General features: G+C 67.9%; 46 protein-coding genes and 1 pseudogene (2 of these 47 only partly in view). 22 read left to right on the top strand and 25 right to left on the bottom strand.

Translation table 11 applies throughout. The annotated features are described in order from the left end of the window. From prmC to ACYQML_RS00245, 4 genes are all read right to left on the bottom strand, one after another. Positions 1 to 301: the beginning of a peptide chain release factor N(5)-glutamine methyltransferase gene (prmC, locus tag ACYQML_RS00260; protein ID WP_461235632.1), read on the bottom strand. The gene continues 605 nt to the left of window position 1, outside the view; the window shows 301 of its 906 coding nt (coding positions 1–301); its start codon is at positions 299 to 301; its stop codon lies off the left edge, out of view. Between the two features lie 26 nt (positions 302 to 327). Further along, a complete protein-coding gene (prfA, locus tag ACYQML_RS00255) occupies positions 328 to 1,413 on the bottom strand; it encodes a peptide chain release factor 1 (protein ID WP_018042072.1) in 1,086 nt (361 codons plus the stop codon). 88 nt (positions 1,414 to 1,501) lie between these two features. After that, the gene (gene ptsP, locus ACYQML_RS00250; RefSeq protein ID WP_461234362.1) at positions 1,502 to 3,766 is read right to left on the bottom strand and encodes a phosphoenolpyruvate--protein phosphotransferase; all 2,265 of its coding nucleotides are present in this window, start codon (positions 3,764 to 3,766) and stop codon (positions 1,502 to 1,504) included. 72 nt (positions 3,767 to 3,838) lie between these two features. Beyond that, positions 3,839 to 5,074: an aspartate kinase gene (locus ACYQML_RS00245; protein ID WP_207413138.1), complete on the bottom strand. Its 1,236-nt coding sequence runs from the start codon at positions 5,072 to 5,074 to the stop codon at positions 3,839 to 3,841. A gap of 186 nt (positions 5,075 to 5,260) precedes the next feature. On the opposite strand from ACYQML_RS00245, the gene ubiG reads away from it, so the two are divergent. After that, entirely contained in the window at positions 5,261 to 6,007 is a 747-nt protein-coding gene (ubiG, locus tag ACYQML_RS00240) for a bifunctional 2-polyprenyl-6-hydroxyphenol methylase/3-demethylubiquinol 3-O-methyltransferase UbiG (protein ID WP_056429009.1), read from the top strand. 104 nt (positions 6,008 to 6,111) lie between these two features. Beyond that, the gene (locus ACYQML_RS00235) at positions 6,112 to 7,086 is read left to right on the top strand and encodes an NADPH:quinone oxidoreductase family protein (protein WP_461234361.1); all 975 of its coding nucleotides are present in this window, start codon (positions 6,112 to 6,114) and stop codon (positions 7,084 to 7,086) included. Positions 7,087 to 7,318: 232 nt separating this feature from the next. Here ACYQML_RS00235 and ACYQML_RS00230 read toward each other — a convergent pair whose 3' ends face one another. From ACYQML_RS00230 to ACYQML_RS00220, 3 genes are all read right to left on the bottom strand, one after another. After that, complete coding sequence (locus ACYQML_RS00230) at positions 7,319 to 10,669, bottom strand: error-prone DNA polymerase (RefSeq protein WP_461235631.1); 3,351 nt, start codon at positions 10,667 to 10,669, stop codon at positions 7,319 to 7,321. Between the two features lie 244 nt (positions 10,670 to 10,913). Further along, the gene (locus tag ACYQML_RS00225) at positions 10,914 to 12,497 is read right to left on the bottom strand and encodes a Y-family DNA polymerase (protein ID WP_461234360.1); all 1,584 of its coding nucleotides are present in this window, start codon (positions 12,495 to 12,497) and stop codon (positions 10,914 to 10,916) included. Then, on the bottom strand, positions 12,424 to 13,134 hold the full coding sequence (locus ACYQML_RS00220; protein WP_461234359.1) for an ImuA family protein: 711 nt from the start codon (positions 13,132 to 13,134) through the stop codon (positions 12,424 to 12,426). The genes ACYQML_RS00225 and ACYQML_RS00220 overlap by 74 nt, the downstream gene beginning before the upstream one ends. 321 nt (positions 13,135 to 13,455) lie before the next feature. Here ACYQML_RS00220 and ACYQML_RS00215 point away from each other — a divergent pair, with 321 nt between their 5' ends. Further along, the gene (locus ACYQML_RS00215; protein ID WP_461234358.1) at positions 13,456 to 14,469 is read left to right on the top strand and encodes a collagen-like protein; all 1,014 of its coding nucleotides are present in this window, start codon (positions 13,456 to 13,458) and stop codon (positions 14,467 to 14,469) included. Here ACYQML_RS00215 and ACYQML_RS00210 read toward each other — a convergent pair. The 3 genes and pseudogenes from ACYQML_RS00210 to ACYQML_RS00200 form a co-directional block, all read right to left on the bottom strand. Then, a complete protein-coding gene (locus ACYQML_RS00210) occupies positions 14,464 to 15,699 on the bottom strand; it encodes a TIGR03862 family flavoprotein (protein WP_461234357.1) in 1,236 nt (411 codons plus the stop codon). The genes ACYQML_RS00215 and ACYQML_RS00210 overlap by 6 nt on opposite strands. 58 nt (positions 15,700 to 15,757) lie before the next feature. Then, positions 15,758 to 16,522 (bottom strand): annotated as a pseudogene (locus ACYQML_RS00205) (ComF family protein). A gap of 116 nt (positions 16,523 to 16,638) precedes the next feature. After that, positions 16,639 to 16,866: a hypothetical protein gene (locus ACYQML_RS00200; RefSeq protein ID WP_461234356.1), complete on the bottom strand. Its 228-nt coding sequence runs from the start codon at positions 16,864 to 16,866 to the stop codon at positions 16,639 to 16,641. Positions 16,867 to 16,966: 100 nt separating this feature from the next. On the opposite strand from ACYQML_RS00200, the gene ACYQML_RS00195 reads away from it, so the two are divergent. Beyond that, positions 16,967 to 17,863: a methyltransferase domain-containing protein gene (locus tag ACYQML_RS00195; protein WP_461234355.1), complete on the top strand. Its 897-nt coding sequence runs from the start codon at positions 16,967 to 16,969 to the stop codon at positions 17,861 to 17,863. 10 nt (positions 17,864 to 17,873) lie between these two features. Then, positions 17,874 to 18,233: a DUF427 domain-containing protein gene (locus tag ACYQML_RS00190; RefSeq protein WP_461229694.1), complete on the top strand. Its 360-nt coding sequence runs from the start codon at positions 17,874 to 17,876 to the stop codon at positions 18,231 to 18,233. A gap of 6 nt (positions 18,234 to 18,239) precedes the next feature. Here the strand turns inward: ACYQML_RS00190 and ACYQML_RS00185 are convergent, their stop codons facing one another. From ACYQML_RS00185 to argJ, 4 genes are read right to left on the bottom strand one after another with little or no spacing between them, the layout of a single operon-like run. Beyond that, complete coding sequence (locus tag ACYQML_RS00185; protein WP_461234354.1) at positions 18,240 to 19,784, bottom strand: DUF6880 family protein; 1,545 nt, start codon at positions 19,782 to 19,784, stop codon at positions 18,240 to 18,242. A gap of 52 nt (positions 19,785 to 19,836) precedes the next feature. Next, positions 19,837 to 20,274 (bottom strand): 8-oxo-dGTP diphosphatase MutT, encoded by a 438-nt coding sequence (gene mutT / locus ACYQML_RS00180; RefSeq protein ID WP_461234353.1) that lies wholly within the window; start codon positions 20,272 to 20,274, stop codon positions 19,837 to 19,839. Then, positions 20,271 to 21,020 carry an SIMPL domain-containing protein gene (locus tag ACYQML_RS00175; RefSeq protein WP_461234352.1) on the bottom strand — a complete coding sequence of 250 codons (750 nt, stop codon included), beginning with the start codon at positions 21,018 to 21,020 and terminating at the stop codon, positions 20,271 to 20,273. Before ACYQML_RS00175 ends, mutT begins: the two co-directional genes overlap by 4 nt. Continuing rightward, positions 21,017 to 22,267, bottom strand: coding sequence for a bifunctional glutamate N-acetyltransferase/amino-acid acetyltransferase ArgJ (gene argJ, locus ACYQML_RS00170; RefSeq protein WP_461234351.1), 1,251 nt, complete (start codon positions 22,265 to 22,267; stop codon positions 21,017 to 21,019). The genes ACYQML_RS00175 and argJ overlap by 4 nt, the downstream gene beginning before the upstream one ends. A gap of 274 nt (positions 22,268 to 22,541) precedes the next feature. Here argJ and ACYQML_RS00165 point away from each other — a divergent pair, with 274 nt between their 5' ends. Beyond that, complete coding sequence (locus ACYQML_RS00165; protein WP_056429052.1) at positions 22,542 to 22,946, top strand: response regulator; 405 nt, start codon at positions 22,542 to 22,544, stop codon at positions 22,944 to 22,946. 118 nt (positions 22,947 to 23,064) lie between these two features. Here the strand turns inward: ACYQML_RS00165 and ACYQML_RS00160 are convergent, their stop codons facing one another. Further along, a complete protein-coding gene (locus ACYQML_RS00160) occupies positions 23,065 to 23,595 on the bottom strand; it encodes a PRC-barrel domain-containing protein (protein WP_056429055.1) in 531 nt (176 codons plus the stop codon). Positions 23,596 to 23,776: 181 nt separating this feature from the next. Here ACYQML_RS00160 and ACYQML_RS00155 point away from each other — a divergent pair, with 181 nt between their 5' ends. The 3 genes from ACYQML_RS00155 to ACYQML_RS00145 all read left to right on the top strand — a co-directional run bounded on the left by ACYQML_RS00155 (position 23,777) and on the right by ACYQML_RS00145 (position 25,279). Then, complete coding sequence (locus ACYQML_RS00155) at positions 23,777 to 24,334, top strand: glutathione peroxidase (RefSeq protein ID WP_461234350.1); 558 nt, start codon at positions 23,777 to 23,779, stop codon at positions 24,332 to 24,334. 377 nt (positions 24,335 to 24,711) lie between these two features. Then, positions 24,712 to 24,939 (top strand): hypothetical protein, encoded by a 228-nt coding sequence (locus tag ACYQML_RS00150; protein WP_056429065.1) that lies wholly within the window; start codon positions 24,712 to 24,714, stop codon positions 24,937 to 24,939. Positions 24,940 to 25,039: 100 nt separating this feature from the next. After that, positions 25,040 to 25,279, top strand: a complete 240-nt coding sequence (locus tag ACYQML_RS00145; protein ID WP_018042095.1) for a hypothetical protein — start codon at positions 25,040 to 25,042, stop codon at positions 25,277 to 25,279. A gap of 111 nt (positions 25,280 to 25,390) precedes the next feature. Here ACYQML_RS00145 and ACYQML_RS00140 read toward each other — a convergent pair whose 3' ends face one another. Further along, positions 25,391 to 26,659: a GGDEF domain-containing protein gene (locus ACYQML_RS00140; RefSeq protein ID WP_461234349.1), complete on the bottom strand. Its 1,269-nt coding sequence runs from the start codon at positions 26,657 to 26,659 to the stop codon at positions 25,391 to 25,393. 408 nt (positions 26,660 to 27,067) lie between these two features. Here ACYQML_RS00140 and ACYQML_RS00135 point away from each other — a divergent pair, with 408 nt between their 5' ends. Both ACYQML_RS00135 and ACYQML_RS00130 read left to right on the top strand, forming a co-directional pair. Further along, positions 27,068 to 27,658: a nitroreductase family protein gene (locus ACYQML_RS00135; protein WP_461234348.1), complete on the top strand. Its 591-nt coding sequence runs from the start codon at positions 27,068 to 27,070 to the stop codon at positions 27,656 to 27,658. Positions 27,659 to 27,668: 10 nt separating this feature from the next. Beyond that, positions 27,669 to 29,288: an AMP-binding protein gene (locus ACYQML_RS00130; protein ID WP_461234347.1), complete on the top strand. Its 1,620-nt coding sequence runs from the start codon at positions 27,669 to 27,671 to the stop codon at positions 29,286 to 29,288. A gap of 3 nt (positions 29,289 to 29,291) precedes the next feature. On the opposite strand, the gene ACYQML_RS00125 is transcribed toward ACYQML_RS00130, so the two are convergent. Continuing rightward, positions 29,292 to 29,792, bottom strand: coding sequence for an Rrf2 family transcriptional regulator (locus tag ACYQML_RS00125; RefSeq protein WP_461234346.1), 501 nt, complete (start codon positions 29,790 to 29,792; stop codon positions 29,292 to 29,294). A 98-nt stretch (positions 29,793 to 29,890) separates the two neighbouring features. Here ACYQML_RS00125 and hmpA point away from each other — a divergent pair, with 98 nt between their 5' ends. Continuing rightward, positions 29,891 to 31,132: an NO-inducible flavohemoprotein gene (gene hmpA, locus ACYQML_RS00120; RefSeq protein ID WP_461234345.1), complete on the top strand. Its 1,242-nt coding sequence runs from the start codon at positions 29,891 to 29,893 to the stop codon at positions 31,130 to 31,132. A 23-nt stretch (positions 31,133 to 31,155) separates the two neighbouring features. On the opposite strand, the gene ACYQML_RS00115 is transcribed toward hmpA, so the two are convergent. Then, positions 31,156 to 31,830, bottom strand: coding sequence for a hypothetical protein (locus ACYQML_RS00115; protein WP_461234344.1), 675 nt, complete (start codon positions 31,828 to 31,830; stop codon positions 31,156 to 31,158). A gap of 149 nt (positions 31,831 to 31,979) precedes the next feature. On the opposite strand from ACYQML_RS00115, the gene ahcY reads away from it, so the two are divergent. From ahcY to addB, 5 genes are all read left to right on the top strand, one after another. Continuing rightward, the gene (gene ahcY / locus ACYQML_RS00110; RefSeq protein ID WP_207413157.1) at positions 31,980 to 33,380 is read left to right on the top strand and encodes an adenosylhomocysteinase; all 1,401 of its coding nucleotides are present in this window, start codon (positions 31,980 to 31,982) and stop codon (positions 33,378 to 33,380) included. Positions 33,381 to 33,694: 314 nt separating this feature from the next. Continuing rightward, entirely contained in the window at positions 33,695 to 36,274 is a 2,580-nt protein-coding gene (locus tag ACYQML_RS00105) for an ATP-binding protein (protein WP_461234343.1), read from the top strand. 173 nt (positions 36,275 to 36,447) lie between these two features. Beyond that, positions 36,448 to 38,052, top strand: coding sequence for a tRNA (adenosine(37)-N6)-threonylcarbamoyltransferase complex ATPase subunit type 1 TsaE (tsaE, locus tag ACYQML_RS00100; RefSeq protein ID WP_461234342.1), 1,605 nt, complete (start codon positions 36,448 to 36,450; stop codon positions 38,050 to 38,052). A 165-nt stretch (positions 38,053 to 38,217) separates the two neighbouring features. Then, complete coding sequence (locus ACYQML_RS00095) at positions 38,218 to 38,961, top strand: nucleotidyltransferase family protein (protein ID WP_461234341.1); 744 nt, start codon at positions 38,218 to 38,220, stop codon at positions 38,959 to 38,961. A 23-nt stretch (positions 38,962 to 38,984) separates the two neighbouring features. Further along, entirely contained in the window at positions 38,985 to 42,104 is a 3,120-nt protein-coding gene (addB, locus tag ACYQML_RS00090; protein ID WP_461234340.1) for a double-strand break repair protein AddB, read from the top strand. Between the two features lie 93 nt (positions 42,105 to 42,197). Here addB and dmeF read toward each other — a convergent pair whose 3' ends face one another. Further along, positions 42,198 to 43,175, bottom strand: coding sequence for a CDF family Co(II)/Ni(II) efflux transporter DmeF (gene dmeF, locus ACYQML_RS00085; RefSeq protein ID WP_461234339.1), 978 nt, complete (start codon positions 43,173 to 43,175; stop codon positions 42,198 to 42,200). A gap of 103 nt (positions 43,176 to 43,278) precedes the next feature. Here dmeF and addA point away from each other — a divergent pair, with 103 nt between their 5' ends. Further along, entirely contained in the window at positions 43,279 to 46,749 is a 3,471-nt protein-coding gene (gene addA, locus ACYQML_RS00080; RefSeq protein WP_461234338.1) for a double-strand break repair helicase AddA, read from the top strand. Here addA and ACYQML_RS00075 read toward each other — a convergent pair. Beyond that, positions 46,739 to 48,013 carry a PQQ-dependent sugar dehydrogenase gene (locus ACYQML_RS00075; protein ID WP_056429141.1) on the bottom strand — a complete coding sequence of 425 codons (1,275 nt, stop codon included), beginning with the start codon at positions 48,011 to 48,013 and terminating at the stop codon, positions 46,739 to 46,741. The genes addA and ACYQML_RS00075 overlap by 11 nt on opposite strands. Positions 48,014 to 48,383: 370 nt before the next feature. On the opposite strand from ACYQML_RS00075, the gene trxA reads away from it, so the two are divergent. Further along, positions 48,384 to 48,704 (top strand): thioredoxin, encoded by a 321-nt coding sequence (gene trxA / locus ACYQML_RS00070; protein ID WP_056429100.1) that lies wholly within the window; start codon positions 48,384 to 48,386, stop codon positions 48,702 to 48,704. Positions 48,705 to 48,876: 172 nt separating this feature from the next. On the opposite strand, the gene ACYQML_RS00065 is transcribed toward trxA, so the two are convergent. The 4 genes from ACYQML_RS00065 to trpA form a co-directional block, all read right to left on the bottom strand. Beyond that, the gene (locus ACYQML_RS00065) at positions 48,877 to 49,698 is read right to left on the bottom strand and encodes an outer membrane protein (RefSeq protein WP_056429104.1); all 822 of its coding nucleotides are present in this window, start codon (positions 49,696 to 49,698) and stop codon (positions 48,877 to 48,879) included. A 333-nt stretch (positions 49,699 to 50,031) separates the two neighbouring features. Next, entirely contained in the window at positions 50,032 to 51,357 is a 1,326-nt protein-coding gene (locus ACYQML_RS00060; RefSeq protein WP_056429106.1) for a bifunctional folylpolyglutamate synthase/dihydrofolate synthase, read from the bottom strand. A 28-nt stretch (positions 51,358 to 51,385) separates the two neighbouring features. After that, positions 51,386 to 52,288 carry an acetyl-CoA carboxylase, carboxyltransferase subunit beta gene (accD, locus tag ACYQML_RS00055; RefSeq protein ID WP_056429110.1) on the bottom strand — a complete coding sequence of 301 codons (903 nt, stop codon included), beginning with the start codon at positions 52,286 to 52,288 and terminating at the stop codon, positions 51,386 to 51,388. Between the two features lie 80 nt (positions 52,289 to 52,368). Continuing rightward, a complete protein-coding gene (gene trpA / locus ACYQML_RS00050; RefSeq protein WP_056429145.1) occupies positions 52,369 to 53,184 on the bottom strand; it encodes a tryptophan synthase subunit alpha in 816 nt (271 codons plus the stop codon). Between the two features lie 385 nt (positions 53,185 to 53,569). On the opposite strand from trpA, the gene ACYQML_RS00045 reads away from it, so the two are divergent. Genes ACYQML_RS00045 through gluQRS form a run of 3 tightly spaced genes read left to right on the top strand, consistent with a single transcriptional unit; the run spans position 53,570 to position 56,826 of the window. Further along, a complete protein-coding gene (locus tag ACYQML_RS00045; protein WP_461234337.1) occupies positions 53,570 to 55,624 on the top strand; it encodes an ATP-binding protein in 2,055 nt (684 codons plus the stop codon). Positions 55,625 to 55,672: 48 nt separating this feature from the next. Further along, positions 55,673 to 55,963, top strand: coding sequence for a hypothetical protein (locus ACYQML_RS00040; RefSeq protein ID WP_461234336.1), 291 nt, complete (start codon positions 55,673 to 55,675; stop codon positions 55,961 to 55,963). After that, positions 55,960 to 56,826, top strand: a complete 867-nt coding sequence (gene gluQRS / locus ACYQML_RS00035; protein ID WP_461234335.1) for a tRNA glutamyl-Q(34) synthetase GluQRS — start codon at positions 55,960 to 55,962, stop codon at positions 56,824 to 56,826. The genes ACYQML_RS00040 and gluQRS overlap by 4 nt, the downstream gene beginning before the upstream one ends. Positions 56,827 to 56,957: 131 nt before the next feature. Here the strand turns inward: gluQRS and ACYQML_RS00030 are convergent, their stop codons facing one another. Then, positions 56,958 to 57,671, bottom strand: partial view of a M23 family metallopeptidase gene (locus ACYQML_RS00030; RefSeq protein ID WP_207413168.1) — the 3' end only. The gene runs 1,365 nt beyond the window's last position; the window shows 714 of its 2,079 coding nt (coding positions 1,366–2,079); its start codon lies beyond the right edge, outside the window; it ends in the stop codon at positions 56,958 to 56,960.

Genomic DNA, 57,671 nt, shown 5'->3' with positions numbered 1-57,671 from the left:
TCAGGATGAAGGGAAGACCCCAGAACTCCCACTCGCCGAGGATGCGGGCGACGGGCTCACCCGCGAGGCGCCGTTGCATCGCCTCGCCGAGCCGCTTGGCGCCCTGCTCGCCCAGAGTCTCCGCGCCGGAAAGGACGAGCTCGGTCTGAGTGATGCCAAGGACATGGAGGAGAAGGAATCGGGCATCGCTGGCCCCGCCATCGATCCCGGCCTCGCGGAAAGCCGCCGTGATCCGGCTAAGCGCCTGCGAGCGAGACAGCCATGGGTCGATGCCTGTTCTATCCGCCCCGCCCCCGGTCACGCGAGAGTCACTCAGACCATCTTCCGTCACGCCATGCCTTCGGCGGCCATGAGTTCGGCCTGGTGCTCGGTGATGAGGGCATCCACGAGTTCGTCCAGCGCTTCACCCGCGAGAACCTCTTCCAGTTTGTAGAGGGTGAGGTTGATGCGGTGGTCGGTGACCCGCGCCTGTGGGAAATTGTAGGTGCGGATACGCTCCGAGCGATCTCCCGAACCGACCTGCGACTTGCGGTCTGCTGCGCGAACGGCGTCTTTTGCCGTCCGTTCGGCATCGTAGAGCTTGGCCCGCAGGAGCGACATGGCGCGCGCGCGGTTCTTGTGCTGCGAGCGCTCTTCCTGGACGAAGATGACGATGCCGCTCGGCATATGGGTGATTCGGATCGCCGATTCCGTCTTGTTGACGTGCTGGCCGCCGGCACCCTGGGAGCGCATCGTGTCGATCTTCAGATCGGCATCGTTGACGACGATATCGACCTCCTCGGCCTCGGGCAGGACCGCTACGGTGGCGGCGGAGGTGTGAATGCGTCCCTGGGCCTCGGTATCGGGCACACGCTGGACCCGGTGGGCTCCGCTCTCGAATTTCAGCTTGGCGAAGACGCCCTTGCCCTTCACCTCGGCGATGACTTCGCGATAGCCGCCGACCGTGCCTTCGCTCTCGGAGATGACATCGACCTTCCAGCCCTTCAGATCCGCGTATTTCGCGTACATCCGGAACAGATCGCCGGCGAAGAGCGCGGCTTCGTCGCCACCGGTCCCGGCACGGATTTCGAGAATGGCGCTCTTCTCGTCGGCGGCGTCCTTGGGCAGCAGGATGACCTGGAGCGCCTTGTGTGCCGCCTCGAGCCCGGCTTCCGCATCGGGCTTTTCGGCGGCGGCGAGCGCACGCATCTCGGCATCGCCCCCCGGCTCGTCGATGAGGGCCTCGATTTCGGCGAGGTTCGTCGCGGCTGCGCGGTAAGCATGGATGGCCGCCACCACGCCGTCGAGTTCGGCGAGTTCCCGGGACAGCTGGACGAAGCTGTCGGAATCGGCCGAACCTGCGCTGAGCGTGGCGGTGACGATGTCATGCCGCGTCAGAATGGCGTCGAGACGGTCTGAAGGAATTGGGGTCATCGCCCGGAGGATACTCTCAACTGTGGAAAGGGAATGTCGAACGGACGTGCGAGAAGCTCAGCTGCCGGCGTAAGCGCCGTCACGCTCGCTAGATAGGCACGCCGTGGGCCTTGGCGAAGGCCGTTAGGACCGGCCGCAGGGAAGCGCTGTCGCTGGAACGCTCCATCTCGGCATCGATCACCGCCGCCACGGCCGACGCGTCGATTCCAAGAACCATGGCCTTCACCGGGCCGATGGCGGCGGGCGACATCGACAGGTTGCGGAAGCCGAGGCCGATCAGGGCCATCGCCTCCAAGGGCTTGCCGCCGATCTCGCCGCAGATGGTGACGGGGCAGCCGGCGGCAGCCGCCCGCTCGGCGATGAGGCGGAACGCACGCAGGGCCGGCACGCTGAGCGTGTCGAACCGGTCGGCGACGCGGCGGTTTTCGCGGTCCACCGCGAAGAGGAACTGCATCAGGTCGTTCGAGCCCACCGACAGGAAGTCGGCGACTTTGGCGATCTCGTCGATCTGGAAGAGGAGTGAGGGCACCTCGACCATCACGCCGAGGCGGCAATCGCTCGGAAGGATATGGCCGTGGCGGCGCAGATGCGCCTTCTCCCGGTCGACGATGGCCTTGGCGCGGACGAACTCGTCCACCGTCGCCACCATCGGAAACATGATCTTGAGAGGCCGGCCGGACGCCGCCCGCAGCAGCGCGCGCAACTGCACCCGCAACAGGGCGGGGCGGTCGAGGCCGATGCGGATGGCGCGCCAGCCGAGAGCCGGGTTTTCCTCCTCGAGGGCCGGCATGTAGGGCAGGATCTTGTCGCCGCCGATATCCAGGGTACGGATCGTCACGGGCAGGTCGCCGGTGGCGGCGAACACCGCCTCGTAGAGCGATTGCTGCTCGGCGGCCGAGGGCATCCGCTGCGCCACCATGAACTGCAATTCCGTGCGGAACAGGCCGATGCCCTCCGCGCCGGTCTCATGGAGATGGGTGAGGTCGACCAGCAGTCCGGCATTCAGCTGCAGGCCGATGGCGACCCCGTCCCTGGTGACGGCGGGGAGGTCGCGGAGCGCCCGGTACTGTTCCTGACGGCGCGCGCGCAGGCGGACCTGCTCGGCATAAGCCGCCTCGATCTCCGGGCCGGGGCGGACCTGGATCTCGCCGGTGACACCATCGACGATGATGGCGTCGCCCGCATCGCAGAGGGCCGTGGCATTGGCGATCTCGCCCACCGCCGGGATGCCGAGCGCCCGTGCGACGATGGCGATATGGCTCGTCGGGCCACCTTCCTCCAGCACCACGCCGCGCAGGGAGGCGCGATCGTAGTCGAGGAGGGCGGCCGGCCCCATGGAGCGGGCGACGAGAATCGCGTTTTCGGGAAGCTCGCGATGCGTGCCGTTGCTCTCCGTTCCGATCAACGTGCGCAGAAGACGGTTGGCGAGATCGTCGAGGTCGTGCAGGCGGTCGCGCAGATACGGATCGCTCTGACGCATCATCCGGGCGCGGTTGTCCGACTGCACGCGCTCCACGGCGGCTTCCGCGGTGAGGCCGGAATGGACCGCCTCGCGCATCCGGCGCAGCCAGCCCTTGTCGTGCGCGAACATGCGCACCGTCTCCAGCACCTCACGCGATTCGCCGGTGCCGATGCTGTCGCCGCGCTCCACGAGATCGTCGATGGCCGAGCGGACTTCTCCGATGGCCTCCTCCAGGCGCTCGACCTCGCGCTCCAGGTTTTCGGCGATGAGCTGCTTCACGATGATGCGCGGCTCATGCAGCACCACGTGGCCGAGGCCGATGCCATCGGCGAGCGCGACACCGCGCTGGCTCACGGCGCGGCGCGCGGCCGAGCCCGCACCTGGGGCCAGGGATTGCAATTCACCCGAAGCGATCATCTCGGACAGCACCATCGCCGTCGTCTGGAGCGCCTCGATCTCCTCCTCCGAATAGACCCGGTAAGTGAGGTTCTGCACCACGAGGACGCCGAGCGTGTTCCCGGCCCGCAGCAGCGGCACGCCGAGGAAGGCGTGATAGGCCTCTTCCCCGGTCTCTGGGCGATACGAGAAGGACGGATGCGACTGCGCGTCCGAGAGCGAGAGCGGCTCGGCGGTCTTGGCGATAAGGCCGACGAGGCCTTCATCGGCCCGCATCCGGGTCAGGTGGACGGCCGAACGGTTCAGTCCCTCGGTGGCAAACAGTTCGAGGGTGTTGTCATCGCTCAGGACATAGACCGAGCAGACCTCGGCGATGACGTTCGCCGCGATGAGGGTGACGATGCGGTCGAGGCGAGCTTGTGGACTGACCGGCTCCGCCATCGCTTCGCGGAGGCGGCGCAGCAGCAGGCGCGGTCCTCCGGGCGCAGCAGGCATGGTCTCCTCGATCCGAATTCAGTCCCCGGTTCCGCACGCGCAAGTTTCATGCGCGGCGGAGAGGGCAGGCGCTCAAGCCTGATCGAGGCCGTATAGCGAGTGGAGCGTACGCACGGCAAGCTCCGTATAGGCCGCGTCGATCAGGACCGAGAACTTGATCTCCGATGTGGTGATCGCGCGGATGTTGATTCCCTTCTGCGCCAGGGCCCTGAATGCCTTGGCGGCGACACCCGCATGGCTGCGCATGCCAACGCCGATGGCCGAAACCTTGACGACATCGGTGGCGCCCTCGATCTGGGCGAACTCGATGATACCGCTCTGGGCATCGAGAATCGTGCGGGCGCGATCGTAATCGGCCGAGGGCACCGTGAAGGTCATGTCGGTGGTCGACTGGTCGCCGGACACGGTCTGGATGATCATGTCGACGTTGATGTTGGCATCCGCCAGCGGTCCGAAGATCGCGGCCGCGATCCCGGGGCTGTCCTTGACGCGGCGAAGGGTGATCTGCGCCTCGTCCTTCGAGAAGGCGATCCCGGTGATGATCTGCTGTTCCACGATGTCGTCCTCGTCGCAGATGAGGGTGCCTGTGCGGGCGTTGTCGGGTGGGTCGAAGCTGGAGCGCACCGTGGTCGGCACGCGATGGACCATGGCGAGCTCGACGGAGCGGACCTGAAGCACCTTGGCCCCGAGAGAGGCCATCTCCAGCATCTCTTCGAAGGTCACGCGCTCCATGCGCTTGGCCTTCTGCACCACGCGCGGGTCGGTGGTGTAGACGCCGTCGACGTCGGTATAGATGTCGCAGCGCTCCGCGCCGATGGCGGCGGCGATGGCGACCGCGCTGGTATCCGAGCCGCCCCGGCCGAGCGTCGTCACGCGGCCGGTCTCGGTATGGATGCCCTGGAAGCCGGCGATCACGGCGACTTCGCCGCGTTGGAAGCCGGCCTCGAGATTCTTGGGGTCGATGGCGGTGATACGGGCCGAGCCGTGGGCGTCCGAGGTCTCGATCGGGATCTGCCAGCCCTGCCAGGACCGGGCCTTGATCCCGTTCTTCTGAAGCGCCGCGGCGAGGAGACCAGCGGTGACGAGCTCGCCCGATGCGACGATGGCGTCGTATTCCGCCTCGTCGTAGAGCGGGTTGGCGTCCTTGACCCAGGCCACGAGTTCGTTGGTCTTGCCGGACATGGCCGAGACCACGACGGCGACGTCGTAGCCGGCCTCGATCTCGCGCGCCACGTGGAGCGCCACGTTGCGGATACGGTCCACGGTCGCCACCGATGTGCCGCCGAACTTCATCACCAAACGGGGCATGTCGGGTCCGCGTCGATCCATTCCAGGCTGGCCGCCCGCTGCGGGCACGACGCCGGCGGCAATCGCCGCAGTCGTGTCCCGCCGCTATACCGGCCGGTGCCTGGGCGGGTACAAGGGCCCTTCGGACGTGTCAACAATCGGGCATGCGGGCGGGATGGCCCGCATCCGAGTCGGAAGGTCAGGCGAATGAATCCAGCGGCACCCTCTTCCATCGACGCCGAGGAAGTCGCGCGCTTCGAAGGGATCGCCGCGACCTGGTGGGCCGAGGACGGGCCGATGAAGGTGCTTCACCGCTTCAACCCCGTGCGCCTCGCCTATATCCGCGACGCGATCTGCAGAACCTTCGGCCGAGACCCGCGCGCGCCCTATCCGCTGAAGGGGCTGACCATCGTCGATGTCGGCTGCGGCGGCGGCGTCCTGTCCGAGCCCCTGGCGCGGCTCGGCGCCAGCGTCACCGGGCTCGATCCGGCCCCCACCAACATCGCCGTGGCGCGATCCCATGCGGAGGCCGAGGGCGTGGCGGTGGATTACCGCTCGCAGACCATCGAAGAAGTGGTGGCGGCGGGCGAGCTTTTCGACGTCGTCCTGATCATGGAGGTGGTGGAGCACGTGGTCGACATGCCGGCCTTCGTCGCGAGTGCCTGCCAGGCGGTGAAACCGGGCGGTCTCCTGTTCGCCGCCACCCTCAACCGCACGATGCGCTCCTTCGCGCTGGCCATCGTCGGAGCGGAATACGTTCTCGGCTGGCTGCCGCGCGGAACCCATGACTGGAACAAGTTCGTGAAGCCGGAGGAATTGTCCCGCGCCATCGCGCGCGGCGGCCTCGCCGTCACCGATACGACCGGCGTCGTGTTCAATCCCCTCGACGGGAGTTGGCGACCGGCCCGCGACACGGCAGTGAACTACATGGTCGCGGCAGCGCGTCCGGCCTGAACCGGGCTCTACGAGCGCCGCTGACGACGAACGCTTGCGCTGCTGCCGCCAATCGGTGCAAGCGCGCTCAAGCAAAAGGCGCTGCGGCTCAAGGGAGGATCGGCATGAAGGCTTTGCTCTGCACCAGGCTCGGCGGCCCCGAGGATCTCGCGATCGCCGACTTGCCGGATCCAATGCCCGGACCCGGCGAGGCCGTGGTGCGGGTGACGCTGGCGGCGCTCAACTTCTTCGATACGCTCATTATCGCAGGGCGCTACCAAGTGAAGCCCGATCTGCCGTTCTCGCCCGGCGGCGAAGCGGTCGGTATCATCGAGGCCCTGGGGCAGGGCGTCGAGGGGTTCGGGGTCGGGGATCGGGTCATCGTCCACCGTACCTGCGGCACCTGCGCCGAGCGCATCGCGGTGGGCACCCGGCATCTCACTGCCGTCCCCGATGCGGTGAGCGACGAGCAGGCCGCCGGCCTCACCATCACCTACGGCACCTCGCTCCACGCCCTGCGGGATCGCGCGCGGCTCCAGCCCGGCGAGACCTTGGCGGTCCTCGGTGCCTCGGGCGGCGTCGGTCTCGCTGCGGTGGAGCTCGGCGTGATCATGGGGGCCAAGGTAATCGCCTGCGCCTCCTCGCCTGAGAAACTCGCGGTGGCGCAGGCGCACGGCGCCGAGATGAGCCTCGATTACAGCGCGGACAATCTGCGCGAGGGGTTGAAGAAGCTCACCGAGGGACGGGGCGTCGACGTGATCTACGATCCGATCGGCGGCGAATACGCCGAGCCTGCGCTACGCTCGCTCGGCTGGAAGGGACGCTACCTCGTCGTCGGATTCGCGGCCGGCGATATCCCACGCATCCCCCTGAACCTCGCCCTCCTGAAGGGCATCGATATCCAGGGCGTGCATTGGGGCGTGTTCGTGGAGCGCGAGCCCGAGGCTCACCGGGCGAACCAGGAGCAATTGTTGGCCTGGGTGGCGGAAGGACGGCTTAAGGCCAAGATCCACGGCACCTATCCGATGAGCGAGTACGAGAACGCGCTCGGCATCCTCAAGCGCCGCGAGGCCGTGGGCAAGGTCCTGCTGCGGCCCTGAGGGGGCAAGCCCTCCTCCCCAGCGGATCTCGTGCCTGCTCAAGATCCGTCGAGCTTGTGGGGAGGAGTTGGAGGTGGGGGTGGTGGGGTGACCCTCAGCTTACGGAGGCTGGCGGAGCCACCCCCACTCCTGACCTCTTCCCACAGGGGGGAGAGGGACGCGCTCTGCCTGCAAAAGCAGATGGGTGAATCCGGTAGCCTCGTGGGCGGGGAGAGGGGATGCGCACCGCCCCTCAATGGAAATCCCGGCTGCGGTAGACGCGCCGGTCGGGCGGCGCCCCGAAATCCGTGGTTTCCGGTGGGAGGGGGAGGCCGCCCTCCCGCAGGGTCCGCAATTCCTCTGTCAGGTCGCGAAACTGCTCGGCCAGGAGATGAACCACCAGCCCTGAGCGCTGGATGCGGCCGCGCACGGCAAGGAAGCGCGCGCTCATGGCGATGCGCCGGTTGGCGTCGAACACCTTCTTCCAGACGATGACGTTGCAGATGCCGGTCTCGTCCTCCAGCGTCAGGAACACCACGCCCTTGGCGGTGCCGGGGCGCTGCCGGGTGAGGACGAGGCCCGCCACCGTGACGCGGGCATTCTGCGCCCATGAAGGGTCGTGGTGGGCCGCCGCAGGGATCGCGCCGATGCGGGCGAGGCGCGCCCGGAAAAACGCTACCGGATGGCCTTTGAGCGAGAGGCCGGTGGAGACGTAATCCTCCGCCACATGCTCGGAGAGCGCCATGGCGGGCAGCTCCACCGCGGGCTCGGCCCGGAACAGGCCATCATCGGCATGGAAGGCGAAAAGCGGCATCGGCGCATCGAGGAGATGGGTGCGCCGGTCGGTGGGGACGCCCCGCCCGGCGCTGGCCCGCATCGACGTTCCTTCCAGCGCCCGCACCGCCCAGAGCGCGGCGCGGCGGTCGAGGTCGAGGGAGCGGAAGGCATCCGCTTCCGCCAGGCGCTCGAGGGCGTTGCGGGGCAGCGTCAGGGCGGCCTGGAGGCCCTCGACGCTGGCATAGCCGTTGCCGCGCAGGGCCACGAGCCGGGCCATGGCGGCTTTCGGCAGGCCGCTCACCTGCCGCAGGCCGATGCGGACGGCGAAGCGGCGCTCCGGCCCACGCTGCTCCGAGGCCGGTTCCAGGGTGCAGTCCCATTCGCTGGCATTGACGTCGGGCCCGCGCACCTCGACCCCATGGGCGCGGGCATCCCGCACCAGCTGGGCCGGCTGGTAGAATCCCATGGGCTGCGAATTCAGGATCGCGGCGAGGAAAACGTCCGGGTGCCGGCATTTCATCCAGGCCGAGGCGTAGACCAGCAGGGCGAAGCTCGCCGCGTGGCTCTCGGGAAAGCCATAAGTTGAGAATCCCTCGATCTGCTTGAAGCAGCGCTCGGCGAAATCGCGCGGATAGCCGCGCCCGACCATGCCCTCGATGAACTTGGTCCTGAAATTCACGATCAGCCCGTTGTGCCGGAAGGTCGCCATGGCCCGGCGCAAGCCGTCGGCTTCAGACGGCGTGAATCCGGCCGCCGTGATCGCGATCTGCATGGCGTGTTCCTGGAACAGCGGCACGCCGAAGGTCCGCTTCAACACCTGCTCGAGTTCGTCCTTCCGTCCATGCTCGGGAGAGGGGGATGGGAAGACCACTTCCTCCTCCCCAGAGCGCCGGCGCAGGTAGGGATGGACCATGTCGCCCTGGATCGGGCCGGGGCGCACGATGGCGACCTGCACCACCAGATCGTAGAATTCCTTCGGCTTCAGGCGCGGCAGCATCGACATCTGCGCCCGGCTCTCAACCTGGAACACGCCGACGGAATCGGCCTTCGAGAGCATCGCGTAGACGTCCGGCTGCTCCGGCGGGATGTCGGCCAGAGTCTCGTAGGCGACGCCGAAATCCTCGCGCAGGAAGTCGAGGCCGCGTTTGAGACAGGTCAGCATGCCGAGCGCCAGCACGTCGACCTTGAGAAGGCCGATCGTGTCGATGTCGTCCTTGTCCCATTCGATGAAGGTGCGGTCCGGCATCGCCGCATTGCCGATCGGCACGGTCTCGTCGAGACGCCCCCGCGTCAGCACGAAGCCGCCCACATGCTGGGACAGGTGGCGCGGGAAGCCGATGAGCTGGATCGCGAGGTCCACCGCCTGCCGGATCGCCGGGTTGGCGGGGTCGAGCCCGGCTTGCGCGATATGCTGGTCGGGCAGACCGTCGCCCCATGAGCCCCATACCGTGTCGGCCATCATGCCGGTGATGTCGGGGGTGAGGCCCAGCACCTTGCCGACCTCGCGGATCGCGCTGCGGGGCCGGTAATGGATCACCGTCGCGCAGATGGCCGCGCGCTCCCGCCCGTAGCGATCGTAGAGGTGCTGGATCACCTCCTCACGGCGCTCATGCTCGAAATCGACGTCGATATCGGGCGGTTCGTCGCGGCTTTCGGAAATGAAGCGGGCGAAGAGCAGCCGGATCTTGGTCGGGTCCACCGAGGTGATGCCGAGGCAGTAGCAGACCACGGAATTGGCCGCCGAGCCGCGGCCCTGGCACAGGATTCCCCGGTTCCGGGCGAATGCGACGATGTCGTGGATGGTGAGGAAGTAGCGGGCGTAATCGAGCTGGCGGATCAGGTCGAATTCGTGGGCGAGGGCCGTCTCCACCATCTCGGGAATGCCATCCGGATAGCGCAGCCGGGCCCGTTGCCGGGTCATGTATTCGAGATGCCCCTGGGCCGTCCTGCCGGGGGGGACGGTCTCGTCGGGATACTCGTATTTCAGCTCCTCCAGCGAGAACTCGCAGGCTTGCGCGATCTCGACACTGCGCGCGATCGCCTCCGGGTGGTCCGCGAAGAGCCGGGCCATCTCCTCCGGTGGCTTCAGATGGCGCTCGGCATTGGCTTCCAGCCGGTAGCCGGCCTCGACCAGGGTGCAGCCCTCGCGGATGCAGGTGGCGACATCCTGCAGGGGGCGCCGGTCGGGATGGTGGTAGAGCGCATCCGAGACCGCCACCATCGGCGCGCCGAGGCGTTTCCCGAACCCGGCCAGCCGGCCGAGGCGGCGGCGCTCGTCGCCACGGTAGCGGTGGCTGACACCGAGGAAGACGCGGCCCGGCGCCGCCTCCGCCAGATCGGCGAGGTGACGGGCGAAGGCCTCGTCCGCCATGTCCGGCGGCGAGCCGTCTTCCGAAGGCAGAAAATCCTCGGGAGGCAGAAAATCCTCCGGAGAAATGGCGATGAAGATCTGGCCCCTTGCTGCCGCGAGCACCTCCGCGATGCCGAACCGGCATTCGCCCTTCTCCGAACGGCGGTTGCCATCCGTGAGCAACCGGCAGAGCCGGCCATAGGCATCCCGGTCCATCGGGTAGGCGACCGCCTCAAAACCTTCCTCGGTGATGAGACGGACGCCCGGCAGATACCGGACCGTCGCTTCGCCCGCCTTCTTCCGGCGCTTGGCCTCGGCATGGCCGCGCACCACGCCCGACAGCGTATTGCGGTCGGCGATGCCGATGGCGTGAAACCCGAGTTCGGCACCCTGCGCCACCATTTCCTGCGGATGCGAGGCTCCGCGCAGGAACGAGAAATTCGTGGTGACCGCGAGTTCCGCATAGGGCGGGGTCATGCGCAGAAAGATGGGCCGTTCGCGCAATCCCCTCTCCCCGCGAGCGGGGAGAGGGCCGCGACGACCCCGTTGTCGGCGCGGCGAGGCGGCAGCCGAGGGTGAGGGGGCGCGTCCGAAGGAGCCTCATCCGAAGAGTCCCCCTCACCCTCGCTCCGGCTTCGCCTCCGCTCATCGCAGACACGGCAAGGTGCCTGCGATCCTCTCCCCGCCCGGCGGGGAGAGGGGAGGGCGCTCATCTCGGCTCTCACGCGAACAATCCCTGCACGAACCAGCGTGCGGCCTGCTGCGCCGTGTGGAAGCCTTCCCGGTAGACCCAGAGCCTCCGGCCAGATTCGTCCTCGACCACGTAATAGTCCCGGGCTGGTGCGGGGGCGTGCCACCAGGCGTCGGCGATGCGCTCCGGTCCTTCGGCATGGGCGATTCGGTGCAGACGTCGGCGCCAGCGGAAACGCTGGGGCGGCCCGTCGGGGGCCAGCGAGAACACCTCGTCGGCTATTTCGCTGCGAGGGAAGAGGACGAGGGGACGGGACGGCACGGGGCCGCCCAGGCGCGCATTCCCCCGCCCGGCCCAGTCGAGGGCCACATGGTTCACCCGCCACGGTTCCAGGGCGTCGGCGCGTTCGGGGATATGGCTCGCTCGTGGGCTCACCCTTATCACCCTGGCCCTGATGCGCTGGCGCAGGGCATCGGCGAGGCGGGCGGTTCCGTTGCCTTCCGCGCGTCGATCGAGGCCCGTATCAGCGAGGGAGTCCTGGCGCGCTTCCAGCCGGCCGATGCCGGTCACGTCGAGCCGCACGGTCTCGAAGCCGAAACCGGCATCGAGGGCCGGGCCGAGCCGGTCGAGGCGCAGGTCCAGCAGCCGACCGATCTGGATGGGGCACAGGGTCGGTTCCGACAGGCCGAGATCGAGGGTCTTCTCGATGCCGTCGACCCGATGCAGGCTCAAGCGCAGGGATTGCGCGCCCATGCCCGATGCGGCGAGACGGGGGGCGATCTCCCGCATCAGCCGGATGGCAGTGGCGACGATGCCGGCCTGATGTCCGATCGGGTCCAGGAAGCCCTGGCTCGCGCCGAAGGCGGCAGGCTCGGCCAGGGAGACCAGCGGTTCGGGCCTCCTTCCCAATGCCTGATCGAGGCGCAGGAGCAGGGTCTCGCCGAAGCGTCGGGCGAGGGGAGGGCGGGGCGCGTCGGCCAACGCTCCGATCCGGCGCAGGCCGAGGCGACGCAGCGAGTCCGAGATGGACGACTCGATCCGCAATGCGGCGACGGAAAGCTCGCGCAGGGACGGTGCATTGTCTCCGGGCGGCACGATGACGGGCCTTGCCGAACCGCCGTGGCGGGCATGGGCGAAAGCGCAGGCGGGCGTGTCGGCCAGGGCCAGCCGGGCGGGAATCGCATTGGCCGACAGGCGACCGGAAAGGTCGGCCATCAGGCCTTCCTCTCCGCCGAACAGATGGCTCGCCCCCTCCACGTCGAGGAAGAAGCCGGCAGCACCCTCTGCCGGTCCGAACGGCGCCACCACGGGCGTGTATCGACGGGCCCAGAGGCAGAGCCGCGCGAGGGCGGCGGCATCGGCCTCCGGGTCGGCGGGGTGGACGGCGATGCCGGGGCCGATCCTCGCTCGGGCTCGCGCCAGGGGCTCTCCTGGGCGCAGGCCCAGGGCCCAGGCAGCGGCATCCACTGCCGTGATGCGCAGGCCCCCCGGGCCGATGGCGGCCACGACGGAGGGCGCGGCCGCTTCTGGCGCCGCGTGTTCAAGCCGTGTTCGAGCGCGCCTGAGGCGCGTCAGCGGCCACTGCTCCAGCCAGACCGAAACGATGCGCGGCATGATCCCACTCCAGAAGCCAATCCCCGGTCCGTCCGTTGCGGCAGCGGTCGAGCCGCGCCCGCCAGCAGGGCCGCTCGATGCAGCCGAAGCGGTCCCGCAGAGCCGCCCCCGACCCGATCCGCCAGCGGGTCGCGGCCATGTTCGGGTTTTCCGCCTGCGGCGGCCGCAGGACGAGGAGGAGGCGGGAGGCCGCCTCGCCCGCCAGATGCAGCCGACGGCTCTGTTTCAGCGACAGGCCGGCATCCACCAGCCCCGCCACTGCCCTCAGGCCCTGAGACCGCAGGGCTTCCTCCACGGCGCGGTAGGCATCCGCGTCGTTCTCCACCTCCAGGATCAGCAGGCGGCCCGGATCGAGGCCGAGCCCGGCGAGACCATGGCCGTAGGGCGTCGGATGGCCCTTGCCGATGACGAGGAGCGCCTCTCCCTCCACCCGCGCCAGGTGACGCGCCACGAGGGCGAGGGTGAAGCCCAGGGCCGCCGCCTCGTCGCCTTCGGCTTCCGGCGCGATCTCGTGCGGTTGCCCGAGGGTGAGGCCGTTGCCGGGAAGCCCCGAATCGATATGGGCGATTCCCAGGGGCAACGACTCGACGCGGAGGGCGTCGGAATGTCCTCCCCCGTGATCGCGCAGGGCGGCCATCGCAACCCTCCGGCGCCGCGCGAACTCGTCCGTGTTCGTCTCGCCCTCATCGCGCATTGTCCGTTGAGCCAAAGCCATCCTGTCCGCACCGTCGCCGGACGATAAGAACAAAACAAGAACACACTCAACAGGTTTCAGGGATCTGAAAAATTTCCCAACGCAAACAGTCGTTTCCCCTGTGGACGACTGTGGATGAGTGTGGACGGGCGAGAATCGGAAGGGCGTTCGAGCCCTTCGTTGTGGACTTGACCCCATGGCCGGACCCGGCATTGTCCCTCCGCCGTGCCGGACCCCCGGCGCATCAGCCGGGAGAGAATGCCCATGCGCCTCGACCAAGCCGCCCAGTGCCAGGCCCTTCATCGCCCGACCGGAAACAGCCAGAAGGCCGGTTCCCTGTTCGGTAAATCGCTGATCGGCCTGATGTTGCTCGTGGGCTCCTTCTCCGGGGCCGCCTTCGCGCAGACGCCAGGCCAGGTCAGTCCCGGCCAGCCGGGCCGTGGGATGAGCGCCGCCCCGGCGACCGATGCCGCAGCGGCTCCGGGGCCCAGGGCCAGGACCAGGCGGGTCGTGACGCCGTCGCAGCCGATCCAGGTTTACGATGCGCGGATCGAGGGGGGAGACCTGCGGATCTCAGGCAGCGTGCGCAAGGCCGGCACCGTCGTCATTCTCGACGAAGACATCTCGGTGATGGCCGATTCGCGCGGGCGTTTCCTGTTCCGCCTTCCCTACCGACCGGCTACCTGCGTCGCGGCGCTGAAGGCCGGTGAGGACGAGAGGGAGGCGGTGGTGGCCAATTGCGCGCCCACGGGCGAGCCCGGCCCCAAGGGCGATGCGGGCCCCGCAGGTGAAACCGGGCCGCAGGGCATGGCAGGGCTTGTCGGACCGCAGGGGATTGCGGGCCCCGCGGGCGAGGCCGGGCCGAAAGGGGAGACGGGACCGAAGGGCGAGGCTGGGCTCAAGGGAGAGACTGGTCCCCAGGGACCGATCGGTCCCAAGGGCGATGTTGGTCCCAAGGGCGATGTTGGTCCCAAGGGTGAGGTTGGGCCAAAAGGCGATGTCGGCCCCAAGGGGGAAACGGGTCCCAGGGGGCCTGCCGGCTCTCAGGGCGAGCCGGGGGCGGCTGGCATCACGGCCAGCGCCGCCAACTCTAGCCTTCGTCCCGTCCGTAACGAGACGTGTTCGACAAGCGGCTGCGAGTTGAGCTGTGCCAGTGGCGAGGCCTTCGTCTCGGCCTATTGCCTGTCCTCGGGTAGCCCGTCCTTCGCCAATGGCGGCGCCAGCGCGTCCTGCCCGTCCGATGCCAAGGGCATGGTCGGGTTCTGCACGCGGTTATAGGCCCGCGCCGGCTTCCTCGAGCCAGTCCATCATCCCGGCGGCTGCCGCGCGACCGCTGGAAAAGGCCCCCTGCAGCAGGTAGCCGCCGGTGGGGGCTTCCCAATCCAGCATCTCGCCGGCGACGAAGACCCCCGGCCGCGCTTTCAGCATGAAGCGGTGATCGACGGCCTCGAAGGCGACGCCCCCCGCCGTGGAGATCGCCCGGTCGATCGGACGGGGAGCGAGCAGGCGCAAGGGAGCCGCCTTGATCAAGGCCGTGAGATCGCCCGCCGCAGACGGAAGGGCGCGACCGGCGGCCTCGCGCAGCAATCCTGCCGCCACGGGGTCGATCCCCGCATCCTTGCGCAGACGCGTGGCGAGGGACGCCCCCGGCTTGTACGTCGCGAGGCGTCGCATCAGCGCATCTTCGCTGAGGTCCGGCCGCAGATCGAGGACGAGACGGGCCTCGCCGCGCTCCTCGATCGCGTCGCGGATGAGGCGTGAGAGGGCATAGACTGCTCCGCCCTCGATCCCGTCCGTGGTGATCATGGCCTCGCCGCGCACGGTCTCGTCGCCGAGCCTGAGCACGACGCGCTTCAGAGGGGTCCCGGCGAAGCGTTCGCGGAACACGTCCGACCACGGCACGCCGAAGCCGACATTGGCGGGTTTGAGCGGCGAGACGGCGATGCCTGCCCCGGTGAGAAGCGGGACCCAGGTCCCATCCGAGCCGAGCCGTGGCCAGCTCGCTCCGCCAAGCGCCATCAGGGTCACCTGGGGGGCCACCGTGACGCGCCCGTCCGGGGTCTCGAAAGCCAGGCTTCCATCCGCCTCCCAGCCGAGGAAGCGATGACGGGTGAGGATACGGACGCTCATGGCATCGAGCCGCCCCAGCCATGCTCGCAGGAGCGGGGAGGCCTTGAAGCTCTTCGGGAATACACGCCCACTCGACCCGACGAAGGTCGGCTGGCCGAGCCCCTCGCACCAGTCCCGCAAGGCTTGCGGAGGAAACGCGTCGACCGCCTTCGCGAAGGACGTATGCGCCGGGTGGTAGCGGCGGTGGAACGCCTCCAGCGGCTCGCTATGCGTGAGGTTGAGGCCGCCCCGCCCGGCGATGAGGAACTTGCGCCCCACCGAGGGCATCCGCTCGTAGATCGTGACGCGGTGACCGGCCTCGGCCAGAAACTCGGCGGCCGCCAGCCCGGCCGGGCCTCCGCCGATCACCGCGATGTCTCGTGACGTCAATCCTGTCATGGACGTTGGGAGGCCGTGGTGGAGCCCGGCTGTCAAGGGCGGAGGTCGGTTTGTTGGCTCAGCCTGCCTCGGCGGCGACCAAGGCGAAGGTGAGGACATCCACCGAAGCCGCTCCTCCCCGCAAGAGCACCCGCGATGCGGCATTGGCGGTGGAGCCGGTGGTGGTGACATCGTCGATGAGCAGAACCCTTCGCCCCTGGAGCCTGGGCTTTGCCGATGCGGGGACCCGGAACGCGCCCTGGAGATTCGTCGCCCGCGCCGCGCGGCTGAGCCCGACCTGCGAGCGCGTCGCCTTCACCCGGGCGAGCAGCGAGGTCTCGCAGGGCAGGGAGGCGATGCGGCCGATGCCGCGTGCGAGGAGGGCGGCCTGATTGAAGCGACGGCGCCACAGCCGGGTCCAGTGCAGCGGCACGGGAATGAGGCAATCGGCCTCCCTCAGCAATTCGGCGCCCGCCGATGCCATCATCCGCGCCATGGGGGCGGCGAGATCGAGCCGGTCCTCGTATTTCAGGCGGTGGACGAGATCGCGCGCCACATCGTCGTAGAGCGCGACGGCCCTGGCCCGCCCGAAGACGGGGGGATCGGCGATGGCGCGCGGGGACAAGAGAGGGCCGAGCCCCAGATCGACGGGAAACGGCGTGCCCAGGCGCGGGCAATAGGGCTGTTCGATGAGGCGCAGGCTCGATCAGCAGCGGGGGCACAAAGCATGCGGATCGGCGGTGGCGGCACCGCAGCCGGCACAGGTCGGCGGGTAGATCAGGCCGAGGGCACCCGCCGAGATCGAACGGACACCCCGCCGGAGAAGCTGAGCGGCGGACACCATGCCCTTTGCTTAGGTCCGGTTCGTCGCTTCGCGAAGACCTTACGCAGAGAAAACCTTGCACAGGGAAAACCTTACGCAAGATTGTCCCGGCGAAGCGACGTCCGGAAAGCGGCGCCCTACTGTACCGCGGGCTGCTGGCCCTGATTCTGCTGCTTGTCCTTCTTGTTGGCCCTGTGGTGTCCGATGGCGCAGCCGGCTGCCGCCCCCATCTTGCCGTGTCCGGCCATATGGCCGGCGACGCCGCCCACGAGCGCGCCCTTGATGCAGCCCTTGGCTTCGGCGGCCCCACTCAGCGAGAGGGCCGCGAGGGTGGACAAGGCGATTCCCGTCAGAAGTCGAATCATGAATCCGGTCTCCGGTTTCCGTTATGATGCGCTAACCTCCCGCCGCTCTGCCCCGTTCCGGCTGGCAGGATCACGTTTTCGCGCCAGCTATAGGAGCGAGATGACCAGCCCACCGCCACTCTTCGATACGGCCCTTGCCCGTCTCCGCCTCCTGCGCGCCACCCGTGCGGGCTATGCCGATTTCCTGCTGGCGCGACTCGCCGAGGATCTCGACGATCGTCTCGCTGCGGTGCTGCGCCCCTTTCCCGAGGCGCTCGACCTCGGGACGCCGAGTTCCGCCCCCGCCCGCCATCTTCTGCGCTCCGGCCGCGTCGGCGCCGTCACCCGTGTGGCGCCACTGGCAGAGGCCGGCGATGGTCTCGCCGTCGCGGTCGGCGATCCGGAGGCGCTGCCGCTGGCGGCGTCCCGTTTCGATCTCGCCCTGTCGCTGCTGGCCCTGCAGCACGTCAACGATCTGCCGGGTGCGCTGGCCCAGCTGCGGCGGGTGTTGAAGCCCGACGGGCTGTTCATCGGCTGTCTCCTCGGCGGTCGTACCCTCACCGAGTTGCGCCAGTCCTTCGGGCAGGCCGAGGCCGAGATCGAAGGCGGAATCAGCCCGCGCGTGGCGCCCTTCGCCGAGGTGCGCGAGATGGGCAGCCTGCTCCAACGCGCCGGCTTCGCCCTGCCGGTGACGGATGTCGACACGATCACCGTGCGCTACGCCGATCCCTTCGCCCTGATGCGCGACCTGCGCGCCATGGGCCTCACCAACGTGCTCATCGAGCGCCGCCGCACGCCCCTGCGCCGCGACACCCTCATGCGGATGGCCGCGATCTATGCCGAGCGCTTCGCCGATTCCGACGGGCGCCTGAGGGCGACGTTCGAGATCCTGTGGCTCTCCGGCTGGGCGCCGCATGAGAGCCAGCAGAAGCCGCTCAAGCCCGGCAGCGCCAAGTCCCGTCTCGCCGACGCCCTGGGCGTTCCCGAGATCACGCCCGGCACAACCAGCGATTCCTGAGGAGACGATGATGAAACAGCCCGGCCCGGACCATCCCATCACCATCGAGACGAGCCCTCTGCGCGTCCGCGTCATCTTAGACGGAACCGTGATCGCGGAATCGGGAGCTGCCCTCGTCCTCCACGAGGCGAGCTACGGGCCGGTCTATTACCTGCCCCGCGCCGATGCGCGCTGGGAGCATTTCACCCGCTCGGCGCGCAGGAGCCACTGCCCCTACAAGGGCGAGGCCAGCTACTACACGCTAACGGTCGGCGACACGGTTCGGGCCGACGCGGTCTGGAGCTACGAGACTCCGTTTCCCGCCGTCGCCGAAATCAAGGATCATCTCGCCTTCTATCCGGACAGGGTCGACGCCATCGAGGTGGGCTGAGTTCCGTCACACGCGGGATTGACCAGCCTTCTCCCAGAAGGCCGATTTCCGCCCGTGCGCCTTGCGTAACGCGTCCCGATAGGCGGCGTGGTCCGGCGTGAGGTCGCCCGGTTCGAGGCGCTGCGCCAGGGCATCGAGGGCCAGGAGGTGGCGTGCGCCGTAACCGTAGGCGCTGGAGCGGCCCTTGCTCAGCATGTCGTCGATCATGCAGCGGTAGAGCAGGCTCGCCGCCTTCGGGCTCGCCTCTTCCAGAGCCTCCGCCGCGGGAGCGAGGATCTCATAGCGGTTGCCATCCCATGTTCCGGCCTTGTCGATGACGAGGCGCGCAGCACGGTCGCGCTTTGGCCAATGCACGAGGAAATGCAGGGCGCGGTAGGGGTCGTCGTGAGAGGCCGCATGGTCGAAGGCACGCTCCAGCGCCTCTTCGTCCTCGAAATCGGGAAGCTTGGCGACGTAGTCGCGCAGCATCTCCCGGTCGAGATGGGCTTCGAAACAGGCCCAGCGCTTTGCCTGGGCCTCGTCCCTGCGGCCGAGCGCGTCGAGGATGCGGATTTCGAGGGAGGCTCGCTCACGCTGGGGCGCGTCCGGGTCGAAGCTTCCGGTGAGCATCTGCTCGCGGGTGACGACGACGATTCCGCGCTTCTGCCGCCGTCCGATCCAGTCGAGCGCCTCGGCGGCGCGGTTCGCCGAGAGAAGACGCTCCGCCACGGCCATCGTGTTGGGATGATCGGGGGAGATCGCCTGCTCCAGGGCGATAAAAGCCTCGACGTCGCCGCGCCGGTCGGCCAGGGCCTGCCGCATCCGCAGCAGGCGCATGCGCTCCATCTTCCGGTCCCAGCCCTGCGTGCTCATGGTTGCCGAACGAGCCGCCGGCTTGCCCGATCCCTTCGGTTCCGGCGGCGTCGCCGATGCGAGGGCCGCATCGACCGGCGCCAAGGCCGTATCCGGCAGGCCCTCCACCACCGTGAGCAGCAGGGCATCGAGGATGCCGAACCCGTCCGTCTCGAGGAGAGGCACCAGTTTCACCGCCAATCGGGCGGCGTCCGCCGGCGGAAGCCGAAGCGCCAGATCGGCGGCGGCATGCGTCGCCCGTTCGTAGACGCCCACCACCTGACCGCTGGAATCGTCAACGCGCTCGAGCACGCCCTGCGCCCCGCCGAGGAAACGGATCAACCGGTTGAGGGCGGCGTCCACGTCGAGGGGAGCCAGTTCCGAGACGATGGTGGAGATCGTGGCGTCGAGATCGGCGGCGAAGGCGCGCCGATTCTGCCAGTCGATGTAACCGTGGGCCCGTTCGAGGGCGGTCAACCGTCTGTCGATCAGGGCGGCGACGGCATCGGGTCCCTGCAATCCGGCGATCGCCGCGGTGACGAGCTTCTTGAAGGCGGGGTTACGCGCGGTCTCGTCGAGGACGAGGCCGATCAATCGGTCGAGCCCCAGCGGCGCCAAAGTCTCGGGCGACGGCGTGGTCTTGCGCGTGACGCGCTTCGGCTTCTCCGCCGCGACCGCGCTCGGCTTGGGGGCCGTCTTTACCGCTGCCTTGCGCGCCATGCTTTCCGTCTCCCGCCTCCGACGGACAACCTGTGGCGGCAGGGTGCAGCCATCAAGGTCCGAGGAGATCGACCAGGAACGGGATCAGCGGCGCATCGGCGGGCGGCATCGGCTGGTCCTTGAGTTCGCGCGGGCGCACCCATTTCAGCGCCTGCCCCTCCATGGAACGGGCTGTACCCTCCCAGCGTCGGCAGACATAGAGCGGCATCAGCAGGTGAAAGTCGGGATAGGCGTGGCTCGCGAAGGTCAGCGGAGCAAGGCAGGCCTCCTTCACCTCGATCCCGATCTCCTCGCGCAATTCGCGAATCAGGGTTTCCTCCGGCCGCTCGCCGGGCTCGACCTTGCCGCCGGGAAACTCCCAGAGACCGGCGAGCTGCTTGCCCTCCGGGCGCTGGGCCAGGAGGACACGACCATCCGTATCCACCAGGGCGACCGCCACCACGAGGAGGATGCGGAACGGAGGCGGCGTCACGGCGGAGTCTTGTGTCACGGTAGGATCGCGAAGCTGGCCGAGACCTCGGCACTCGTCTCGATCGTGCCCGCCGCCAGCGGCACCGGCACGCCGGAGCGCTTGGACCGCATCGGGGCCGCCGCCATCGCCATCGGCATCCCGCCGCCCTGGGGCGTCGTCTGGATCGACAGGGGCGCTCCGAGCTTGACACCGGCGGCCTCGGCGAGGCGTCCCGCCTGCGCCATCGCATCCTTCATGGCCGCCACCTGCACGGAGGCCTCCGCCGCATTGGGGTCCTTCAGGCCGAACGCCACGCCCTCGATCCGGTTGGCGCCCGCGTCCAAAGCCTTGCGCATCAGCTCGCCGAGCTTGCCCATATCCGAGAGGCGCACCCGCACGCTATTGGCGGCGCGGTAGCCGTCCGGCTTCTCGGTGGTGCTGCCGTCGGGCTGGCGTACCTCCCGCGTCGCCTGGGTGAGGGTGACCGCCGTCGTGCCGATATCGCTCTCGCCGACGCCGAATCCCGACGACATTGCGATGAGTGCGCGGACGACGGAGCTCGCTCCGTCGAGGGCGGCAGCGGGCGTCGCGCCCCTGGCTTCGATCCCGATCTCCACCGAGGCGAAATCCGGTGGCGTCTCGGCGCGGGCGCGGCCGGTGACGACGATGCGGCTCTCACGCTTGTCGTGCTCGTCCGCCCATGCGGGAAGCGCCAGGGCGGCGAGCAGAACGGATGCGACGGCGATCCGGAACCGGCGCGGAGCGCGCTCGGACGAGCGGCTCATGAACGGTAATCCCCGTTGATCTCGATATAGCCCTTGGTCAGGTCACAGGTCCAAACCCGCGCCGTGCCATTGCCCAGGCCGAGATCGACCGTCACGGCGACGTCCGATTCGCGCATGACGGCGCTCGCTGCCGCCTCGCTGTAATCCGGGTCGCGGGCGCCCTCGCGGGCGACGCAGACGTCGCCGAACCAGATCGCGAGGCGATCGCGGTCGGCGGGCTCCCCGGCCTTGCCCACCGCCATGACGACGCGGCCCCAATTGGCGTCCTCGCCGGCGATGGCCGTCTTCACCAGGGGCGAATTGGCGATGGACATGGCGATGCGGTGGGCCGAGGCATCGTTCGTCGCGCCCTTCACGTTGACGGTGACGAACTTGCGCGCGCCCTCGCCATCCTTGGCGACGAGCTGCGCCAGCTCGATGAGCAGATCGTCCAGCGCCGCGCGGAAGCCCGACAGGCGGGCGTCGCCCGGATCGGTCACGGGTGCGTTGCCGGCGGCTCCGGTGGCGAACAGCATCAGCGTGTCGGAGGTGGAGGTGTCGCCATCCACCGTCACGCAGTTGAAGCTCGTCTGCGTGCCGGCGCTCAGAAGGGTCTGGAGCACGACCTGCGGCAGGGCCGCGTCGGTGAAGACGAAGCTCAGCATCGTCGCCATGTCGGGGGCGATCATGCCCGCGCCCTTGGCGATGCCGTTGATCGTCACCGTTGTCCCGTCGATCGTCGCCGTGCGCGTGCCGAGCTTGGGGAAGGTGTCGGTGGTCATGATCGCCTGCGCCGCCGCCGCCCAGGCTGCTGGGCCGGTCTCGGTCCGGGCCGCGCAATCGCTCAGCACACCTTCGAACTTGGTCGCGTCGAGGGGCTCGCCGATGACGCCGGTGGAGGCGATGAAGACCTCGTCGGGCCGGCATCCCGCCGCCTCGGCACCGATCTTCGCGGTGAGTTCCACGGCGTCCCGTCCACGCGCTCCGGTGAAGGCGTTGGCATTGCCGGAATTGACGATGAGGGCGCGGGCGCCTTCCCTCGCCAGGGCTTCGCGGCACCAATCCACCGGTGCGGAGGGGCATTTCGAGCGGGTGAACACGCCCGCCGCCTGTGTCCCCGGCTGCAACGCCAGATAGAGCACGTCGGTGCGCCCGGAATAGCGGATGCCCGCCTGCGCGGTGGCGATGCCGACGCCGGCGATGGGCGGCAGGTCCGGCACGGATTTCGGTGCGAGGGGCGAGACGGGGGGAGTTTTGGCGGATGACATCAGTCGGTCGGGCTCCGGCAATCCGCCGCTATCGATTCTCTGGCGGCGCGGCGGTGTTGCATCGCCCACCGCCGCCACGTCAACACCGGCGGGCGCTTTCGAGGGAACAGTCAAGCTCCTCGGGGATTTCCTGTATCCGACGCGACGGATATCTGCGGACGCCTTGTCCTGCAGTGCAAACGTGTCCTACGATGACGCGTCGCACAGAAGATACGTGCTGGAACTGGCTTGAGCCGATCCAGGCGCGCCCAGGCGGAAACGAGGAGTTTCGACCATGGAACCGACGGCTTCCACCGGTGGAGCCTACGGCGTTCAGGTTCTGATCGCTGGACGACAGAAACACTGGCGCGACGAGGTGGCATCGCAGATCCGGCGTGCCGGATACGCCGCCACGACCGTCGATTCCGGCGTCGATGCGATGACGGTTCTGGCCCTCGGCCTCCCGGTCGACGTGCTCGTCACCGATATCAGCCTCAAGGGCGAGTTGTGTTCGACCAAGCTTGTTCTCGAAGCGCGCGCCCTGCGGCCCGACCTGCGGATCGTCTTCGCCAACGAAGCTCCGCGCGACCCTCTGCCCGAGGTGATCGAGGACGGCCATGACGACGTCTACGTGACGAACGAGGTCAGAAACGACGCGGTCGCCAGCACCGTGCGCGAGGCTCTCGGAAACCGAGATTGACCTTTAGGACTCTTCCGATCGGGTAACGAGAAGGGCGGCCGAGACATCACCGTCTCGGCCGCCCTTCTCGTTACATCGCCACGGCTCCAAGGCACGCTATGCCGGCGTGCCTTTGGCGTCAGGGAGCCGTCTTGGTTTCCGCCGGCTTGGCATCGGGCGCCCTCGTCTCCGTCGACTTGGTGTCGCCGGAATTGGGCTTGGCCTGACCGAGATAGACATATTCCGGCGCGGCGCGGAGCTGGTCCTTGTTGGTGTCGATCGTCGCCTTCATCGCCTTGTCGTCGACGCGGGCGAGCTTCAGGGCGCTCGGATCCACGGCCACGTATTTCGTACCGATGCCGAGGAATCCGCCGACGCCGACGACCCAGGCTTTGATCGTGCTGCTCTCGTCGAGAACGATGTCGGCGATCTCGCCGATCGTCTCGTTGGCGCCGTTCTGGATGGTCAGGCCAATCAGCTTGGAGGTGACCCGGTCGGACGGCGCCTGTGCGACGAAGGTCGGACGCAGGTCGTTGTTGAGAGTGGCGGGGGCCGCCGGAGCCGGAGCCGAGCCCGCATTCTGCGGATCCGCCGTCTGAGCACCGGCAATCGACGCTCCAGCGAAGACGAGGGGCGTTGCGAGGGTCGCTGCAAGCAACAGGATGCGCATAGGGGCGTGTCTTTCCGCTCTGGGTTCGGTGGTCGAACTCGGTCCTCGCTCAAGCTGAGCCCTTGCGAAAGGTTCCACCCGCGATGCACCCGATAGTGGACAGTCCGGATCGCCGGACTAGTTTCCGTCAGGGCGAAAGCGGGCCGATTCCAGCCTCTGTCCGCCCAGGGAGCGACCCCCGATGAGCCTACTTCGCCGACAGGCCCTGTTTCTTCTCGGCAGCGTCATAGCAACCGGTGCGCGCGCCGCGACCAGCGAGGACAATGCGAGGGCCTTCGCCTTCGAGAAACCGGAAGGCGGGCTGATCGCTCTCAAGGATTTCGCGGACAAGCCGATCCTCATCGTCAACACCGCCACCGCCTGCGGCTTTGCCGGGCAGTTCTCCGGGCTTCAGGCTCTGTGGACGCGCTTCGGCGGGCGCGGCCTCACGGTGATCGCCGTGCCGTCGCCGGATTTCGGCAATCAGGAGCCCCTCGACGGCGTCGCCATCGCCGAGGCTGCCCGCCGGAATCACGGCGTCACCTTTCCCGTCGCCGCCAAGACCCATGTGCGCGGGCCGCAGGCCCACCCGTTTTATCGCTGGGCCGCCGCCGAGAAGCCCGGTTCCACGCCGAACTGGAACTTCCACAAATACCTCGTCGGCCGCGATGGCGGCCTCGTCGGCGCCTATCCCTCGTCGGTGGAACCCAACGATCCGCGCATCGTCACCGCCATCGCCGGTGAGCTGAGCCAGAGCTGACGCCCGAAACCCGAGATCATTGCGGAATGTCGCGGGGCGGGCGAAGCGGCTCGACCCGCCGCGGGCGTGCGGCTTGTCGTCTCGTGCCTCCGCGCGACGAGCGTTCGTAGACCCCATCGGAACGTGAAGGAGCCGCGGACGGATAGTTCGACGCGAAGGGGTTGGCCGGTACGCGCTCGGGCTTCCGAACAGGCTTCCGCCGGATTGCGCCCAGGCCGATGGGCCGGCCAGGATCGTCAGGAGGAAGGCTGCAGTCAGGTTCAGGCGCATCGCCGATTTCCTTTTCAGTCGGTCTTTGACGCCATAGCCCGGCTTCCCACATCCGGCGAGGCATCGTCCGATGCGCCGTCCTCCTGCGGCTCGAAAGGAAGAAACAGATGGACCCTCATGAATTCGAGCATGACGGCGCGCGTTTCGAGGTGCGCTTCGAGCGTGTCGCCGAGGGCTGGCTCGGCCATATCCACCGTGAGGGGGACGACGTCACGCATATCATGGCCTTCCCCGATGGCGCCGGCTACGATTCCGGCGATGTGCGCGGTTCGTTGATCGCCGGTTGCGAGGCGGCCGTTTCTCGCATGACGCAGGCTCCAGCCACCCGTCACTGAGTCGCGACGGAAGCTGGGGACGGAACCTGGGACAGCCCCGCTCCGTTCGCCATGCCAAGCACGTGGCGCAAGAACGCAGGCGCCGTGAGGAGGAACCCGCATGTCCGAGATCACCTATCGCATCGTCGAGCACGATGGCGGCTTCGCCTACAAGGTCGGCGACGTCTTCTCCGAGACCTTCCCGAGCCACGACGAAGCGCTGCAGGCCGCCCAGGCCGCCGCTGCCGAACAGCAGGTGCCGGGCTCCACCGAGGGTATCCGCTACCAGGACGGCAAGGGCGACTGGCACGACGAAACAGCTCAGGGCAACGACCGTCCCACGGCGAAGGTCGTCGATTAATTCACGCTCAATTCACGCCGGTCTCGTCCTGTCGTGGGACGGGACCGGCACGGATTTCCGGTCGGCTCGCTCTGAGACCGCTGCCTCAGCCCTGACAGAGATGCTTGCCGCTCAGCCGGTTTTGGCGACCGGCTGTCTTTCGGTGGCGCTCCACTGCGCGGCCGCCACGTATCTCGTGGGGCCTCCTTCGCCGTTGCCGTTCTTACCGCTGTGGCAGGTTCGATTCCGGCCGGTGCCTTTTGCCTCGTAGAGAGCCATGTCGGCCGCTTCGACCAGCGCTACGGCCGTGGCGGCGGGGCCGCAGCTCGTCGCCACGCCGATGCTGACGCTGACGAAGCCGAGGTGATCGTTCCGGTTTCCGTGAATCAGGCCCTTCTCCGCGATGCTGCGGCGGAACCGTTCCGCGACCCCATAGGCCTCGTCGGGATCGCTGGTGTGCATCAGGACTGCGAATTCCTCGCCACCATAGCGGCTGACGAACGCACCCGACCCCGCAGCCGTCTTCGCCAGCAGGGCGGACACTTCACGCAGGCACGTATCGCCGGCGCCGTGGCCGTAATGGTCGTTGAACAGCTTGAAATAATCGACGTCGATCAGCATCACGGCGAAATGCCGGCCTCCGAGGCTGGCTTCCCAGAACTCGGAGAGCTCGCGCGCGAAAGCGCGCCGATTGGCGATGCCGGTAAGCGGATCGGTGGTGGAGAGATGGGCGAGGGTCGTGTTGTCCTCGGCCAGGCGCTTGGCGCGCAAGCTTTCCCGCAGGTTGACGAGGTAGTCACGCCGGTTCGCGGCTTCGATCTTGTAGGTGGCGACGAGGCTGAAGAGGATGCCCGTCATCATGTCGAGGCCGAGGACGCCGCCCACCGGCGCTGCGATGTCCGGCTTCAGATACAGTCCCGCCGCCACCGCGATGGCCGTGATACCCGACAGGAAGCAGGCCCAGAAGAACCGCAGCGGTAGGGTGATGTTGGCGAAGAGGACGCTGAGCCAGATCGTCGCCGTGGTCAGCGAGACCAGCGGACCCGTTCCCATCCAGAAAATCAGGATGGGGATACCGGTGGCCGCAAGCATGCCGATCCCGCCAATGGCTTCGCGGACCGGACCACTGACCCACCCTACCGCCCAGATGATCAGCAGAGCCAGCGGCGTCATCGCCAGGACCCGCAGCCCGACATTGAGGAGGGCGAGGTCCGGCGTCGTCACGAAACCCGCGACGTTGTAGACGTGGAAGACCACCATGCCGAGGACGATCGTGTAACGGATGTCCCGGACGCGCTTCTCGCGCGTGTCGTACTCGAAACGCGCTTCGAGCTCGGATTCGAAGGCGAGTTTGAGGGTCCTGGCACGCAACTGCCTATCGATGGCGCTAAGCAGGCGCATGTCTTTACCGGCACCGGGAAAATCGGGTGCCAGAGTTCCGCCTGCACTAAGCCGGCGTACCGGTCTTTCACTCACGCGATCCGCCCACGGCTCAAAGTCGTTCGCCCCGAATTCATTGTCGTCCAAGCCTCAGACAGCACCGTCTTCAACCTCGACATTGCCGTTCGGTCGCATCGTCACGTCGATAATAACGCCAATACGCATTATGATCCCTAACAGTGCTGAACCCCCTTGAAAAAGATCGTTCAAATTCGAACCATCTTGCATGCAATCCCGGGGAAATTTCCACATTGCCGGAAGCCGGATGCGCAAGGGGCATTTGCGCTTTGCACCCGACCTCGTGCATCTCGCTAGGAGTCCCCTGCCAGCCGATGGCGCCAGGTGGGGTCGTCACGTTCGGAGATAGCCTTGCCGACTCGTCAGACCGACCATGAGATCGATCCGCTCTTCGTCGAGCGTCGCTCGCCCCGCGCCTTCACCGGCGAGGCCGTGCCGGAATCGGAACTGCTGCGGATGTTCGAGGCCGCCCGATGGGCGCCGTCCGCGTATAACTCGCAGCCCTGGCGCTTCCTCTACGCCCTGCGCGACACGCCCGATTGGCAGGTTTTCTTCGACCTGATCGTGCCCGGCAACCAGAAATGGGTGAAGGATACCGGCGCCATCGTGATCCTGGTCTCGAATACGCAGATGAAGGTCGGCGACGAGCTCAAGCCGTCCTGGAGCCATTCCCTCGATGCCGGCGCGGCATCCGCGAACTTCCAGCTCCAGGCGATCCGCCAGGGCTGGCACGCGCACGGAATGACCGGGTTCGACCGGGAGCGTACGATCACGGCCCTAAACGTGCCGGAGACCTATCGGGTCGAGGCCGCCTACGGCGTCGGCCGTATGATCGAAGCGGGCAATCTCACGGAGGAGCAGACGGCGAAGGAGAGCCCGACCGGCCGTCGTCCGATCACGGATTTCGTGTTCGCCGGCGGATTCAAACCCACTGCGGCGTGAGGTCTTCGCCGTGCTGAAACCGGCTTCCGATTACGATGCCCTGGTGTCGGGCTTCGCCTGGGACATCCCCGAGCGGTTCAATATCGGCGTCGATGTCTGCGACCGCTGGGCCGGGATCGAGCCGGGACGCGCGGCGATCCACGACGTCTCGTCGTCGGGGGCGGTGACGACGACGACATTCGGAGGCTTGCGCGAGGCGTCGAACCGCCTCGCGCAAGCCCTCGTTGGGCTCGGCCTGCGCCCCGGCGACCGCGTCGGTGTGCTTCTGCCCCAATCGGCCGCCGTCGTGATCGCCCATGCCGCCGCCTACAAGCTCGGCGCCGTCGCCTTGCCGCTGGCGGGCCTGTTCGGCCCGGAGGCGCTGGAATACCGCCTGTCGGATTCCGGCGCCGCCGCGCTCATCACCGATGCGGCCGGACTGGCGAAGATCGAGGGCATCCGCCATGCTCTCCCGGCTCTGGCCCATCTCATCTGCCTCGACGGTGCCGTCGGCGGAGCCCTCGCCTATGCCGATCTGATCGCATCCGCTCAGGACCGCTTCACAGCCATCGACAGCCGGGCCGACGATCCGGCCCTGATGATCTACACGTCCGGCACGACCGGCCTCGCCAAGGGGGCGCTCCACGCCCATCGCGTGCTCCTCGGCCACCTGCCGGGCTTTGCCATGATGCACGACTTCCCCCCCAAACCCGGCGACCTGATGTGGACACCGTCCGATTGGGCCTGGGCGGGCGGTCTCCTCAACGCGGTCCTGCCGAGCCTGCATCACGGCGTGCCGGTGGTGGCGCGGGCCACCGCGCGCTTCGCGCCGGAGACGGCCCTTGCGCTCATCGCCGAACTCGGCATCACCACGACCTTCCTGCCGCCCACCGCCCTCCGGATGCTGCGCGGCGTGCCCGACCCGCGCGGACGCTTCGATCTGTCCCGGCTCCGCAACATCGCCTCGGCCGGCGAGGCGCTGGGGCCCGAGACCTTCGAATGGGTCCGCAGTGAACTCGGCCTCACCATCGGCGAGGCCTATGGCCAGACCGAGTGCAACCTCGTCCTCGCCTCCTGCAAGGCGGCCGGCGTCGCGCGGGCGGGTTCCACCGGCCGGCCGGTGCCCGGCCACCGGGTGATGATCCAGCGCGCCGACGGCAGCGAGGCGGCGGTGGACGAGCCCGGCGAGATCTGCGTCGCCCGGCCCGACCCGGTGATGTTCCTCGGCTACTGGAACCAGCCCGAAGCCACCGCCGCGAAGTTTCGTGGGGAGTGGATGCTCACCGGGGACACCGCCCGGCGGGATGCGGACGGCTACGTCCATTTCATCGGCCGCGAGGACGACCTCATCACTTCGGCGGCCTACCGCATCGGGCCGGTGGAGATCGAGGATTGCCTCCTGCGCCATCCGGCCGTCGCTTCCGCGGCGGCGGTGGGCAAGCCGGACCCGCTCCGCACCGAAATCGTCAAGGCCTTCGTGGTCCTGCGTGAAGGGATCGCCGCGAGCGACGCCCTGGCCGACGAGATCAGGGCCTTCGTCCGCTCGCGTCTCTCGGCCCACGAATATCCGCGCGAGATCGCCTTTCGCGAGTCCCTGCCGATGACGACTTCGGGCAAGATCATCCGGCGGCAGTTGCGCGACGAGAGCTGAGGCTCATCGACCGCGCGCAGGAGGGACCGGCACGGTCGCTTCGACCGTCGGCGGCGCGATCACGCCCGGCGCTGGCAGGCCGAGGAGGAAGGCGAGATCGGGCGCGGCGCCCTCCGCGAGAAGATCGGCCAGCGTGTACCGGTCCAGCACCTCGAGGAAGGCGGCGAGGGCCTCACCCAGCGCCTTCCGGAGTCGACAGGACGGGGTGATCGCGCAGGCCCCGTTCGCGAAGCATTCGACGAGGGCCAGATCCTCTTCCGTCTGCCGCACCACGGCGCCTACCACGATCTCGGCGGGGGGACGGGCGAGCCGCAGGCCGCCGCCGCGACCGCGCGTGGTCTGGACGAGGCCGATCCGGCCGAGCTGATGCACCACCTTCGTGAGATGGCTCTCCGAGATCCCGTAGGCGCGCGCGATCTCGGCGATCGAACTCACCCGGCTCTCGTTCAACCCGAGATAGATCAAGGTGCGCAAGGCGTAGTCGGTGTAGCGGGTGAGGCGCATTCCACCCTCCTACAGGGTTTTAAAGATACATTCCGCTTGCATCTTCTAAAACACATCGGCGATAAGGTGCATATGAAATGAACCTTTGGAGCCTGTCCTTGTCCCAGCCCCTGACGCCCGCGACCATCGCCCTCATCAAGGCCACCGTTCCGGCCCTCGAAGCCCATGGGCTCACCATCACGAAGCGGATGTACGAGCGCCTGTTCAGGGACGAGGCGATGCGCGACCTGTTCAACCAGTCGCATCACGGCGAGACCGGTTCGCAGCCGAAGGCGCTGGCCCTGGCGGTGCTCGCCTATGCGCGCCACATCGACGATCTCGGCGCGCTGAGCGGCGCGGTCGAGCGGATCGCCCAGAAGCATGTCGCCCTGAACATCCTGCCGGAGCATTATCCCTTCGTGGCGGACGCTCTCCTCGGTGCGATCCAGGACGTGCTCGGCGATGCGGCCACCGCCGAGATCTGCGCCGCATGGGGGGAGGCCTACTGGTTCCTGGCGCATATCCTGATCGGCCGCGAGGCGGAGATCGCGCGCGATCTCGCGCACAAGCCCGGTGGCTGGAACGGCTGGCGGGACTTCGTCGTCGAATCGGTGACAGAGGAGAGCGAGACGATCCGTTCATTCGTGCTGGCGCCGCGCGATGGCGGGCCGGTACTGCGTCACGAGCCCGGCCAGTATCTCGGTATGCTCATCGACCTGCCCGGCCAGGGCGTGCTCAAGCGCAACTACTCGATCTCCTGTGCGCCGAACGACCGGGCCTACCGCATCACGGTCAAGCGTGAGGAGCGGCCGGGCGAACCGGCCGGGATCGTCTCCAACTGGCTGCATGCGGAGGCAAAGCCGGGCACTGCCCTGCGCCTCGCGCCCCCCGCCGGCGATTTCTTCCTCGACCGTTCGACGAAAACGCCCGTCGTCCTCGTCAGCGGCGGTGTCGGCCTCACGCCGATGCTGAGCATGCTGGAAACGCTGGTCGAGACAGGGGCAGACCGGCCGGTCTGGTACGTCCACGGCTCCATCAGCGGACGTTTCCATGCGATGCGCGAGTATGTCCGTGGCTTGGCGGCCCGAGCGCCGAACATCGAGGTCCGGACGTTCTACGCCGTGCCGGAGGACGGAGACCGCCAGGGCATCGATTACGATGCCGACGGCCTGATCACGGCGGATTGGCTGGCACGGGAGACTCCGCTCACCAAGGCGACCTACTATCTGTGCGGCCCCAAGCCGTTCCTTGTCTCCCTCGTCCACGGTCTCGCCCGGCACGGCGTTCCGGCCGAGCGAGTGCGGTTCGAGTTCTTCGGCCCTGCCGACGAACTCGTGGAGGAGCCCCGTCAGGCGGCCTGAGATGACGCAGGCCTCGGGGCGAATCAGGGGCTGGGCGGGGCGGCCCCGTCCCTGGCTTCCTGCAATCGGCGAACCCATTGCCAGAACGGGTCGTCGCTCGCCTTGGCGAAACTGTCCGGCGGTGTCGGCACGATCTCCGAGACCGTCCTGGGGATCGTCACGCCGTAGGTCGTCGTCAGCCAATCTCGGAAGGGAGGGTTGTCGACCTCCATCTCGTAATCCGGTTCGTCCTCCGGCTCCGCGTCGGGACGCGCGAGCCCGGTCCCCAACTCGTTGTGCCCGATGGCCAGAAGCCGGAGGAAATCGAGGGGCGTCTGCCCGAGCACGCAGAGGCCGTCGCCTTCGGAACCGAGATGGACGATGCGCTGATATCCCTCGTCATCGAGCCAGAAAGCCGCGTAGGAACCGTCCGCACCGGTCCGTGCGAAGGGGATCAGGCGCGCGGCAGTGTCCGGGTTTCCGAACCAGCCCTCGGCATAGGAGCGGGCCTCGTCCTCACGCTCGACTCGGAACAGAACGACCGCGCCGGCGTAAGGCGCCTCCAGCGGCTGAAGCGTCCCGAACCTGTCGCCGGGCACACGCTGGCTTTCGTGCAGAAGGCCCCGCTCCTCGATCCAGTCGAACAGTGAGGCGATCTCCGGCGGCAGCGTGAAGCCGGCCGGCAGGCGTGCGCGCATCTCGTCGGTGAAGCGTCCCATCCGCTTTCTCCTTCCCGTCCCTCTATCCTGATTCCAAACCGACGCAGCCTGGAACACGTATAAAGACATCTTTATGTCTTGATTGCTTCGCGCCGGTTCGCCTGCTATAGGCCTCGCCATAACGAAGCGAGAGACGGAGAAGCGACCCCATGGCCCAGGATTACATCGTCAAGGACATCGGTCTGGCCGATTACGGCCGCAAGGAAATTTCCATCGCCGAGACCGAGATGCCGGGCCTGATGGCGACGCGCGAGGAATACGGTCCGTCGCAGCCGCTGAAGGGCGCGAAGATCGCCGGCTCGCTGCACATGACGATCCAGACGGCCGTGCTGATCGAGACCCTGAAGGCGCTCGGCGCCGACATCCGCTGGGTCTCGTGCAACATCTACTCGACGCAGGACCATGCCGCCGCCGCCATCGCGGCCGCCGGCATCCCGGTCTTCGCCATTAAGGGCGAGACGCTCACCGAGTACTGGGATTACACCTCCAAGCTGTTCGACTGGCATGACGGCTCGATGCCGAACATGATCCTCGACGATGGCGGCGATGCTACGATGTTCGTGCATCTCGGCCTCCGCGCCGAGAACGGCGACACCGCCTTCCTCGACAAGCCCGAGTCGGAAGAGGAAGAGATCTTCTTCGCCCTCCTGAAGAAGAAGCTCGCCGAGAAGCCGAAGGGCTGGTTCGCCGGCCTCGCCGATTCGATCAAGGGCGTCTCGGAAGAGACCACCACGGGCGTGCACCGCCTCTACAATCTCGCCAAGGAGGGCAAGCTGCTCTTCCCGGCGATCAACGTGAACGACGCCGTCACCAAGTCGAAGTTCGACAACCTCTATGGCTGCCGCGAATCGCTGGTCGACGGCATCCGCCGCGGCACCGACGTGATGATGGCCGGCAAGGTCGCCATGGTCGCGGGCTTCGGCGATGTCGGCAAGGGCTCGGCCTCGTCGCTGCGCCATGCCGGCTGCCGCGTGCTGGTCTCGGAAGTCGATCCGATCTGCGCCCTCCAGGCCGCGATGGAAGGCTACGAGGTCGTGACGATGGAAGATGCCGCGCCCCGCGCCGACATCTTCGTGACGGCGACCGGTAACAAGGACATCATCACCCTCGACCACATGCGGGCGATGAAGGACCGGGCCATCGTCTGCAACATCGGCCATTTCGACAACGAGATTCAGGTCGCCGGCCTGAAGAACATGCAATGGTCGAACATCAAGCCGCAGGTGGACGAGATCACCTTCCCCGACGGCCACCGCATCATCCTCCTGTCGGAGGGACGCCTGGTGAATCTCGGCAACGCCACGGGCCATCCGTCCTTCGTGATGTCCGCCTCGTTCACGAACCAGACGCTGGCCCAGATCGAGCTCTGGACCAACCCCGGCAAGTACGAGAAACAGGTCTACACCCTGCCGAAGGCCCTCGACGAGAAGGTCGCCATGCTCCACCTCGAGAAGATCGGCGTGAAGCTCTCGAAGCTCCGCCCCGACCAGGCCGCCTATATCGGCGTCTCCGAGAACGGCCCGTTCAAGCCCGACCATTACCGCTACTGACACCGCTTCCGGGAGCCGGCGCTGCCGGCCCCTTGTGAGCGACATCGAAGAAAGCCCGGCCTTGTGCCGGGCTTTTTTTTCGCCGCGGCGGCCATGGCGCACCCGTGGCACAAGTGTGTCCTTTCTGCGCCGATGGCCGGGCAACCGATCGGCGACATGGTGAAGATAAGCTTAACCCTCTTCCGGCAGGATTCCGGCTCGCGCTAGTGTGGGGTGATTCCTCATCTGGAGGTAACCCCGCGGCCGCCTTTCGGGCGTCTGGCGGGATGGGCGCAACTGCGCCTCAGCGACGGTTCGTAGGGGCGGTACGTGTCATGAGGGTCGATGAAACGGCACGCCTGAACGGGCGTGTCGGCGCTGCCGTCGTCTCTGTCGCTGCCGGTGTGGCGGCGGGCGTCATGGTGGCCGGTCACGCCATGGCGGCGTCCGGCGAGGGCACGGCCATGCCGTCGCCCACCGCCGCGACGCTCGGAGCCGGCTATGTCGGCGACCAATCCTCGTGGGTGATCGGCCTACCCTTGCACATGCACAATGCCACCGGCCTCGCGATCCTCATCGGCCTGATCATCTTCGCGACCATTCTGTCCCTGCTGCACCTGCGCGAGCGCGGACGCTGGACCCGGCGTGAGCGCGAACTCATCGCCGATCTCGACACCCTGCGCAGCTCCGAAGACCGGGCCGAGATGCTGCTCGGTGCCGAGCGGCAGGTCATCGTCACCTGGTCGGGGCGTGGCGAGCCCGTCATCGAGGGCGACCTCACCCTCGCCTTCGACGGCAACCGCGTGAAACCGGGTCCCGCCGGGCTGATCCTGGCTTTCGGAACATGGCTTCTGCCGGCGGATGCGGGCGCCATCGAAGCGTCTCTCGACGCTCTGCGCGAACGCGGCGCCGGATTCCGCATGACCGTCCGCGCCCAATCCGGGCGGATCGTCGACGCGCACGGGCAGGCCCTGGCCGGTCGCGCCCTGCTTCGCCTGCGCGAGACCACCGAGGAGCATCGCGAACTCGCCGAATTGCGCGAAACGCTCGACGAGACCAAGCGCGGTCTCTCCGCCCTCGCGAACCTGCTCGACGCGATTCCCCAGCCGGTCTGGCGGCGCAACCGAGACGGCGGCCTTGCCTGGGTCAACACCGCTTATGTCGCCGCCGTCGAAGCCGGCAGCCGCGAGGCGGCGGTCGCCGAGGGGATCGAACTGCTCGACCGTCAGGCGCGGGATCTCATCGCCCGCGGTGAGGGCGACCGCACCGCGTCCGGGGGCAGGGCGGCAAAGCGACTCTCGGCGGTGGTGGCCGGCGGGCGCCGCATCCTCGACGTCACCGAGGCGGCCATCGATTCAGGCCGCGTCGGAATCGCCGTGGATGTCTCCGAACTCGAGAGCGTCCGCGCCGACCTGCAGCGCCAGATGGACGCCAATGTCCGCACCCTCGACCAGCTCCCCACCGCCGTGGCGATGTTCGATGCGCGCCAGCGACTGATCTTCCACAACGCCGCCTATCGCCAACTCTGGAGCCTCGATCAGGCGTTTCTCGATTCCGGCCCCCTCGACGGCGAGATCCTCGACCATCTGCGCGCGGCCCGGAAACTGCCCGAACAGGCGGATTTCAGAGCCTGGAAAGCCGATGTGCTCGCCGCCTACCGCGCCGTCGAAGCCAGTGAGACCTGGTGGCATCCGCCGGACGGACGTTCGCTGCGCGTCGTCGCCGACCCGAACCCTCAGGGTGGCCTGACCTACCTGTTCGATGACGTCTCCGAGAACGTGAAGCTCGAATCCCGCTACAACGCCCTGATGCGGGTCCAGGCCGAGACGCTGGACACGCTCAAAGAACCGGTGGCGGTGTTCGGCGCGGACGGACGCCTGACTTTCGCCAATCGCGCCTTCTCGACATTGTGGCGCCTGGATCAGGAGACCCTGGGCGAGCGTCCGCGCGTGGATGCGGTGATCGAGGTCTGCCGGAGGCTCTCGCCGGACGAGGAGCCCTGGCTCGACATCCGTGGCGCCATCACCGGCCTCGAGAGCCGGGCAGGCCTCACCTGTCGTCTGGAGATCGTGGATGGCACGGTGCTGGATTGCGCCGCACAGCCCCTGCCGGAGGGAGCGACGCTGCTCACCCTCATCGACGTCACGGCCAGCGTGAACGTGGAACGGGCACTGACCGACAAGAACGATGCCCTGGAACGGGCCTCGCAGCTCCGCGATACCTTCGTCCACCACGTCTCCTACGAGCTGCGTTCGCCACTCACCAACATCATCGGCTTTACCCAGCTTCTCGGCGACGAGACCGTGGGCGCGCTCAACGAGCGCCAGCGCGAGTATTCCGACCACATCATGCGCTCGTCGGGTGCGTTGCTCGTGATGATCAACGACATTCTCGATCTCGCCTCGATCGATGCCGGCTCGCTCGAACTCGCCCGCGAAGTCATCGATGTCCGGGCGACCGTTGAGGCGGCCACTCGCGGCCTGGAGGATCGCCTCGCCGAATCCGCCATCAGCCTCGATCTCGACATGCCCGACGACATCGGCAGTTTCGTCGCCGACGGAAAGCGCGTGCGGCAGATTCTGTTCAACCTGCTCTCGAACGCCGTCGGTTTCTCCTCCCCCGGCCAACTGGTTCGGGTGACGGCCCGCCGGACGGAGTCGGAACTCACGCTCACCGTGCGCGACGAGGGCCGCGGGATGCCGGAAGACGTCGCCGCGCGGGTGTTCGACCGGTTCGAGAGCCGCACGCTGGGAACCCGTCATCGCGGAGTCGGCCTCGGCCTCTCCATCGTGCGCTCCTTCGTCGAGCTCCACGGCGGCCGGGTAGAGCTCGCCTCCAAGCCCGGTGGCGGCACCCGCGTGACCTGCACGTTTCCCGTGGACAATCCGGAGCCCAAGCGCGCGGCGGCGGAGTAGCCGCATCCGCGTCATCCCTCGTAAAAACGCGGCCGCGCGGATTGCGCCGCTGGCCCGGACGCGCGGCACCCCTTAGGGTGCGTGACGATTTTGTTTAAGGATGCCCGCGTTAGATGAGCAGCCCGCCTTGCGTCCCGGCCATTCCATGGTCCGGCGTCGAGGCGGTCTAGCGAATGGCGCGGACGGAGGATGTGGCGGTGAGTGAGGACGGTTCGGGCGAGACCCGGCGCGAGACCAAACCCGCCTGGGCCTTTGTCCTCCCCGACGAGGGCGCGACGGAGGATCTCGGCCGCTTCCTCGCCGAATTCCTGCAGCCGGGCGACATCGTCGCGCTGTCCGGAGGGCTCGGTGGCGGCAAGACCACCCTGGCGCGGGCGCTGATCCGCGAACTCACGGGCGATCCGGAACTCGAAGTGCCGAGCCCGACCTTCACCCTGATCCAGCCTTACGAAGCGAAGAATGGCCGGCAGATCGTCCATGCGGACCTCTATCGCTTGCGCGGTCCGGACGAGTTGGTGGAGCTCGGCTTCGACGAAATGACCGACACCGCGATCACCCTCGTGGAATGGCCCGAGCGCCTCGGTCAGCGCGATGGCCCGATCCTGACCGTGGACCTGTCGCTGCGGCCGGAATTCGGGGAGGGCTCGCGTTTGGCCCGCATCGACGGCCAGGGCGAGATGCGCGCCCGCATGAAGCGCGCCCGCGCCCTGCGCGCTTTGCTCGACCGCAGCGGTTGGGACGAGGCGGAACGCATCCTCATGCAGGGTGATGCGTCCTCCCGGCTCTATGAGCGTCTGGTGAAGCCGGACGGGACCAAGGCCGTGCTGATGATTTCCCCGGCCCGGCCCGATGGCCCGCCGGTGCGCAACGGCAAGCCCTACAGCGCCATCGTCAAGCTCGCCGAGAGCGTCCACGCCTTCGTCGGCGTCGACCGTGGCCTCCGCGCCCTCGGCTTCTCGGCGCCCCGCATCTACGGCGAGGATCTCGACGAAGGCCTGCTCATCATCGAGGATCTCGGCTCGGAACCGGTGGTGGATGCCAACGGTCCGCGCCCCGAGCGTTACGCCGAGGCGGTGCGCCTCTTGGCCAAGCTCCACGCCACCGAGCTTCCCGGGGTTCTCCCCGTCGCCGACGGCATCGACCACGTCCTGCCGCCCTACGATCTCGAAGCCCTGCTGTTCGAGACCGAACTCCTGCCGGACTGGTACTGCCCGTCGGTGCGGGGTGCCTCGCTGCCCACGCCCGCCCGCTCCGAATTCGTGGCGCTCTGGGCCGAGGTCCTGCGCGGGGTCGAGCCGGAGCGTCCGACCTGGACCCTGCGCGACTATCATTCGCCGAACCTGATCTGGCTGCCCGAGCGCGAGGGACTCGAGCGCATCGGCGTCATCGACTTCCAGGATGCCGTCCTCGGCCACCCGGCCTACGATCTCGCCTCGCTGCTGCAGGATGCCCGCGTCGACGCCACGGCGGATTTCGAGCTGCGCCTGCTCGGCCTCTACGTGCGCGAGCGGCGCAATCGCGAGCCCGATTTCGACATGCAGGGCTTCGCGCGAGCCTATGCGGTGATGGCGGCGCAGCGCGCCACCAAGATCCTCGGCATCTTCGCCCGCCTCGACAAGCGGGACGGCAAGCCGGCCTACCTGGCGCATCTGCCGCGGATCGAGGGCTATCTCGCCCGCAATCTCGCCCATCCGGCGCTCACCCGCCTGCGCCTCTGGCACCAGGAGCACCTGCCGCATCTCGTGAGCGAGGCGGCTCCGGACGAAGGCGAGGCCTGACGTAGCTCCCGCCCGATAGCCGGGCTGGCGGGGCCGCGCTTTCGGGCTTGACCCGGGGAGCGAGTTCCCCACGATGCCGCCGCACCCGCTGGTGCTTCGCGATCATCGCCCCGGATGTCCCATCCGGGACGATGCCACAGCCCTCGCGCCCGAGACGCCGACGGAATGTCCGACAGCCCCGTGCCCGCCATCCATCAGGCCTTCGTCCTCGCCGCCGGCCTCGGCAAACGCATGCGTCCGATCACGGCGACGGTGCCCAAACCGCTGGTCGAAGTGGCCGGCCGCGCCCTGCTCGACCACGCGTTGGACAGGGCGGCGGAAGCCGGCATCATGGATGCGGTGGTCAACGTCCACTACCTCGCCGACCTGCTCGAAGGGCACCTGGCCCGCCGCCGCACCGCTCCGGCGGTCCGGATCTCCGACGAGCGCGAGGCGCTGCTCGAGACCGGAGGCGGTGTGAAGAAGGCGCTGCCGCTACTCGGCGCCGCTCCCTTCGTCGTGCTCAATTCGGATTCGTTCTGGCTCGAAGGGCCCAAGCCCAATCTCGGCCGTCTCCTCGAAACCTGGGAGCCGGAGCGGATGGACATCCTGCTCCTCGTCGCGCCGACGGCGACGAGCCTCGGCTACGAGGGCAAGGGTGATTTCGTGATGAATGCCGGTGGCGCGCTCCAGCGTCGCGGCGAGCGCGAGGTGGCGCCCTTCATCTATGCCGGTGTCGCCATCCTCAAGCCGGAGCTCTTCGCCGACACGCCGGAAGGTTCGTTCTCCCTCAACCTGCTGTTCGACCGTGCCATCGAGCGGGAGCGGCTGTTCGGCCTGCGCCTCGACGGCCAATGGCTCCATGTCGGCACGCCGGAGGCGATCGAGGCTGCCGAGGCGCGGGTGAAGGCGAGCGCGCAGGTACAGTGACGCGAACCGATCGGACTGACGGAATGACAGAGTCCCACGTCTTCACGATCCCGCCCAGCGCCCCTTTCCTGCCGACCCTCGCCGAGGCGCTGATCTCCGGTCAGCTCGTGGGGAATGTCTCCGGCGATCCGTTCGCGCTGGCCAGCGTCACCCTCTATCTCCCCACGCGACGCGCCACGCGGGCGCTCTCCGCGATCCTGGCGGAGCGGGTCGGCAGCGCGCTCCTCCCGCGCCTGATCCCTTTGGGCGAGGCGGACGAGGCCGAACTCGACGTCGCCGCGAACCCCTTGCTGGAAGACGGCGCCGACCAGCTCGCCCCGGCGATGCCGCCCCTGGAGCGCCGGCTGATTCTCGCCCGCCTCGTCCAGGCCTGGGCCGAGACCATCGATCGCAAGCTTCTCCCCATGGGCGACGATGTCCCCTTCGTCGTCCCCTCCTCGCCGGCGGATGCGGTCTATCTCGCCTCGGATCTCGAAAAGCTGATGGACGCCCTCACCGTGGAGGGTGTGCCCTGGACCGAGATCGCCGGGGCGGTGGAGGCCGAGTATTCGCAGTATTTCGGCCTGACCCTGGATTTCGTGCGTATCGCAGCCGAGAACTGGCCCAAGATCCTGCACGACCGCGCCTTGAGCGATCCGGTGGCCCGCTCGCGCACCCTCATCCTCGCGGAGGCGACGCGGCTGCGGCGCGACAAGCCCGCGGACCCGGTCATCATCGCTGGCTCCACAGGGTCGGTGCCGGCGACAGCCAAGCTGATCGCCGCCATCGCTGCCCTGCCGAGGGGCGCGGTGGTGCTGCCTGGGCTCGATCTCGATCTCGACGAGTCGGGCTGGAACGCCATCGAGACGGGGGAGGGGGCGGAGCGTGAGATCGCCCACGGCCATCCCCAGGCCATCCTGCATCGCGTCCTCGGCCCCGGCTGCCTCGATCTCGACCGTGGCGCGATCGCCTCTCTCGGACAAGCGACGCCACAAGGCCGAGCACGGACGGCCCTGCTGTCCCAGGCCCTGCGCCCGGCCGAGACCACCGACGCCTGGTCGGACCTGACCGCCGATGAGCGGCGCGAGACCGCCGAGACCGGCATGGCGGGCATCTCGGTGATCGAGGCGGCCGACGAGCGCGAAGAAGCCCTGGCCGCCGCCATCGCGCTGCGCGAGACGTTGGAGACGCCCGGCGCCACCGCCGCCCTCGTCACCCCCGACCGCAACCTCGCCATACGGGTGGCGGCCGAACTCGCGCGCTGGGGGATCGTCGCCGAGGATTCGGCCGGCGAGGCGCTCTCCGTCAGCCCGGCCGGGCGCCTGGCGCGCATGGCGGCCGAGATGGCGGCGGATTTGAAGCCGCATCGGGTGATCTCACTCCTGGCGCATCCGCTGGTCCACCTGTCGATGACGCGGGAGGAGGTCCGGCGCGGCGCGGCCGCCCTCGAGATCGGAGCCCTGCGAGGGCCGGCACCGGCTCCGGGATTCGACGGCTTGCGTCGTGTGCTCGCCGACCGGCGAAAGGCGACGGGACGCATCCCCCGCGCCCAGCGCCGCCTCACCGACATCGATTGGGATCTGGCGGCCCGGATCATTGATGGCCTCGAACAGGCGTTCGACGGATTCCTTCGCTCCGAGGAGGAGGGGAGCGCCGATCTGGTGGCCCTGGGGCGCAGCCATGCGGCGGTGTTCGAACGCCTGATCGCCCGGCCCGAGGGCGAGGACCCCGTGGAGGACAACTCGCTCTGTGTCCTCGATACCCTGTTCGACGACCTGTCCACCTCGGAGCCCGGCCTTCTTCCGGGAATGCCCCTCGACTATCCGGCTTTCTTCACGGCGCTGGCGCGCGAGCGGGTGGTGGCCTGCGGCGGCGAGCGCCCCCATCCGCGCCTGCGCATCCTCGGCCTCCTCGAAGCCCGACTGCTCGATGCCGACCGCATCGTCCTCGGCGGGCTCGACGAAGGCGTCTGGCCGATGAAGACCGTCACCGATGCGTTCCTCAACCGGCCCATGCGCGAGCGCATCGGCCTCAATCCGCCCGAGCGGCGGATCGGGCAGACCGCCCATGATTTCGTGCAGGCGCTCGGCTGCCACGATGCCGTCATCACCCGCTCGGCCAAGCGCGAAGGGGCGCCGACGGTGCCGTCACGCTTCATCCAACGGCTTCAAGCCTTCGCCGGCGAGGCCTGCTGGGACCGCGCCCGCGAGAACGGCCGGCGCTTCCTCGGCTATGCCGGAGCGCTCGACCGCGGGGAGGGGCCGGTCCCCCCGCGCCTGACCCAGCCGAAGCCGAAGCCCGACCCGGCCCTGTTCCCCCGGAGCCTCAGCGTCACCGAGGTCGAGACCCTGGTGCGCGACCCCTACATCATCTTCGCCCGGCACGTGCTCGGCCTCGATCCGCTGGAACCCGTTGCCGGCCGCCCCGGCGCCAGCGAGCGCGGAACGCTGATCCACGCGGTGCTCGGCGATTTCGCGCAGACCTATCCCGACATCCTGCCTGAGGACGCGGCCGAGCGTCTGCGCGCCCTCGCCGATGACGAATTCGCCGAGATTCGGCAGGACTTCCCGGAACTCTACGCCGAATGGTGGCCGCGCTACGAGCGCCTCGCCGCCGAGTTCCTGGACTGGGAGACCGAGCGCCGTCCGGCCCTGGATCGTGTGCGGGCCGAAATGTTCGGCCGTTGGGCGCTCCCCATGGGCAAGGACACGTTCACGCTTCGCGGGCGGGCAGACCGGATCGAGCAGCGTCGCGACGGAACCGCCTGCATCGTCGATTTCAAGACCGGACAGCCGCCGAGCAACAAAGAGGTCTTCGCCGGTTTCTCACCCCAGCTCACCCTGGAAGCGGCGATGCTGAAGGCCGGCGCGTTCGACGGCGTGACGCGGACCCGAGAGACGCCGGACCTGCTCTACGTCCATGCCACCGGCGGCCGGAAGCCGTTCGAGCCGCTCGCCGTCAAGCCGCCGCGCGGTGACCCGCGCACCCTGGACGCCATCGTCGAGGAGCATGAGCGGCGGTTTCGCGGTCTCGTCGCCCGCTTCATGGCGGGGGAGGCGGCCTATGTCTCACGGCCCTACCCGAAATATGCCAGGTCCTACGGCGATTACGACCACCTCGCCCGCGTGCTGGAATGGTCGCTGGCCGGGGAAGGCGAGGGGTGAGGACGTCCTTCCTTCCCGAGAATGCGGACCCGAGACGATCGAGGGTGCTTTGATGTCCCGCCCGAGGAAATCCGCGAATCGCGGGGAGTCCGCCTAAGCGCGAATCTGTTCCGCCCTATGGTTCGGGCAGAGATTCGCCTCCACGGTGATGTGCGAGAGGCCTTCCAGATCGGCGAGCTTCGCCTTGTACGCCGCCGGTGCCTGCGGGTGGTCGGACACCAGCGAGACGATCAGGCCGGTATGGCCGGGGCCGAGGCGCCAGAGGTGGAGGTCGGTGATCGTGTCGCCGTTCGTCTCCAGCCGTGTCCGTACGGAGTGAGCCAGCTTCCGATCCGGCACCGCATCGAGCAATGTCGCGCCAGCGGAGCGGATCAGGCTCCAGGACCATGCGACGATCACCGCCGCGCCGACCAGGCCCATGGCCGGATCGAGCCAGGCGATGCCGAGATAACGGCCCGCCAGCAGGGCGGCGATGGCAAGCACCGATGTCAGCGCATCGGCCAGGACATGGACATAGGCCGCGCGTAAGTTTGTGTCCCCGTGATCGGCATGGCCGTGCCCCTCGTGATGGGCGTGGCCGTGATCGTGATCGTGGTGATGTCCGTGGTCGTGCCCGTCGCCGTGAAGCAGCCAGGCGCTTGCGAGGTTCACGAGGAGGCCGAGGATCGCGATCGGCAGGGCTTCGCCGAAGGCGATGGCCTGAGGATTGCCGAGGCGCGTGAGACTCTCGTAGCCTATGGCGAGCGCGATCATGGCAAGGATGATGGCACTGGCGAAGGCGGACAAATCCCCGAGCTTGGCGGTGCCGAAGGCGAAGCGCGGGTCGTCGGCATGAAGACGGGCGAAGCGATAGGCCAGGGCGGCGATACCGAGGGCGGCCGCGTGGGTCGACATGTGCCAGCCGTCGGCGGTGAGGGCCATCGAGCCGAATATCGTCCCGCCCACGATCTCTGCCACCATCATCGCCAGGGTGAGGCCGACGACGAGGACGGTCCGGCGCTCGTTGCGCGCATGCGATGTCCCGAGGAAATCGTGGCGGTGCCGCCAGGTCTCGATGCTGTGGCTGTGCATGAACGGGGTGCCCTGAAAGAATCGTTCAGCCGAACATAGGGTGCTTTGGCGGGGCGATCATCCTTCTCTATGGAGAAAGGGAGCCAAGCCCGGAGCAGACAGGTTGCCCTTCGTCGTCGACGATCTCACCAAGGCGAGCCAGCGCCGCGCCGCCGATCCCCTGGCCTCGGCCTGGGTCTCCGCCAATGCGGGGGCGGGAAAGACCAAGGTTCTCACCGACCGCGTCGTGAGACTCCTGCTGAACGGCGCGCCGCCGGCACGCATCCTGTGTCTCACCTTCACCAAGGCCGCCGCCGCGAACATGTCGATCCGGGTGTTCCGCACCCTCGGGCGCTGGGTCACCCTCGACGATGCCGCCCTGACGGCCGAACTCACCGAACTGACCGGCAAACCGCCCGCCCGCCGTCTGCTGAAAGTGGCGCGGCGCCTGTTCGCCCGTGCCGTCGAAACGCCGGGCGGCCTCAAGATCGAGACGCTGCACGCCCTGTGCGAGCGTCTGCTGCACATGTTCCCGTTCGAGGCCAACGTCCCCGCCCGTTTCCAGGTGCTGGACGAGAACCAGGCCTCCGACATGTTCGCCGCCGAGACCGACCGGGTGCTCGCCCTGGCGATGACGGCGAGGAACCCCGAACTCCGTGCGGCCTGGGACCGCGTCGGGCCGGAGGCCACGGGCGACACCCTCCGCTCGGTCCTGCGCGCGGCGATGCGGGCGCGCTCTTTGTTCGACGGATCCGACGGGCTCGCCGCGCCGGTCGCGGCCTTGTCCGAGGCCCTCGGTCTGCGCGCCGCCGACACCGCGGAAGCGATCCTGGAGCGGATGCTTACCGGTGGGCTCGACCAGTGGAGCGAGCTGGCGCAGCGCTTGCGCACGGGAAAATCCACCGATGAGGGGCTGGCCGACAAGCTCGTGGCCGCCGAGGCGGCGAAGGACCCGATCGAGAAGCTCGATCTCTACCGTTCGGTCTTCTTCACCGAGAAGGGGACGCCGAAAGCCGACAAGAGCCTCGGCACCAAGGATGTCCCCGCCGAGGTCAAGGAGGCCCTTCTCGCCGAGCGGGACAGGCTCGACCCGCTCTTCGATACGCTGCGCGCGGCGCGGGCGCTGGAGCGGACACAGGCCCTGTTCGTCCTGGCCTCGGAGATCCACCGCCGGGTGGAGAGCCAGAAGGCGCGGCTCGGCGCCCTCGATTTCGACGACCTCATCCACAAGGCCCTCGATCTGCTCTCGCGGGTCGATGCGACCTGGGTCCTGTACAAGCTCGATCGCGGCATCGATCACGTCCTGGTGGACGAGGCGCAGGACACCAACCCGCGCCAATGGGATATCCTGCGCCGCATCACCGCTGATTTCGCCAGCGGCGAGGGAGCCCGCGAGGTTCTTCGCACCCGCTTCGCGGTGGGTGACCCCAAGCAATCGATCTACAGTTTCCAGGGCGCCGAACCGCGCGAATTCTCGACCGTGCATCGCGAATGGCGCATGGCCTCCGAGCAGGCCGGTCTGCCCTTCGAGGACGTGACGCTGAACCTGTCGTTCCGCTCGACGAAGGGCATCCTCCGCGCGGTGGACGCCACCTTCGCCGTGCCCGAACATTACCAGGGCCTGTCCTTCGACGATGCCGCCGTGGGCACCACGCATGAGACGGCCCGGCGGGACGCGCCGGGGGTGGTGGAGATCTGGCCCGTCGAAGTGCCCGCCGAGGAAGAGGAGCCCGATGCCTGGGCGGCACCGGTGGACGCGCCAGAGGCCAACGCGCCGTCCATTGTCACCGCCCGCCGGGTGGCGCGGGCGGTGAAGGCCTGGACCACGACCGGGGACGAGGGCGGCCGCGTCTGGCGTCCCGGGGACGTACTCGTCCTGGTGCGCAAGCGCTCGGCGGCGTTCGAGGAGGTGATCCGCGCCCTGAAGCTCTGCGGTGTGCCCGTGGCGGGCCAGGACCGCCTGGACATCACCGCCCATATCGCGGTGAACGACCTCGTCTCCATCGGCCGGGCGGGGTTGCTGCCGGCCGACGATCTCACCCTGGCCGGCGCCCTGAAGACGCCGCTGGTCGGGCTCGACGACGACGACCTCGTTCGCATCGCCGCCGGCCGCGAGGAGGCGGAGACGCTCGAGGATGCCCTGGCCCGCCACGCCGAAGCGGGCGATCCGGCCGCGAGACGCGGGCATGCAGCCCTCACATTGTGGATCGACCTGGCGGCCCGGCACGGGCCGTTCGGGTTCTACGCGAGCCTGCTCGGGCCGCATGAAGGACGGATGAGGCTGGTATCCCGCCTCGGTGGCGAGGCAGGGGATGCCATCGACGTGTTCCTGATGAAGGCGGCCGAGGCCGAGCAGGCCTCCGAGGCTCCGTCGCTCGATTGCTTCCTCACCCGCTACGACATCACTCCGGGGCGCGGCGTCAACGGCCTCACCGTCAAGCGCGACCTCGAATCCGGTCGCAACGAGGTCCGGGTGATGACGATCCACGGCGCCAAGGGGCTCGAAGCACCCGTTGTAGTGATGATCGACGGATGTGAGCCGCTCGGGCGCAACGATCCGCAACTCCTCGCCATGCCGGGCGTGCGCGGCCGAGTCCTGCCGCCGGTCTGGGCCGGGTCGAAGTCGCAGGATACGCAGGCTGTCGCCGCCGCAAGGGCGGAGCATCAGGCCCGTGCCCGCGAGGAGCACAACCGTCTCCTCTATGTGGCCCTGACCCGCGCCGCGGACCGCCTCACCATCGCGCCCTATCGCGGCCACGAGGAGCAGGGCGAGAATGCCTGGTGCGAGATGGTGCGGAAGGGGTTGGAACAGATCCTGGGGGCAGGCGAATCCATCGAAACCAGCTACGGCCCCGCGCGCCTCTGGCGCGAGGGCACAGCGGAACCCGCCGTCGCCCGGTCTTCCGCGAACGACGAGGCGATCTCGTCGATTCCCCCATGGTTGCGGCAAGTGGCGCGCAGCGAGGTCGAGGTCGCGCCGCCGCTCAATCCCTCCGGCGCACTCGGAGCGGCGGATGGGCAACGCACGCTGCCGCGTCGGCAGGCGAACCCGCATGCCCGCCGCCGCGGTATCCTCATTCACTCGCTGATCGAACACCTTCCCCGCCTCGAGGGGCATCAGCGGGCAAGCGCTGCCTCCGCCTTCGTCAAGGCACGGGCGCCGTCTCTCTCGGTGGCGGAACAGGAAAGGTTGGTGAGGGACGTCCTGCGACTGGTGGAGGATCCTGCCCTGGAGGCACTCTTCGCCAGCGATGCGAGGGCTGAAGTCGCGGTCTCGGGACGCGTCAGCGTCGGGGGCGAAGAGCGGGCGGTCTTCGGCCGAATCGACCGCCTGAGCATCCGCCCCGACAGGATCGTGCTCGCGGATTTCAAGACGAGCCGGCCCCCGCCTGATCGCGCCCCGGTTCCGGGCGACGAGGCGGCGCAGGTCGCACTTTATGTGGCACTCCTACGGGACATCTATCCGGGACGTCCCGTCGAGGCGCTGCTGGTCTGGACCTCGGGGCCGGTCATCCGCCATCTCGGCGAGCCCACCATTTCGGCGGCGCTCGCCTCGCTGTCGAATCGTCCGGCTCAGCCCGGCATCAAGGCGTGAGCTTGAGGATCTGTCCGTCCGGGCCGTCCGTCACGGCGTAGACCGACCCATCGCTAGCGACCTTCACGTCGCGGATGCGGTGATCGAGGGGGATGCGCTCCTCGGTCACCACCTTGTCGCCGTCGAGCTTCAAGGCGACGATGCCGCCGCTCACCAAGCCCCCGACGAGGAAGGCGTCCTTCCAGGCCGGGAACAGGGTGCCGTTATAGAGCGCCATGCCGGACGGGCCGATAACCGGGTCCCAGTAATAGACCGGCTGGACCGTACCGCCCGCCTGGGTTTTTCCTTCGCCGATCTTCTCGCCGCTATACTCGATGCCGTAGGTCACCTCCGGCCAGCCGTAATTCAATCCGGGCCGGGGACGATTGAGCTCGTCGCCGCCGCGCGGCCCGTGTTCTACGGTCCAGAGGCGTCCCTGCCCATCCAGGGCCGCGGACTGCACGTTGCGGTGCCCGTAGGACCAGATTTCGGGCTTGGCCTTCTCACCACCCGTGAACGGGTTGTCCTTCGGCGCATTCCCGTCGGTATCGATGCGGAAGACCTTGCCGAGGCCGCTGGTAAGGTCCTGGGCCTGGACGCGCGGTCCCTTGTCCGAGCGCTCGCCGACGGTGACGAACAGCTTGCCGTCCGGCGCGAAGACGAGGCGGGAGCCGAAATGCTTGTCGCCCTCATAGGATGGCGTCTGGCGGAAGATGACCTTCAGGTCGTCGAGACGGCCGCCATCTTTCTCCTCGATCAGCTTGGCGCGGGCCACCGTCGTTCCGTTGCCCTTATCGCGCGGCTCGGAATAGCTGAAATAGATGAGACGGTCGGAGACGAAGCTCGGGCTCAGCGCCACGTCGAGGAGACCGCCCTGGCCTCGCGCGTCCACCTTCGGAACGCCGGCGATGGGCTGGCCGAGCGTGCCGTCCTTGGCAACGATGCGCAGCTTGCCGGCTTTCTCCGTGACCAGCATGCGGCCATCCGGCAGGAACTCCATGGCCCAGGCGCTGTCGAGGCCCTTGGCGACGACGGCGCTCTGCACCTTGGTGGCCTCGAGGGGCTTCGGCGCACGAGTCTGGTTGGGAAGCAGAGGCTTGTAGGTGGTGTTGGCGGGTTCCGTTTCGGCGGGCTCTCCCCCCTTGGCCTCGTGCTGGGGCGCCGCGAAGGACTCGCCTCCGATCCTCGGCTGAGGCGTTCCGGAATTGCCATCCTGGGCAAATGCACCGGTACCGAGACTCAGGGCGGCGAAGGAGGCAAGCAAGGTCGGAGAGATGCGCGTCACGTGGTGATATCCTCCATGGCCGGCTTTCAGGAAACCAGCTCTTGGCCTGTTGCGAAGCTCGATCGCCGGACGGCGGCCGAACTCATCTCGCACCGGCTTCATAGGGGCGTGCGTGATGGAACGCTCGCCTCAAGGATCGCCGATCAAAGGGGGAGATGGGGCGAGGCGATGGCTTTGGCGAGGGGCAACGTGATTCATGCGCCCCACATCCCGCCGGGTCGAACATGGGTGGATGATGCATGCGGGAATCGGACGGCTGTCCCGCCTTGGGCATCTTACACCTTGACCGTCCCGGTTCACGTCGCCAACTCTCGTTCTCAAGCTGGCGCAGGCAATGTCGCGCCGCCCGTGAAATGTGAAAGGGATCGTGATGGCGACGGTAAAAGTGACCGACGCGAGCTTCGAGCAGGACGTTCTCAAGTCCGTCGAGCCCGTGGTCGTGGATTTCTGGGCGGAATGGTGCGGCCCTTGCCGTCAGATCGGCCCGGCTCTCGAAGAAATCTCCGCTGACATGCAAGGCCGGGTGAAGATCGCCAAGGTCAATGTCGACGAGAATCCCGGCATTGCCGCCAAATATGGCATCCGCTCGATTCCGACCCTTCTCATCTTCAAGGGCGGTGAGCTCGCGAGCCAAAAGGTCGGCGCGGCTCCGAAGGGCGATCTGTCCCGCTGGATCCAGGCCAGCGCCTGAGCGCACTCGCTAAGCTTTCGAGGAAAAAGCCCGGCCGTTCATGGCCGGGCTTTTTTTATGTCCGGTGGAACGCACCGGCCGGTGCTTGCCGTGGTTCGGAAACGAAAAAACCCGGCCATAAAGGCCGGGCTTCTCCGTTTCGAGACCTGTGTCGACGTTGCGACGTATCGGCTTAGTACGAGCCGAACTTGTAGTTCAGACCGGCGCGGACGACAGCGAACTCGGTCTCACGAGCCGAGGGGCTGAGCGTGAGCACGTCCGTGGCAGGGTTGTAGACGGAGCGGGCGCCGCGGCCATCCTGCTCGAGGTTCACGTAGAGGCCTTCGACCTTCAGCGTCACGGCCGAAGAGCGGAAGAAGTTCAGGAACGAGTCGGTGGGGAGAGCGTACTCGATACCACCACCAGCGGTGTAGCCGGTGCGGAAGTCGTCGCCACCAGCGCCGCCGTCGCCGTAGGCGAAGCCGCCGGTGCCGTAGAACAGGACGCGGTCGAAGGCGTAACCGACGCGGCCGCGAACCGTACCGAAGAAGTTCATCTCGCTACCGGGAGTCCGGACAGCGGAGCCACCAGCAACACCCGGGGTGCCGGTGAAGCTTACAGCCGAACCGGGGAACAGACGCGAACGGTTGCTGAAATCGGTGTACTGAGCGTCAGCTTCGAGACCGACGACCAGGCCCGAGCCCGGGGTGAACTGGTAGTTGTAGCCGACCTGACCACCGCCAACGAAACCTTCGCTGTTGTTGCCGTTGCCGACCGACAGAACACCATTGGTGGTGCCCGAGTTCAGCACGGAGCCGGCCGGGAGGTTGTAGCGGTTGCTGTCGCTACCGGCGTCGAAGCCGTAACCGGCGTTGATACCGAAGTAGAAGCCGGTCCAGGTGAACACCGGCACCGGCACGAAGACCGGCGGTGCAGCGCGACGCGGAAGGTCGGCGGCGGTGGCCGCAGCCGTGAGGGCCGTGAAGGCCGCGAAAGAGGTAAGAAGCTTTTTCATCGTTGATCCCCAGCGAGTTGCCCGATCCACAATCAAACTAGTCGATTTTGGGCAGCTGAGATGTAGCGCAGGAGCCACACCCAATGCCCGATGCCACAAGTGTGGCTGCTTCGGTGAAAAGCGGGGATCGTTTCGGGGCTTCGGCGCCGGACAATAAGGACAGACGTTGTCTCCGTCACGCCGCCTCGGCGCCCGAGACTCTCGATCGCGGCGGTTGTCCAAGAAAAACGATGTTTTAACCCTGTCGGAAGCTGGCGACGATCCCGCCGGAGGGTTCGCCAGACTTCGCAATCGCAATGAACGCCCGAGCCGGCGACGAATCCACCGGCGCGATCAGGTCGGTGGCGTACCGTTGGCGGTCAGGACGTTGCCCGCGAGATAAAGCGAGCCGCAGATGAGGATGCGCGGCGGCTGCTCGAAGGCGAAGTCGGCGAGGCTTTCCAGGGCGGCCTCGACGCTGGAGGCCACATAGGCGGTGAGGCCGACATCGGCGGCGATCTGCGCCACCTCCTCGGCGGGGCGTGCCGCCATCTGACCTCCGATCGGGACCGCGATGAGACCACGCGCCAGCCCGACGAAGTTACGCAGGAATCCCTCCGCGTCCTTCGTGCCGAGCAGGCCCGCCACCAGGACCAGCGGCACGTCGCTGCGCTCGCCGAGATCCGCCATCGCTGTCGCGAGAATGCGACCGCCGTCGATATTGTGGCCGCCGTCGAGCCAGAGTTCCGCGCCGGCCGGTGCCATGTCGGCGAGGCGGCCGCGGTTGAGGCGCTGCAGGCGACCCGGCCACTCGACTTTGTTCAGACCGGTCTCGATGGCCTCGACGCCGATATCGCCGAATCCCGCGGCGCGCAGGGCGGCGATCGCCGTGGCGGCGTTGGTGAATTGGTGACGTCCGTTGAGCCGGGGCTGCGGCAGGTCGAACAGGTCGAGCTCGTCCTGGTAGACGATCCGCCCACGCTCGGCATGGACGGAGAAATCCTGGTTGCCGACCCGGATCGGCGTGGCGCCGATCTCTTCGGCGAAGCGGCAGAGGACCGAATCCGCTTCCTTGTAATCCTGGGCGGCGATGATCGCCGGGCAGCCGCGTTTGAAGATGCCCGCCTTCTCCGTCGCCACCGCCTCGACGGTATCGCCGAGATATTCCGCATGGTCGCGACCGATCGGGGTGACGACGGCCGCTGCCGGACGATCGATCACGTTGGTGGCGTCGACACGCCCGCCGAGGCCCACTTCGAGCAGGAGCACGTCCGCCGGAGCCTCCGAGAACAGGAGGAGGGCCGCGGCCGTGGTGATCTCGAACACCGTGATCGGTTCGCCGGCATTCGCGGCCTCGCAGCGTGCCAGGGCGTCGGCCAGCTGGTCCTCGGGCACGTAGCTGCCGCCGCCCACCGCGCCGATGCGGATGCGCTCGTGGAATCGCACGAGATGCGGTGAGGTATAGACATGCGCGGCGAGACCGCCGGCTTCGAGGATCGCCCGCATGAAAGCGATGGTCGATCCCTTGCCGTTGGTGCCGGCCACATGAATGACCGGAGGCAGCTTGCGCTCAGGGTGTCCGAGCCGTTCGAGCAGGCGCTCGATCCGCCCGAGGGACAGATCGATCGTACGCGGATGAAGGGCCAGGAAGCGCGCCATCAGCGCGTCGGAAGAATCCATGGATCGGCTCGCCGTATCGCGCGTGGGCTCAAGCCGGTTCGGCAACGGCGCCCGCGCGCGCCGGTGTCGCCGCGGGCTGGTTCATCAGCAAACCGCAGAGCCGTGAGATCGTATCCTTCAGGGCATGCCGATGCACGACCTGATCGACCATTCCGTGTTCCTGCAAATACTCGGCACGCTGGAAACCGTCGGGCAGTTTCTCTCGGATCGTCTGTTCGATGACGCGAGGCCCGGCAAAGCAGATCAGGGCGCCGGGTTCGGCGAGATGGACATCGCCGAGCATGGCGTAGGAGGCGGTGACGCCCCCCGTGGTCGGGTTGGTGAGTACGACGATATAGGGAAGCTTCGCCGCTTTCAGCCGACGGACCGCCACCGTGGTGCGGGGCATCTGCATGAGCGAAAGGATGCCTTCCTGCATGCGCGCGCCGCCGGAGGCCGAAAACAGAATGTAGGGCGTGCGCTTGTCGAGGGCCGTCTCGGCGCCCCGCACGAAGGCCTCTCCCGCCGCCATGCCGAGGGAGCCGGCCATGAAGGCGAAGTCCTGTACGGCCAATGTCATCGGCAGCCCCGAGACCCGGCCGAAGCCGATCTTGAAGGCGTCCGGCATCCCGGTCTTCGCGCGGGCATCCTTCAGGCGGTCGGCGTAGCGCTTCTCGTCGCGGAACTTCAGCGGGTCCGTCGCCACTTCCGGCAGCGGCACGTCGATCCAGGTGCCCTCGTCGAACATCATCTTGAGGCGCGCTTGCGCGCTCATCTTCAGATGGTGCTCGGAGCCCGGGATGACCCAATGGTTCCCCTCGACTTCCTTATGGAACACCATCTGCCCGCTATCGGGGCATTTGACCCACAGGTTCTCGGGGGTCTCGCGCTTGAACAGGGTCTTGATCTTGGGGCGCACGACCTCCGAGATCCAGTTCATGGGTTCAACCATCGTCGACTGACCATTCTTGAGGGAAGGGGTCTCGGATGAGCCGGAGACCGGCTCGCGGAATTATCGGTACGGGGCAGCGCTCAGGCGGAACGCCCGCGCACGCCCTCGGCCAGTTCGCGCACGAGGGCGCTCACCGCTCCGGCGGCGTCCCGGCCATCCACGACGGCCCGGTGGACCACGTCGACCAGAGCCGACCCGACGACCACCCCGTCCGCGCCCTTGGCGATCTCGGCCGCTTGCGCGCCCGTCCGAACACCGAAACCGACCACCACGGGCAGCTCCGTATGATTGCGGATACGGCCCACCGCCTCGGCCACCCGGCCGAAATCCGGTGTCGCCGTGCCGGTGATTCCATTGATCGACACATAATAGACGAAGCCGGCCGTGTTCGCGAGGACGGCGGGAAGGCGGCGCTCATCCGTGGTGGGCGTCGCCAGCCGAATGAAGGCCAGGCCCTTCGCCAGAGCCGGCAGACAGAGCTCGTCATCCTCTTCGGGAGGAAGGTCGACGACGATCAGCCCGTCGAGTCCCGCAGCGACCGCATCGTCGAGAAAGCGGTCGACGCCGTAGGCGTGGATCGGGTTGTAGTATCCCATCAGGATGACCGGCGTGGCGGTGTTGCCTTCGCGGAAACGACGGACGAGGCCGAGGGTCTTGACCAGGTCCTGTCCACCCTTCAGGGCGCGCAAGGCCGCCGCCTGGATGGCCGGCCCATCGGCCATCGGGTCGGTGAAGGGGAGCCCGAACTCGACGATGTCGGCGCCGGCCTCCGGCAGCGCCTGAAGCACCTTCAAGGAGGTCTCGGCATCGGGATCGCCCGCCATCACGTAGGTCACCAAGGCGGCGCGCTTCTCCGCGCGGCAGCGGGCGAAGGTGGCCTCGATGCGGGTCGGCATGGAGCCGGAGGCGTCCGGGTGCGAAGAAGTCTCTGACAGCGAAGGGGTCATGGTGCCTGCGTCTCGCGGGCTACCCTCGGGGGAGGGGCGGCCCAGGAACAAGCCGTCGCGCCTACACCATCGCGGCCTGCCCGTGAAGCGCGACGCTTCGAGCCGGCCGGCATCCGATGCGTCCACGACGTCGCCGATGCGGATCGGGCGATGCTCCGTTTCGCAGCAAGAAAGCTTTAAGCTCCTTTCGAAAGCCGTCCTTCAATCTCACATGCGATCAAGGGGGTATGCGAGGGACCGGAATGGAGCGAGAGCGGGACGATGGGCGACGATGCCCCGCTGCACCATTTCCGGGCCGGCGGCGATCCGCCCACGTTTCCGGACGGAGAGGTCGATGATCGCGCCGGAGGTCGTTCTCGTCCTGATCCCGTTGGCGGCCATCGCCGCGATTTACGCGGCTGCCCGCGCGCGGCGGCAACCGGCCGCGGACACGACCGAGATCGAGCGGCTTCAGGACAGCATCTGGCGGATCTCGGAAAGCGAGGAGCGCTACCGCGCCCTCGTGGAGGCGACCACCGACGTCATCGTTCAGCGGGACGCGCAGGGGCGCATCACATTCGCCAATGATGGGTTCGGGCGTCTCTTCGGTGTAGAGCCCCTGACGTTGCTCGGCTCGACGGCCGAACTCGAGATCCTGGAGCAGGGAGTCCGCCAGCAGCATCCCGACGGCGTCACCCGCGTGGAGATGCGGGTCCGCCCCGTCGACGGCATTCCACGCTGGTTCTCCTTCATCGAGACGCGCGTCACCGGTGTCGGCGGTCGCACGCAATGGCTGCGGGCAGGCTCCGACATCACCGAGCGAATCGAATCCGCCCGCTCCCTCGATGAGGCGCTCCATCGCGCCGAGGCGGCCAATGTCGCCAAGTCGCGCTTCCTCGCCACCGTGAGCCACGAAATCCGCACGCCGCTCAACGGGATCCTCGGCATGGCCGATCTCGTCCTCGATACCGGCCTCGATGCCGAGCAGCGGACCTATGTGGAGGCGGTGCGGACGTCGGGCCGGGCCCTGCTGACGCTCATCGACGGCATCCTGGATTTCTCGCGGATCGAGGCAGGACGCCTCGACCTGTCGGCGGAGCCGTTCGATCTCCGCGCCGTGGTGGAGGGCGTGGTGGAGCTCCTCGCCCCCCGCGCGCAGGACAAGGGTATCGAGATCGCCATCGACGTGGCGGACGACGTCCCTGTCGAATTCATCGGGGACGCGGACCGCATCCGGCAGATCGTGGTCAATCTCGCCGGCAACGCGATCAAGTTCACCAATCAGGGCGGGGTCGGCGTCACGATACGGTGGGCCGCCCCCGACATCGTCCTGGCGGTCTCGGATACGGGATCGGGCATTCCCGAGGCTCGCATCCCCGCTCTGTTCGAGGAATTCGAGCAGGGCGACAACAGCGCCAGCACCCGCCATGAAGGAACCGGCCTCGGCCTCGCCATCACCCGCCGCCTCGTCACGCGGATGGGTGGGGGCATCGATGCGCATTCCGTCATCGGCCGTGGCAGCACCTTCACCGTGCACCTGCCCCTTCCCGTCGGCGCCGTGGCGGATGGTGAACCATCCCCGGTGTCGCTGCAGGGCCGCAAGATCCTGATCGTCGCCGATTCGCCCTATCAGGCTCCGTTCCTCGCAAGGCGGCTGTCCCGGTCGGGGGCGTCGGCGGTGGTGGTGGCGAATGTCGAGGCCGGCCTCGATACCCTGTCCGGCGTGCCCTTCGACGCGGTGATCGCCGACCGTGCGCTGGGTGACGAGAACGTGCGCAGGCTCGCGGCGGAGGCGAAGCGACGGGGCGTGCGATGCAGCCTCATTCTGCTCTCCCCCTTCGATCGGCGCGAGTTCGGTGCGCCGGGGGCGGCTGGCTTCGACAGCTATCTGATCAAGCCGGTGCGGGCGCGCTCCCTGTTCGACAGGCTCCTCGTGCCGACCTCGTCCATCGAGCATCCAGGCTCGTCAATTTCGGGTCCCAGCGCTGAAGCGGAACCGACGGAAAACCCGCGCGCGGCCCCGCATATCCACGTGCTCCTCGCCGAGGACAATCCGATCAACGCACTCCTGGCCACGCGGGCGTTGGAGCGTCTCGGTGCCACGGTCGTTCTGGCGCGGGACGGGTCCGAGGCGCTGGCCCGGCTCGATCATCCCGCATCCCGGTTCGACCTCGCTCTCATCGACATCCGCATGCCGGGGATCGACGGTCTGGAAACGGCGCGGCGCCTGCGCGCCAGCGAGGCCGAGCATGGTCGCGCTCCGCTTCGATTGGTGGCCCTCACGGCCAATACCGGCCGCGAGGACGAGCGGGCGGCGCGCGAGGCGGGGTTCGACGAATTCCTGGCAAAACCCCTCGACCTCAAGGCCTTGCCCGCTCTCCTCGAACGCCGTTCCGCCGCGGCGGCCTGAGCGGCAATTCGCGTTGACAGCGCGCGGCGAGCAAGCGAACACGGGGCCATGCACGCACCTAGCTCGCCTCCTCCCGATGCTTCGGCACCGTCGAACCGGGATGGTCTCGTGGCCTGGGCCGTGGCGGCAACGGTGGTGGTCACAATCCTGATCGGCACGTTCGCGCCTGCTTCGCACGGACGTTCCGGGCATGGTGCGGCGGCCATCGACGCATCCTGCGCCGAATGGAGCGACGGCTGCACAATCTGCCAGCGTTACGGGGAGCATACGGCCTGCTCCCTTCCCGGCATCGCCTGCGTTCCGCAAGCAAAGCAGTGCCTGCGCCATTCCGGGGGATGAGCGAAGCGTCCGCTTCAATCCGCCTTCGGTTCGCACCGAGTCCCAACGGGCGGCTCCATCTCGGACACGCTTACTCCGCCCTGGTGAACGAGACATTCGCCGCGCGGCTCAGCGGTGACCTCTGCCTGCGGATCGAAGACATCGATCCGGTGCGCTCGCGCCCGGAACTGATCGCCGCCATCGAGGAGGATCTCGCCTGGCTCGGGATCGGGTTCAGCGGGGCCGTCCGGCGCCAGTCGGAGCATCTCCCGGCCTATCGGCATGCTCTGGAGGGGCTGCGTTCGCGCGGCCTCGTCTATCCCTGCTTCTGCTCCCGCGCCGCCGTGATCGAAGCCGCCGGACCTGTACCGTCCCGCGATCCGGACGGGGCGCCTCTGTATCCCGGCACCTGCCGCGTCCTGTCTGATGAGGAACGGGCGGCCCGCCTCGCCGCCGGCCTGCCGCATGGCTGGCGGCTCGACATGGCGCATGCTCTCACGCGGAGTCCCGGCCCGCATCGCTTTCGCTGTCTCGATGCCGATCATGCGGAAACGAGCCATGTCGCCGATCCCGCCCGCTGGGGCGATGTGCTGATCGCACGCCGTGACGTCCCGACGAGCTATCACCTTTCGGTGGTGATCGATGACGCCATCCAGGGGATCAGCCACGTGGTGCGCGGCGCGGACCTGTTCGCCTCCACCGATCTGCATGTCCTGCTGCAGGCTCTGCTCGGCTATGACGGCCCGGCCTATCACCACCACGCCCTCGTCCTCGGGCCGGACGGGATGAAGCTCGCCAAATCGCGCGGCTCGGAATCCCTCGGCGATCTGAGAGGGCAGGGCGTCACGCCGGCGGAGATACGCCGACGACTCGGTTTCGCTTGAGGCGAGGGCGCCTCATACCAAGTCTCACTGAAACCGACCCTTAGGTCGGGTTCAGTGAGGTCCGGCGGATGAAAGCCGCCGCGCCGTCGCGCGGGCAGACCTCGATGAGCCAGGCTCAGCGAGCTCTGGTATCAGCGCGTGGTCGTGCTCTGGGCCATGGCGGCGCCGGTGCGGGATTTCTGCATCGTCCCGTCGATCTGCTCGCGCTGGCGCGTGAACTCGGTGAGCATCCGCCCATCGAGTTCGCGTCCGCGCGGTACGCGGATCTTCATCGGGTCCACGAAATGGCCGTTGATGATGACCTCGTAATGCAGATGCGCACCGGTCGAGAGGCCGGTGGAGCCGACATAGCCGATCACCTGACCTTGACGCACTTTGGCGCCCGACGTCACGCCCCGGGCGAAGCGGGACATGTGGTTGTAGGTGGTGACGTAGCCGTTGATGTGCTGGAGCTCGACCCGTCGTCCGTAGCCGGAATCCCATTCCGCCTTGATGACGGTGCCGTTTCCGGCGGCGACGATGGGCGTGCCGATCGGATTGGCCCAGTCGACGCCGGTATGCAGCTTGGCATAGCCGAGGATCGGATGGCGACGGTAGCCGAAGCCCGACCGCATGATGCCGTCGGCAATGGGTTTGCGGATGAGGAACTTCTTCAGCGAGCGCCCCTGCTCGTCGAGATAATCGATGGAGCCGTCATCGGGCGATTGGAAACGATAGACCTTGCGGACCTCTCCGCCGAGGTTGAGCGAAGCATAGAGCAGTTCCGGCCGGTCCAATGCGGCCTGACCGCCTTCCTCGTCATAGGTATAGAAGACGTCGAGACTGTCCCCGTTGGAGATCCGACG

Source organism: Methylobacterium sp. CM6244, from assembly GCF_054817885.1.
This window is presented reverse-complemented; position numbering and strand designations above follow the sequence as displayed.

Coding starts and splice junctions, on each gene's coding strand:
- prfA (WP_018042072.1), bottom strand. CDS start 1,413: ATGACCCCAATTCCTTCAGACCGTCTCGACGCCATTCTGACGCGGCAT.
- ptsP (WP_461234362.1), bottom strand. CDS start 3,766: ATGCCTGCTGCGCCCGGAGGACCGCGCCTGCTGCTGCGCCGCCTCCGC.
- ACYQML_RS00245 (WP_207413138.1), bottom strand. CDS start 5,074: ATGCCCCGTTTGGTGATGAAGTTCGGCGGCACATCGGTGGCGACCGTG.
- ubiG (WP_056429009.1), top strand. CDS start 5,261: ATGAATCCAGCGGCACCCTCTTCCATCGACGCCGAGGAAGTCGCGCGC.
- ACYQML_RS00235 (WP_461234361.1), top strand. CDS start 6,112: ATGAAGGCTTTGCTCTGCACCAGGCTCGGCGGCCCCGAGGATCTCGCG.
- ACYQML_RS00230 (WP_461235631.1), bottom strand. CDS start 10,669: ATGACCCCGCCCTATGCGGAACTCGCGGTCACCACGAATTTCTCGTTC.
- ACYQML_RS00225 (WP_461234360.1), bottom strand. CDS start 12,497: ATGCCGCGCATCGTTTCGGTCTGGCTGGAGCAGTGGCCGCTGACGCGC.
- ACYQML_RS00220 (WP_461234359.1), bottom strand. CDS start 13,134: ATGGCCGCCCTGCGCGATCACGGGGGAGGACATTCCGACGCCCTCCGC.
- ACYQML_RS00215 (WP_461234358.1), top strand. CDS start 13,456: ATGCGCCTCGACCAAGCCGCCCAGTGCCAGGCCCTTCATCGCCCGACC.
- ACYQML_RS00210 (WP_461234357.1), bottom strand. CDS start 15,699: ATGACAGGATTGACGTCACGAGACATCGCGGTGATCGGCGGAGGCCCG.
- ACYQML_RS00200 (WP_461234356.1), bottom strand. CDS start 16,866: ATGATTCGACTTCTGACGGGAATCGCCTTGTCCACCCTCGCGGCCCTC.
- ACYQML_RS00195 (WP_461234355.1), top strand. CDS start 16,967: ATGACCAGCCCACCGCCACTCTTCGATACGGCCCTTGCCCGTCTCCGC.
- ACYQML_RS00190 (WP_461229694.1), top strand. CDS start 17,874: ATGAAACAGCCCGGCCCGGACCATCCCATCACCATCGAGACGAGCCCT.
- ACYQML_RS00185 (WP_461234354.1), bottom strand. CDS start 19,784: ATGGCGCGCAAGGCAGCGGTAAAGACGGCCCCCAAGCCGAGCGCGGTC.
- ACYQML_RS00175 (WP_461234352.1), bottom strand. CDS start 21,020: ATGAGCCGCTCGTCCGAGCGCGCTCCGCGCCGGTTCCGGATCGCCGTC.
- argJ (WP_461234351.1), bottom strand. CDS start 22,267: ATGTCATCCGCCAAAACTCCCCCCGTCTCGCCCCTCGCACCGAAATCC.
- ACYQML_RS00165 (WP_056429052.1), top strand. CDS start 22,542: ATGGAACCGACGGCTTCCACCGGTGGAGCCTACGGCGTTCAGGTTCTG.
- ACYQML_RS00160 (WP_056429055.1), bottom strand. CDS start 23,595: ATGCGCATCCTGTTGCTTGCAGCGACCCTCGCAACGCCCCTCGTCTTC.
- ACYQML_RS00155 (WP_461234350.1), top strand. CDS start 23,777: ATGAGCCTACTTCGCCGACAGGCCCTGTTTCTTCTCGGCAGCGTCATA.
- ACYQML_RS00150 (WP_056429065.1), top strand. CDS start 24,712: ATGGACCCTCATGAATTCGAGCATGACGGCGCGCGTTTCGAGGTGCGC.
- ACYQML_RS00145 (WP_018042095.1), top strand. CDS start 25,040: ATGTCCGAGATCACCTATCGCATCGTCGAGCACGATGGCGGCTTCGCC.
- ACYQML_RS00140 (WP_461234349.1), bottom strand. CDS start 26,659: ATGCGCCTGCTTAGCGCCATCGATAGGCAGTTGCGTGCCAGGACCCTC.
- ACYQML_RS00125 (WP_461234346.1), bottom strand. CDS start 29,792: ATGCGCCTCACCCGCTACACCGACTACGCCTTGCGCACCTTGATCTAT.
- ACYQML_RS00115 (WP_461234344.1), bottom strand. CDS start 31,830: ATGGGACGCTTCACCGACGAGATGCGCGCACGCCTGCCGGCCGGCTTC.
- ahcY (WP_207413157.1), top strand. CDS start 31,980: ATGGCCCAGGATTACATCGTCAAGGACATCGGTCTGGCCGATTACGGC.
- ACYQML_RS00105 (WP_461234343.1), top strand. CDS start 33,695: ATGAGGGTCGATGAAACGGCACGCCTGAACGGGCGTGTCGGCGCTGCC.
- tsaE (WP_461234342.1), top strand. CDS start 36,448: ATGGCGCGGACGGAGGATGTGGCGGTGAGTGAGGACGGTTCGGGCGAG.
- ACYQML_RS00095 (WP_461234341.1), top strand. CDS start 38,218: ATGTCCGACAGCCCCGTGCCCGCCATCCATCAGGCCTTCGTCCTCGCC.
- addB (WP_461234340.1), top strand. CDS start 38,985: ATGACAGAGTCCCACGTCTTCACGATCCCGCCCAGCGCCCCTTTCCTG.
- dmeF (WP_461234339.1), bottom strand. CDS start 43,175: ATGCACAGCCACAGCATCGAGACCTGGCGGCACCGCCACGATTTCCTC.
- trxA (WP_056429100.1), top strand. CDS start 48,384: ATGGCGACGGTAAAAGTGACCGACGCGAGCTTCGAGCAGGACGTTCTC.
- ACYQML_RS00065 (WP_056429104.1), bottom strand. CDS start 49,698: ATGAAAAAGCTTCTTACCTCTTTCGCGGCCTTCACGGCCCTCACGGCT.
- ACYQML_RS00060 (WP_056429106.1), bottom strand. CDS start 51,357: ATGGATTCTTCCGACGCGCTGATGGCGCGCTTCCTGGCCCTTCATCCG.
- accD (WP_056429110.1), bottom strand. CDS start 52,288: ATGGTTGAACCCATGAACTGGATCTCGGAGGTCGTGCGCCCCAAGATC.
- trpA (WP_056429145.1), bottom strand. CDS start 53,184: ATGCCGACCCGCATCGAGGCCACCTTCGCCCGCTGCCGCGCGGAGAAG.
- ACYQML_RS00045 (WP_461234337.1), top strand. CDS start 53,570: ATGATCGCGCCGGAGGTCGTTCTCGTCCTGATCCCGTTGGCGGCCATC.
- ACYQML_RS00040 (WP_461234336.1), top strand. CDS start 55,673: ATGCACGCACCTAGCTCGCCTCCTCCCGATGCTTCGGCACCGTCGAAC.
- gluQRS (WP_461234335.1), top strand. CDS start 55,960: ATGAGCGAAGCGTCCGCTTCAATCCGCCTTCGGTTCGCACCGAGTCCC.